At 44.6% G+C, this 42015-nt stretch carries 46 protein-coding genes, 1 other RNA gene and 1 riboswitch; of the genes, 6 read left to right on the forward strand and 41 right to left on the reverse strand.

The annotated features are described in order from the left end of the window. The coding region (locus GGR02_RS17320) for a hypothetical protein (protein ID WP_221210882.1) at nt 1–233 on the forward strand (233 nt) is incomplete at its 5' end. Continuing rightward, nucleotides 233–1195, forward strand: a complete 963-nt coding sequence (locus tag GGR02_RS14640) for a M23 family metallopeptidase (protein WP_183185758.1) — start codon at nt 233–235, stop codon at nt 1193–1195. The genes GGR02_RS17320 and GGR02_RS14640, both read left to right, overlap by 1 nt. A 13-nt stretch (nt 1196–1208) precedes the next feature. Here the strand turns inward: GGR02_RS14640 and yunB are convergent, their stop codons facing one another. The 23 genes from yunB to GGR02_RS14755 form a co-directional block, all read right to left on the reverse strand. Then, entirely contained in the window at nt 1209–1946 is a 738-nt protein-coding gene (gene yunB / locus GGR02_RS14645) for a sporulation protein YunB (RefSeq protein ID WP_221210883.1), read from the reverse strand. A 57-nt stretch (nt 1947–2003) separates the two neighbouring features. Beyond that, on the reverse strand, nt 2004–2306 hold the full coding sequence (locus GGR02_RS14650; protein WP_183185721.1) for a YunC family protein: 303 nt from the start codon (nt 2304–2306) through the stop codon (nt 2004–2006). 51 nt (nt 2307–2357) lie between these two features. Beyond that, nucleotides 2358–3728 (reverse strand): bifunctional metallophosphatase/5'-nucleotidase, encoded by a 1371-nt coding sequence (locus GGR02_RS14655; RefSeq protein WP_183185722.1) that lies wholly within the window; start codon nt 3726–3728, stop codon nt 2358–2360. Between the two features lie 15 nt (nt 3729–3743). Then, nucleotides 3744–4559: a sulfite exporter TauE/SafE family protein gene (locus tag GGR02_RS14660; protein WP_183185723.1), complete on the reverse strand. Its 816-nt coding sequence runs from the start codon at nt 4557–4559 to the stop codon at nt 3744–3746. Between the two features lie 51 nt (nt 4560–4610). Further along, nucleotides 4611–5459, reverse strand: coding sequence for a DUF72 domain-containing protein (locus tag GGR02_RS14665; protein ID WP_183185724.1), 849 nt, complete (start codon nt 5457–5459; stop codon nt 4611–4613). A gap of 95 nt (nt 5460–5554) precedes the next feature. Then, on the reverse strand, nt 5555–6952 hold the full coding sequence (gene sufB / locus GGR02_RS14670) for a Fe-S cluster assembly protein SufB (RefSeq protein WP_066322855.1): 1398 nt from the start codon (nt 6950–6952) through the stop codon (nt 5555–5557). A 23-nt stretch (nt 6953–6975) separates the two neighbouring features. Next, nucleotides 6976–7413, reverse strand: a complete 438-nt coding sequence (gene sufU / locus GGR02_RS14675) for a Fe-S cluster assembly sulfur transfer protein SufU (protein ID WP_183185725.1) — start codon at nt 7411–7413, stop codon at nt 6976–6978. Continuing rightward, a complete protein-coding gene (locus tag GGR02_RS14680) occupies nt 7403–8623 on the reverse strand; it encodes a cysteine desulfurase (RefSeq protein WP_183185726.1) in 1221 nt (406 codons plus the stop codon). Before GGR02_RS14680 ends, sufU begins: the two co-directional genes overlap by 11 nt. Further along, nucleotides 8623–9933, reverse strand: a complete 1311-nt coding sequence (gene sufD / locus GGR02_RS14685; protein ID WP_183185727.1) for a Fe-S cluster assembly protein SufD — start codon at nt 9931–9933, stop codon at nt 8623–8625. Before sufD ends, GGR02_RS14680 begins: the two co-directional genes overlap by 1 nt. Nucleotides 9934–9948: 15 nt before the next feature. Next, the gene (gene sufC, locus GGR02_RS14690) at nt 9949–10728 is read right to left on the reverse strand and encodes a Fe-S cluster assembly ATPase SufC (protein ID WP_066322851.1); all 780 of its coding nucleotides are present in this window, start codon (nt 10726–10728) and stop codon (nt 9949–9951) included. A gap of 288 nt (nt 10729–11016) precedes the next feature. Further along, nucleotides 11017–11382, reverse strand: a complete 366-nt coding sequence (locus GGR02_RS14695) for a carboxymuconolactone decarboxylase family protein (protein WP_183185728.1) — start codon at nt 11380–11382, stop codon at nt 11017–11019. A 125-nt stretch (nt 11383–11507) separates the two neighbouring features. Continuing rightward, complete coding sequence (metQ, locus tag GGR02_RS14700; RefSeq protein ID WP_183185729.1) at nt 11508–12332, reverse strand: methionine ABC transporter substrate-binding lipoprotein MetQ; 825 nt, start codon at nt 12330–12332, stop codon at nt 11508–11510. Between the two features lie 20 nt (nt 12333–12352). After that, nucleotides 12353–13018, reverse strand: a complete 666-nt coding sequence (locus tag GGR02_RS14705; protein ID WP_183185730.1) for a methionine ABC transporter permease — start codon at nt 13016–13018, stop codon at nt 12353–12355. Then, complete coding sequence (locus GGR02_RS14710; protein ID WP_183185731.1) at nt 13011–14036, reverse strand: methionine ABC transporter ATP-binding protein; 1026 nt, start codon at nt 14034–14036, stop codon at nt 13011–13013. The genes GGR02_RS14705 and GGR02_RS14710 overlap by 8 nt, the downstream gene beginning before the upstream one ends. 81 nt (nt 14037–14117) lie before the next feature. Then, a riboswitch (SAM riboswitch) is annotated at nt 14118–14223 on the reverse strand. Between the two features lie 120 nt (nt 14224–14343). Then, nucleotides 14344–15651, reverse strand: coding sequence for an O-acetylhomoserine aminocarboxypropyltransferase/cysteine synthase family protein (locus GGR02_RS14715; RefSeq protein ID WP_183185732.1), 1308 nt, complete (start codon nt 15649–15651; stop codon nt 14344–14346). 112 nt (nt 15652–15763) lie between these two features. Then, nucleotides 15764–16111: a sterol-binding protein gene (locus tag GGR02_RS14720; protein WP_183185760.1), complete on the reverse strand. Its 348-nt coding sequence runs from the start codon at nt 16109–16111 to the stop codon at nt 15764–15766. A gap of 163 nt (nt 16112–16274) precedes the next feature. Beyond that, on the reverse strand, nt 16275–16592 hold the full coding sequence (locus GGR02_RS14725) for a thioredoxin family protein (protein WP_183185733.1): 318 nt from the start codon (nt 16590–16592) through the stop codon (nt 16275–16277). Nucleotides 16593–16606: 14 nt separating this feature from the next. Then, nucleotides 16607–16948, reverse strand: a complete 342-nt coding sequence (locus GGR02_RS14730; protein WP_183185734.1) for a toprim domain-containing protein — start codon at nt 16946–16948, stop codon at nt 16607–16609. Nucleotides 16949–17059: 111 nt separating this feature from the next. Then, nucleotides 17060–17443 (reverse strand): glycine cleavage system protein GcvH, encoded by a 384-nt coding sequence (gene gcvH / locus GGR02_RS14735; protein ID WP_183185735.1) that lies wholly within the window; start codon nt 17441–17443, stop codon nt 17060–17062. Between the two features lie 64 nt (nt 17444–17507). After that, a complete protein-coding gene (locus tag GGR02_RS14740; RefSeq protein WP_183185736.1) occupies nt 17508–17876 on the reverse strand; it encodes an arsenate reductase family protein in 369 nt (122 codons plus the stop codon). A gap of 54 nt (nt 17877–17930) precedes the next feature. Beyond that, on the reverse strand, nt 17931–19715 hold the full coding sequence (locus tag GGR02_RS14745; RefSeq protein WP_183185737.1) for an acyl-CoA dehydrogenase family protein: 1785 nt from the start codon (nt 19713–19715) through the stop codon (nt 17931–17933). Nucleotides 19716–19827: 112 nt separating this feature from the next. Then, nucleotides 19828–21003, reverse strand: coding sequence for an acetyl-CoA C-acetyltransferase (locus GGR02_RS14750; protein ID WP_183185738.1), 1176 nt, complete (start codon nt 21001–21003; stop codon nt 19828–19830). Between the two features lie 15 nt (nt 21004–21018). Next, entirely contained in the window at nt 21019–23403 is a 2385-nt protein-coding gene (locus GGR02_RS14755) for a 3-hydroxyacyl-CoA dehydrogenase/enoyl-CoA hydratase family protein (RefSeq protein WP_183185739.1), read from the reverse strand. A 185-nt stretch (nt 23404–23588) separates the two neighbouring features. On the opposite strand from GGR02_RS14755, the gene GGR02_RS14760 reads away from it, so the two are divergent. Further along, nucleotides 23589–23738 (forward strand): YuzL family protein, encoded by a 150-nt coding sequence (locus GGR02_RS14760; protein WP_183185740.1) that lies wholly within the window; start codon nt 23589–23591, stop codon nt 23736–23738. A gap of 29 nt (nt 23739–23767) precedes the next feature. Here the strand turns inward: GGR02_RS14760 and GGR02_RS14765 are convergent, their stop codons facing one another. Beyond that, entirely contained in the window at nt 23768–24685 is a 918-nt protein-coding gene (locus GGR02_RS14765; protein ID WP_183185741.1) for a proline dehydrogenase family protein, read from the reverse strand. 179 nt (nt 24686–24864) lie between these two features. Here GGR02_RS14765 and GGR02_RS14770 point away from each other — a divergent pair, with 179 nt between their 5' ends. After that, complete coding sequence (locus GGR02_RS14770; RefSeq protein ID WP_183185761.1) at nt 24865–25122, forward strand: hypothetical protein; 258 nt, start codon at nt 24865–24867, stop codon at nt 25120–25122. Between the two features lie 14 nt (nt 25123–25136). Further along, complete coding sequence (locus GGR02_RS14775; protein ID WP_183185742.1) at nt 25137–25460, forward strand: spore coat protein; 324 nt, start codon at nt 25137–25139, stop codon at nt 25458–25460. Nucleotides 25461–25496: 36 nt separating this feature from the next. On the opposite strand, the gene GGR02_RS14780 is transcribed toward GGR02_RS14775, so the two are convergent. The 6 genes from GGR02_RS14780 to GGR02_RS14805 form a co-directional block, all read right to left on the reverse strand. Next, nucleotides 25497–25685: a hypothetical protein gene (locus tag GGR02_RS14780; RefSeq protein ID WP_183185743.1), complete on the reverse strand. Its 189-nt coding sequence runs from the start codon at nt 25683–25685 to the stop codon at nt 25497–25499. A 30-nt stretch (nt 25686–25715) separates the two neighbouring features. Beyond that, nucleotides 25716–25919 carry a hypothetical protein gene (locus GGR02_RS14785; protein ID WP_183185744.1) on the reverse strand — a complete coding sequence of 68 codons (204 nt, stop codon included), beginning with the start codon at nt 25917–25919 and terminating at the stop codon, nt 25716–25718. 115 nt (nt 25920–26034) lie between these two features. Further along, complete coding sequence (gene bioA / locus GGR02_RS14790; RefSeq protein ID WP_183185745.1) at nt 26035–27396, reverse strand: adenosylmethionine--8-amino-7-oxononanoate transaminase; 1362 nt, start codon at nt 27394–27396, stop codon at nt 26035–26037. Beyond that, entirely contained in the window at nt 27393–28097 is a 705-nt protein-coding gene (gene bioD, locus GGR02_RS14795) for a dethiobiotin synthase (RefSeq protein ID WP_183185746.1), read from the reverse strand. The genes bioA and bioD overlap by 4 nt, the downstream gene beginning before the upstream one ends. A gap of 106 nt (nt 28098–28203) precedes the next feature. Further along, nucleotides 28204–29382, reverse strand: coding sequence for an HD-GYP domain-containing protein (locus GGR02_RS14800; RefSeq protein WP_229706238.1), 1179 nt, complete (start codon nt 29380–29382; stop codon nt 28204–28206). A 64-nt stretch (nt 29383–29446) separates the two neighbouring features. Further along, the gene (locus GGR02_RS14805; protein ID WP_229706240.1) at nt 29447–31228 is read right to left on the reverse strand and encodes a pyruvate kinase; all 1782 of its coding nucleotides are present in this window, start codon (nt 31226–31228) and stop codon (nt 29447–29449) included. Between the two features lie 189 nt (nt 31229–31417). Here GGR02_RS14805 and GGR02_RS14810 point away from each other — a divergent pair, with 189 nt between their 5' ends. Beyond that, nucleotides 31418–32503, forward strand: a complete 1086-nt coding sequence (locus GGR02_RS14810) for a GGDEF domain-containing protein (protein WP_183185747.1) — start codon at nt 31418–31420, stop codon at nt 32501–32503. 102 nt (nt 32504–32605) lie between these two features. Here the strand turns inward: GGR02_RS14810 and GGR02_RS14815 are convergent, their stop codons facing one another. The 11 genes from GGR02_RS14815 to secG all read right to left on the reverse strand — a co-directional run bounded on the left by GGR02_RS14815 (nt 32606) and on the right by secG (nt 41838). Further along, nucleotides 32606–32917: an antibiotic biosynthesis monooxygenase gene (locus GGR02_RS14815; protein ID WP_183185748.1), complete on the reverse strand. Its 312-nt coding sequence runs from the start codon at nt 32915–32917 to the stop codon at nt 32606–32608. A 27-nt stretch (nt 32918–32944) separates the two neighbouring features. After that, nucleotides 32945–33991, reverse strand: coding sequence for a Surface layer protein (locus tag GGR02_RS14820; RefSeq protein ID WP_183185749.1), 1047 nt, complete (start codon nt 33989–33991; stop codon nt 32945–32947). 24 nt (nt 33992–34015) lie between these two features. Then, nucleotides 34016–34525 carry a HugZ family pyridoxamine 5'-phosphate oxidase gene (locus GGR02_RS14825; RefSeq protein ID WP_183185750.1) on the reverse strand — a complete coding sequence of 170 codons (510 nt, stop codon included), beginning with the start codon at nt 34523–34525 and terminating at the stop codon, nt 34016–34018. A 35-nt stretch (nt 34526–34560) separates the two neighbouring features. Beyond that, on the reverse strand, nt 34561–35352 hold the full coding sequence (locus GGR02_RS14830; RefSeq protein ID WP_183185751.1) for an ABC transporter ATP-binding protein: 792 nt from the start codon (nt 35350–35352) through the stop codon (nt 34561–34563). After that, nucleotides 35339–36388, reverse strand: coding sequence for a FecCD family ABC transporter permease (locus GGR02_RS14835; RefSeq protein WP_183185752.1), 1050 nt, complete (start codon nt 36386–36388; stop codon nt 35339–35341). The genes GGR02_RS14830 and GGR02_RS14835 overlap by 14 nt, the downstream gene beginning before the upstream one ends. 18 nt (nt 36389–36406) lie before the next feature. Next, complete coding sequence (locus tag GGR02_RS14840) at nt 36407–37339, reverse strand: ABC transporter substrate-binding protein (protein WP_183185753.1); 933 nt, start codon at nt 37337–37339, stop codon at nt 36407–36409. A gap of 163 nt (nt 37340–37502) precedes the next feature. Next, nucleotides 37503–37855, reverse strand: a transfer-messenger RNA (tmRNA) gene (ssrA, locus tag GGR02_RS14845). A 96-nt stretch (nt 37856–37951) separates the two neighbouring features. After that, a complete protein-coding gene (smpB, locus tag GGR02_RS14850) occupies nt 37952–38419 on the reverse strand; it encodes an SsrA-binding protein SmpB (protein ID WP_183185754.1) in 468 nt (155 codons plus the stop codon). Nucleotides 38420–38497: 78 nt separating this feature from the next. Further along, nucleotides 38498–40777: a ribonuclease R gene (rnr, locus tag GGR02_RS14855; protein ID WP_183185755.1), complete on the reverse strand. Its 2280-nt coding sequence runs from the start codon at nt 40775–40777 to the stop codon at nt 38498–38500. A gap of 20 nt (nt 40778–40797) precedes the next feature. Beyond that, complete coding sequence (locus GGR02_RS14860) at nt 40798–41538, reverse strand: alpha/beta hydrolase (protein ID WP_306415784.1); 741 nt, start codon at nt 41536–41538, stop codon at nt 40798–40800. 66 nt (nt 41539–41604) lie between these two features. Next, entirely contained in the window at nt 41605–41838 is a 234-nt protein-coding gene (secG, locus tag GGR02_RS14865) for a preprotein translocase subunit SecG (RefSeq protein WP_183185757.1), read from the reverse strand. Nucleotides 41839–42015: the final 177 nt, after the last annotated feature.

Raw genomic sequence — 42015 nt, forward strand, 5'->3', positions numbered from 1 at the left:
TCTTTTTTGCTCATCCCCCTTCTGTTCAAGGAATCCTCCCCTTGAAACATATGGAAGAGGATTTAGCTTCCTCCCACAAACATTTTACTCATACGTCACGTACGGTTTATTTGGCAATTTTTAATATTTATGAAAATCAGCAATCGTTCCAAACTAACGGTATGAGATTCGTCGAAAGGGGGCCAAAATTGTGCGTATCTTCATTAGCTGGATTACCGCCATCTTTTTATTGATGGCTACTTCATGGACGGCTTTTAGTAAAGAGCTAGACGTCAACGACATATACGCCAAACGCATGGAACTTTATAAAAAAGCAGAGGCGGTTTCGCTTATTCCGTGGTATTATTTCGCCGCGATTGATCAATATGAACGAAACGTCCGGCTCGTCCGCCGCGACCTTCCGAAAGCAACAGGAGTGCTCGGCATTTACATTCCTCCAGAACGTTGGGCAGGGCCGTTAAATAAAAATAAGCATGATACAAATCCGTTTACGATTGCTCAATTTGCTGGGCTTGGAATCGATGGGAATGGAGATGGGGTTGCCAATCCGAATGATGACGACGACGTCATTTTTGCGATCGCGCGCTATTTGCAAACGTATGGCACCGAGCATGAGCATATCAAAATTGCGTTATGGGACTATTACCAACGAAGCAAAACGGTCGATTTGATTTTAGGGAAAGTGAAAATTTACAAAACATATAAGACGCTTTTGCTCGATGACCATGCATTCCCGCTCCCACTTCACACTAATTATACGTATAAAAATACATGGGGCGATGCACGCGGTTGGGGGGGAAGGCGCATGCATGAAGGAACAGATATTTTCGCTCATTACGGGGTACCTGTCCGTGCGACATGCTACGGCATTGTTGAGTTAAAAGGATGGAATAAATATGGTGGTTGGCGCGTCGGGATTCGTGATATTAACAATACGTACCATTACTTTGCCCATTTAAATGGGTTTGCCCGCAACTTGCAAGAAGGGCAAGTCGTCGAGCCAGGGATGGTTATCGGTTCTGTCGGCAGCTCTGGATACGGCCCACCTGGCACAGCCGGAAAATTCCCGCCGCATCTTCATTACGGCATGTATAAAGATAACGGCTATACCGAATGGTCGTTTGATCCGTACCCGCATTTGAAAATGTGGGAACGCACAGAAAAGAGCCAGAAAAAACAAAGAGGGAGGAACTAGTTGCTTCCTCCTCTCATTGCACTGGAATTTCAAACGACGGGCCAGAGCTTGAGCCGTTATTATAAAAATTCGGCACTTGCCCTTGGATAATCCGCATCGCAACCGGAATGTTTTTCGACACAGTCGTTGGTTTCGTCGCAAATGGCATCACGACTTGCACGGTCACTTCAATGTGGATGTCGATTTCTACTAATGCGTTGTTAATCCCAAACGGTTTAATGGTTTTTTTTACATCTGACATCACATTCCCGAGAGCGTAAAAACGAACAGGGACGCGCGGACCAAGATTGCCAAGCAACGCATTATTCGTTGCTTGCCCAACTGGGATGTAGTAAATAATCCCATCGTTTTTCCCTCCGCCAACCTCTATATTCGGGCTTTCCAATTCGTGCAAATCCCCTTGTGAAGCGAGTTTCATTTTTTTTTGCACGTGAGTAGTCGCCTTCGCCAAAATGCGGCTGACGACTGCCCCGTTGAAGTCAATCGACGCAATTCGTCCATCTTTGTCTTGCTGAACAGTAATTAAATCTTTCACATCTAATCCTTCTTCTGTGATTTGTTCGTTAATGGCACTATCAATAACAAGGTTGGCAATTCGTTTCGTTTCTTTTTCCGCAATTCGCATGAGCGTCGGTTCAATTCCTCTATTTACTATCCAAAGACCAACAGTAGTGGACAATATAAAAAAAACAATAGTCAGCAAGACGACGTAACGAAAGGGAAGCGGCCCCCTTTTTGGTAAACGCCCCAAGCAAATCCCCCCTTACAAGCTATATGTATGCTCATGAGGGGGGACTTTTGTTATTTTTTAACGCATTTTTAACAACGCTTCTTTTCCTTTCATGCCTGCTGTAATTCCGAGCTGTTCGGCAGCGATAGTCACAGACTCAAGCGGAGCTTCCAATAGCTGCTCAATCGTTCGCACACCTACCGCTCTTGCAGCAATAATGCCACGGTCTTTTAGTTTTTCGTTTAACAGCGCAACATCTAGCGCTCCGCACATAATATACCCTTTATCGCTTGTCACCATGAGCAAATTTGTTTTCGGCAACTGCACGGAAATTGCTGTAAACGGATAGTTGTCAATAATAATCGGATAGACGGTAATCATGGAAACACCCCTTTCCTTCTTTCAATGTATGAAACAAGGAAAAAAGTGTGCCTATTGACGTTGCGAAAGCTTCCATGCCAATACGTCGCGCAAAAACTCCGGCATGTAATAAATTTTGTTCGGTGCTCGTTGAATTTCCGGATAAAAACGGCCGAACGTGAACATGTCGATCGTCGCCACGGCGTACGTTTCATTCGGATCAATCTCCCGGCCACCAATGAAAATATGGCGAATGTGCGTCGTTCCGTCGGCTAATTTTTCCGTCTGCAACGTTACACCGTCATACACCATTTCTCCCATCACTTTTCCACGAAAGCCAAATCCTCGGACAGAAAGATGTTTCATTTTTTCCGTATGTGCCTGTAAAATCACTTCTTTTAGTTCATCGCCTTTTAAATACACTTTACACGGGTTAATCGGATGCGGACAAATGCGGTGCAAATCTTTTTTCGTCACTACGCCCTTTGCAAGTGGCTCTAGCAGCACGCCTGCATTGACCATTCCGACGTCGCCACCGCACCATTCTCGCAACGCAGACGCTAATAACTCGGCAAACGGAGAAGGCGCAAACCACTGTAACGGTAAGTCAGCAGAAAGTTCAGCGACGCGTTCTTGCTCGAGCTGACGCAAACTTTTTCGCTCGAGTACTTGCAATGTTCGTTTCGTTTGCTCACAAAGAGGGAGTGCTTCTGTTTCAATAAGGGTTGCTTTTGGCGCCTCATTAAGTTCGACGACGCCAATGTACTGTCCATATTTTCCTGCCCCGCATAATAGCGTATGGTTTACCCATTTTCCTTCTGGCAACACGTGATGCGTATGCCCACCAAGAATAATATCGATGCCCGGAATCGTCTGCGCAATCGTTTCATCGTCTGTGATTCCTAAATGCGAAAGCAACACGACAACGTCCGCCTGTTCTCGCACTTCTTTTACGAGTGATGGCAAAAGCTCAAACGGGGAAGCAACTGTCCAGCCAAGCAGCTCGTAAAATTTCGTAAAATGCACCGTCACCCCAATAACGCCAATGCGAAGCGTATCCGAAACAGAAATAATCGTATATGGCTTTAGCCAAGGAGGACGATCTCCGCTTTTTTCAAAGACGTTGGCGGCTAAAACAGGGAAGCGAGCCGCTTCATAAAGCGTGTCAAGCTCTTGATGGTCGAGCGTAATGCCTTCATTATTGCCAAACGTCACTGCATCATATTCTAATTCGTTCAAAAGCTGGACGTTCGCCTTTCCGCGCGTCGCCTCCGTAATCGGGTGAAAGCGGTCGATAAAATCGCCGATGTCAAACAAAAGCATCGTTTCTCCCTTTTGTGCATGCTCTTTTCTCTTTTGTTGCAAAAATGCCACGATTTTCGGCCAATTTTCAAAATGGCTATGCACATCGTTTGTATGATATATATAAATCGGTTGTTTCAACAAGCAACACCTCTTTTACGAAATCCCTTGAATGACGAGGCGAACACCGAGTAAAATAAGCACCATTCGCAAAATAAAGACGACGGTGTTACCTTTTAGCCGTTTGTTCAGCCACGCTCCTGTTTTCGCCCCAAACCAAACGCCTGGCACAAGCAAAAGGACAAACAACCATTGCACATTCCCCATCACCATATGGGTCACAGAACTGACGAGTGATGATAAAAAGACGATGAGCATTGATGTCGCCACCGCAACATGCGGCGGAAAGAAAAACAATAAGATCATGGCAGGAACCATTAACGAACCGCCGCCAATCCCGAATATTCCGCCAAAAAAGCCGACCATAAACGAAATCGCAATCGCTGTCATTGGGTGGTAGCCGTACGTCACGGTATCTCCCTCATTCGTTATATATGTACGCGTGACGCGGAAATGCTTTTGTTTCGACTGTGTCGTTGCTTTTTTCGTGAACAGAAATAAAAAAGAAACACCAATAAGAAAAAGCCCGAAATAAAGCGAAAAATGCGACAAGCTTAACGATTGGTTGACCCACGCGCCTAACATCGCACCTGGCCCACTACCGATAAAAAAGAGCAGTCCGCTCCGATAATCGACCATTTTGTCTTTCATATACGACAATGTCGAGGAAAGTCCGTTAAAAATGATGACAACAAGCGACGTGCCTACCGCTACTTGCGGGGAAACTTCCGGTACGAGATGTGCCACCCCTAAAAACAATAGCGACGGAACGATAATGACGCCTCCCCCTAAGCCAACTAAACTGCCAATCGTTCCTGCTAAAAAACCGACGAGTAAAAGCAATGCATACATATCCCCATCTCCATTACATCTATTTTTTCTCGTTCTTTCCCACTCGTTCAGCTAAAATAAGTCTAATTGCCGTGGCGCTAAGCCGGTATATTCTATGCCAAGTAACTGCATGAATTGTTTCGCATTATCCGCCGCATCCCCACCGGAGTTATTGTTAAACAAGATGTAAAGATCCGTCGTTTGCGTTTCTAATTGACGAATATGCGCCACCCATTCGCGCAACTCTTGTTCATTATATCGATATAAATAGCGAACGGCTCGCCAATTTTCCCCGCTCGTCGCTTTGTTCCAGCCGTATACGTTGCGGCCGTGCAGCCGAATTAACGTTTTATCGCGGTCGGTCGGATGTAATACGGTCGGAATAGATCCTTCGCCAGCTTGCGGCTCGTCACAAATCGTATGAATCCACCGTTCGGCGCGCATAAATTGTAATGTTTTTTCATAAAACGGAGGCGAGAACCACGACCGATGACGAAACTCAAGCGCAACCGGTACCTCGCCCATCCGCTCCCGACACCAGCGCAAATAAGCGACATGCTCCTTTCGGCAATCAAACCATGGCGGAAACTGAAAGAGCACCATCGCTAACTTTCCTGCTTCCATAAATGGCGCAATCGACGTTAAAAACGCAGTAAACATATCGTCTTTGCTTTCATATGGAATTGCCCCACGTTCGTGTCCTGTCATCCCTTGGTATGCTTTCACGACAAAGCGAAACAACGCAGGCGTTTCCCGCACCCACTTTTCAACATTTTGCTTCGGTTGAATGGCATAAAAGTACGAATCCACTTCCACCGTTGGAAAATGCGCCGCATAGTGTTGCAATTTTTCTTTCGCAGACAACCTTGACGGATAAAGGCTGTTATGATCCCCCCAGCCAGTAAGTCCGATATAAATCATCCTCATCACCTTATTTCCATCATACCATACTCGCGTGGAAAAATGATGTAAAAAACCGGTCATTCGCTTGCACGAATGACCGGATGTTTAAACGATTAACCGATAGAGCCTTCCATTTCAAACTTAATGAGACGGTTCATTTCCACCGCGTATTCCATCGGAAGTTCTCTTGTAAATGGCTCGATGAAGCCCATGACGATCATTTCTGTTGCTTCTTGTTCAGAAATGCCGCGGCTCATGAGATAGAATAATTGCTCTTCCGACACTTTCGACACTTTCGCTTCATGTTCGAGCGAAATGTTGTCGTTTAAAATTTCGTTATACGGGATCGTATCTGATGTTGACTGGTTATCCATAATGAGCGTATCACACTCAATGTTTGAACGTGAGCCAGATGCTTTGCGCCCGAAATGAACGATGCCGCGATACGTCACTTTTCCACCTTGTTTAGAAATCGATTTGGAAACAATTGTCGACGACGTGTTCGGCGCTAAATGAATCATTTTCGCTCCTGCGTCTTGATGCTGTCCTTTTCCAGCAATCGCAATTGAAAGCGTCAATCCACGAGCGCCTTCGCCTTTTAAAATGACCGCTGGATATTTCATCGTCAATTTCGAACCGATGTTTCCGTCAATCCATTCCATCGTCGCATTTTCTTCGCAAACGGCACGCTTCGTCACGAGGTTAAAGACGTTGTTCGCCCAGTTTTGAATCGTCGTATACCGGCAATACGCACCTTTTTTCACGATAATTTCAACGACCGCGCTATGGAGGGAGTTCGTTGTATACACTGGCGCCGTACAGCCTTCAACATAATGGACGTGCGCGCCTTCATCAACGATAATTAACGTCCGTTCAAACTGCCCCATATTTTCCGAGTTAATGCGGAAATACGCTTGTAACGGCGTATCGACTTTCACGCCTTTTGGCACGTAAATAAACGAACCGCCCGACCAAACAGCCGAGTTTAACGCCGCAAATTTATTATCGGTCGGCGGAACAACTTTCGCCCAATGTTCACGGAAAATGTCTTCGTTCTCTTTTAGTGCCGAATCCGTATCTTTAAAAATGACCCCTAATTTTTCAAGGTCTTCTTTCATGTTATGGTAAACAACTTCCGATTCGTATTGTGCCGATACCCCGGCTAAATATTTTTGCTCTGCTTCTGGAATCCCAAGTTTATCGAACGTCGCTTTAATTTCTTCTGGCACTTCGTCCCAAGAACGTCCTGATTTTTCTGACGGTTTCACATAATACGTAATTTCGTCAAAATTTAAGCTCGACAAATCGCCGCCCCATTGCGGCATTGGCATGCTGTAAAAAATATCTAACGCTTTTAAGCGAAATTCAAGCATCCATTGCGGCTCATTTTTCATGCGCGAAATTTCTTCGACGATTTCTCGCGTCAATCCGCGTTCGGCACGGAAGACAGAAACGTCTTTATCCGCGAACCCATACTTGTATTCACCGATCTCCGGCATTTTTTTCGCCATTTCCTTCGCCTCCTTGAAGTCATTCACTGTTGTGAATGCAATCCTTTTTCCATCGCTTTCCAAGCTAACGTCGCACATTTGATGCGCGCTGGAAATTTAGACACGCCTTGCAGCGCTTCAATGTCCCCTAAATCTACCGAATCGTCGTATGCTTTTCCTCGCATCATGTCTGAGAAAATTTGCGAAAGCATAAGCGCTTCTTCAATCGTTTTTCCTTTAATCGCTTGTGTCATCATCGACGCAGACGACATCGAGATCGAACAGCCTTCTCCTTCAAACTTTGCGTCGACAATTTTGCCGTCTTCCACTTTCATCGTTAAATGAACGCGATCCCCACACGTTGGATTGTTCATGTTAATTTCCACATTTTCATCGTCAAGAACCCCGCGGTTTCTAGGGTTTTTATAATGATCCATAATGACTTGCCGATAAAGTGTGTCTAACGGATTATTAAAAGACATGGCTGAAATACTCCTTCGTTTTCTTTAATGCCACCACTAAGCGGTCAATGTCTTCTTCTGTATTATAAAGATAAAAGCTGGCGCGGGCCGTCGCCGTCACGTTCAACCATTTCATGAGTGGCTGCGCACAATGATGCCCTGCTCTTACTGCAATCCCTTCCGCATCTAATACGGTCGCCACATCATGCGGGTGAACGTCGTCAAGGTTAAACGTCACTAACCCTGCCCGTTGTTTCGGTCCGTAAATCGTTAATCCTTCAATCGCGGAAAGCTGTTCAAGCGCATATTGCGCAAGCTTGTGCTCATGGGCGGCGATGTTGTCCAAGCCGATTTCCTCTAAAAAGTCAATGGCTGCGCCTAACCCGATCGCTCCAGCGATAATTGGTGTTCCACCTTCAAACTTCCACGGCAGTTCTTTCCACGTCGATTCGTACAAGCCAACAAAATCAATCATTTCGCCGCCGAACTCTACCGGCTCCATTTGCTCCAGCAATGCCCGCTTTCCATATAATACGCCAATTCCGGTCGGTGCACACATTTTATGCCCAGAAAACGCTAGGAAATCGCAATCTAAGTTTTGCACGTCAAGTTTCATATGCGGGGCGCTTTGCGCGGCATCGACAACCATGACCGCCCCGTTTCGATGGGCAATTTCCGCAATTTGCTTAATCGGGTTAATCGCACCGAGCACGTTCGACACTTGCATGACGGAAACGATTTTCGTATTTGGCGTCACTGTCTGTTCCACATCAGTTAAGCTAATCGAGCCGTCCGCTTGCAGCGGAATATATTTTAATGTCGCACCTGTTTGTTTGGCGACTTGTTGCCATGGGATGATATTGCTATGGTGTTCCATATAGGTGATGACAATTTCATCGCCTTCACGCAAATTCGCGCGTCCGTAGCTCGCTGCCACCATATTCAGCGCTGTCGTCGTTCCTCGTGTAAATATAATTTCTTGCGTCGATTTGGCGTTAATAAATTTCCGAACCTTTTCACGCGCTCCTTCATACGCATCGGTTGCTTTCGTTCCGAGCGTATGCACGCCACGATGTACGTTCGAGTTATATTCGCGATAGTATTTCTCTAGCGCTTCAATGACAGGAAGAGGTTTCTGAGAAGTAGCTGCGCTATCTAGATAGACTAACGGCTTGCCATTCACTTCTTGCGCTAAAATCGGAAATAGCTGACGAACCTCTTTTGCATTCATCATTTAACTTTCCTTTCGATAATTTCAATTAATTGCTTTTTAACGCCTTCTAATGGAATTTCATTGACAACCGGCGCTAAGAAGCCGTGAATAATTAATCGCTCTGCTTCCTTCTTCGGAATTCCGCGGCTCATTAAATAATATAGCTGTGTCGGATCGACCCGCCCAACCGAAGCAGCGTGCCCTGCTGTCACATCGTCTTCGTCGATTAAAAGAATCGGGTTGGCATCGCCACGCGCTTTTTCGCTTAACATTAAGACGCGCGATTCTTGCTCTGCGTTCGACTTCGATGCCCCGTGTTCAATTTTGCCGATGCCGTTGAAAATCGATGTCGCGCTATCTTTCACCACGCCATGTTTCAAAATGTATCCTTCCGTATGCTTGCCGTAATGAACGACGCTCGTTGTAAAGTTTTGCGTTTGCTCCCCGCGGCCAACAACGACCGTTTTCGTATCGCCATACGAACCGTCACCGATTAAACGAGTAATGTTTTCTGAAACGGTATCGCCATCGTTCATCAAGCCGAGCGCCCATTCAATGCGACTATGACGTCCTGTGACGCCGCGGCGGTTTACATAGACGGTCGTTCCTTTCGCCAAATGATCGACTGCCGCAAAAAAGACTTGAGCGTTGTCGTTAGCAAACACTTCTGCGACAATATTAGCAACCGCGTTCGCCTCACCATGGATAGAAAGATAGTTTTCCACATAGGAAACTTTGCTGTTTTCTTCTGCAACGACGATGACGTGGTTAAATAGAGCCGCTTCTTTGTTTTCTTGCATATACACAGCTTGAAGCGGGGTTTCTACTTCAACGTTCTTCGGTACATATACAAATACCCCACCGTTCATTAATGCAGCGTGTAAAGCTGTTAACCGATGTTCATCGATGCGAACGCCATCTTTCATAAAATATTTTTCGACAAGCTCGCTATGTTCACGAACAGCAGTAAAAATATCGGTGAAAATAACGCCTTTTTCCTTTAAGTCCTCAGATAACGAAAGATATGCTGGCGTATTGTCACGTTGCACATATAAATTTTTTGCTTCGTCTTCTAAATTAATGAGCGCTTTCACCGCTTCTGGAAGTTCTTCTAATGAGGAAAGCGGAGCGCTTTGTACGACGTGATGAGAAAATTGCGTAAAGTTCCATTTCTCAATTTTCGTTTTATCCGGCTTTGGCAACGGCAGTTCTTCCGCTTTAGCAAGAGCTTGTAAGCGAAGATGTAACAACCAGCTCGGTTCGCCGTTCCCTTCAGAGAAGGTGCGCACATACTGTTGGTCGAATGGTAATTTTGTTTCTATCATCATATGTCCTCCTAACGCTTACACTTCTTGCTCAACAGTTTCGTCTTCAATGCCAAGTTCTTTCTTAATCCAGTCGTATCCTTCTGCTTCTAAACGGTGCGCTAACTCCGGTCCGCCGGATTTAACGATGCGTCCTTGCATCATGACGTGCACGTAGTCTGGTGTAATGTAATTGAGCAAGCGTTGGTAGTGGGTAATGATCAAACAGCCGAAGTCGCTACTACGCATTTCGTTCACGCCTTTTGATACGATTTTTAGCGCGTCGATGTCAAGACCAGAGTCGATTTCGTCCAAAATTGCAATTTTTGGCTCTAACATCATTAGCTGTAAAATTTCGTTCCGCTTTTTCTCCCCGCCGGAAAATCCTTCGTTTAAATAGCGGTGCGCCATGTCTGGATTCATTTCCAAAAACGTCATTTTTTCGTCGAGTTTACGGATAAATTTCATGAGCGAAATTTCGTTTCCTTCGCCAAGTCGAGCATTTAACGCTGCACGTAAAAAGTCAGCATTCGTTACCCCACTAATTTCGCTCGGATATTGCATCGCTAGGAAAAGTCCTGCACGAGCGCGCTCATCTACTTCCATTTCCAGTACATCTTGTCCGTCTAACGTAATGCTTCCTTTTGTCACTTCATATTTTGGATGGCCCATAATCGCCGATGATAACGTCGATTTACCAGTTCCGTTCGGTCCCATAATGGCGTGAATTTCGCCACCTTTTACCTCTAAACTTACCCCTTTTAAAATTTCTTTTCCTTCCACTGAAACGTGGAGATCTTGGATCGTCAACACTGCCATGAAAAATACCTCCAATTGTAAAAAGTTTGTGTATCTCATTGACTGATTTTACACACTTATTGTATTCTCATTTTATTCTCATTACAATCTTATAACAAATGAAAAGGCTAATCAACCATTTAACCTCATTACAATACTTTTTAAATAAAAAAGTTTCGAAAGTGTGTAATGAACCAATCTTTTCCGATAATTCAAGAAAACGTAGCCCCCAATCCATGCGATTACGAATCGTTTTTTCCTTATTATATTGGCGCAATGGAAGCGAAAAAGACCCCTTTCCGGAGTCTTCTAATGCTTTGTTGCTAGTTCACTAATACATTCTTGAACAAGTGTTACCGCTTGGCTCATGGCCGCCCCTCCAGCAAATGCTGCTGCAACACCGCACGTTTCTAAAATTTCCTGCTCTGTCGCCCCTTGATCCAGACACCCCTTTGTATGATAAATGGTACAATATTCATCTTGTGTTGCTAAACTAATGCCAAGAGCTATTAGCTGTTTTTCTTTTTTCGACAGCGCCCCTTCTTGAAAACAAACTTCCGTAAACGCATGAAATTGTTTTGCAACCTCCGGAAGCTTATTCGTAAACGCTCCTAATCCTTCCTTGTAACGCCGTAAAGCCGCTTCCGTCGAGGAACGGTGCATTTGCTTATCCATCCATATAACCCCTTTCTAACATGAAATTCGATGTTAGTATGGCTAAAAAATCGCTTTTCTATCACGATTTTCCACTAAAAAAGAACAGAGGCAACATCGCCTCTGCTCTAACTTCCTCCGCTTTTTTATTGTGCGGCTGGAATGACAGCACCTTTATATTTTTCTTTAATAAAGTCTTGAATTTCTTTTGATTGCAATACTTCTACTAATGTTTTAATTTCTTTACGATTTTCGTCGCCTTTGCGCACAGCAATGATGTTGACATATGGGTTATTTTTTGGCGATTCGACGGCAATTGGGTCTTTTGCTGGATTTAATCCTGCATCTAATGCATAGTTCGCGTTAATCACGACCGCATCGCCTTCGTTATTTTTATAAATTTGCGGTAAAAGCCCTGCGTCTACATCCGTTTTAAATTTTAGTTTTTTCGGATTTTCGACAATATCATTGACCGTTGCTTTCGTTTTGTCCACGCCGTCTTTTAATTTAATTAACCCTTTTTCTTGTAACATCGATAAAATGCGGCCATGGTCAGCGACGGAGTTGCTCATAATAATCGTTGCGCCTTCTGGCAATTCCTCAAGGCTTTTATATTTTTTTGAATAAATGCCGATCGGCTCGATATGAATGCCGCCTGCGTTGACGAAATCATACCCGTATTCTTTTTTCTGCGCCTCTAAATAAGGAATATGTTGGAAATAGTTAGCGTCAATTTCTTTATCCGCCAACGCTTTGTTTGGCAAAATGTAATCTTGGAACGTCACAATTTTTAAATCAATACCTTTTTCTTTTAAAATTGGTTTTGCTTTTTCTAAAATTTCGGCATGTGGTACATTTGAGGCGCCCACCACTAACTTTCCTGTTTCTTTTTCTTCGCTAGCGTTTTTGCCACCGCAAGCGGCAAGCGCCAGTACTAGCACCGCGACGAATAAAACCATCCATTTTTTCATGCTGTTTTTCCTCCTCTTTTTTATCTTTTATCTATTTTAGAAGTGACAAAGTCACCAATAAACTGGATGATAAACACAATAACTAAAATGAGCACAGTCGCAACAAATGTTACGTCGTTATGGTTGCGCTGAAAACCTTCCAAATATGCTAAATTTCCAAGACCGCCTGCGCCGACAACCCCCGCCATCGCCGTATACCCGACAAGGGCAATCGCGGTTACCGTAATACCGGAAATCAGCGCTGGCAGTGATTCTGGGATAAGCACTTTCCAAATAATTTGCGCTGTCGTGGCTCCCATCGCTTTCGCAGCCTCCATCACGCCTTTGTCAATTTCGCGAAGGGCAATTTCAACCATCCGCGCATAAAATGGTGCTGCACCAATAATGAGTGCCGGCAATGCTGCATTCGCTCCAAGAATCGTGCCAACTATTACTTTCGTAAACGGAATGAGCAAAATAATTAAAATGATAAACGGAATCGAGCGAAAAATGTTAACGACCGAAGAAATTACGGTGTTCGCCAGTTTATTTTCCCAAATGTTCCCTTTCGCTGTTAAAAACAACAACAATCCGAGAATAATTCCTAATATAAACGTAGCAACGACCGCCATTCCCGTCATATAAAGCGTTTCCGATGTCGCCGCCCAAATCGTTTCCCATTGGACGTTTGGAAATAAGCTATTCACTCGCCATCACCTCCACTTCGACTTGCTGCTGACGCATAAAAGCGAGCGCTCGCTCGATGGCGTCGTCTGCACCAGCTAAGTGGACAAACAGCACCCCATATGCACCGTGATGGGTTTGCGAAATTTTCCCTTGCAAAATGTTGACCGTTAAGTCGAATTGGCGGATGAGTTGCGTAATGAGCGGTTGCTCGGTAGAGTCGCCAACAAACGTAAGCTGCACTAATTTTCCGTTCGGGTATTGGTCGAATAAGTGTGCGATCGCTTCTTTCGTTTCTTCCGGCTCGGTCACTTGCTTCACAAACCGCTTTGTAATCGGCTGCTCTGGTTTACGGAATACTTGCAACACTTCGCCCATTTCGACGATTTTTCCATTTTCCATCACTGCCACACGATCGCAAATTTTGCGAATGACGTGCATTTCGTGTGTAATGAGCACAATCGTTAGCCCGAGCCGCTGGTTAATATCGACAAGCAAATCTAAAATCGAATCGGTCGTCTGCGGGTCGAGCGCTGATGTCGCTTCATCGCACAATAATACTTTCGGACGATTGGCTAACGCCCTTGCAATCCCGACGCGCTGCTTTTGTCCACCGCTCAATTGGGAAGGATAAGCATCCTCTCGTCCTTCTAGCCCAACGAGCTGAATCAGTTCATCCACCCGCTTTTGTCGTTCTTCTTTCGGAACGCCGGCAATTTCAAGTGGAAAGGCAATGTTTTCCCTCACCGTGCGTGACCAAAGCAAATTAAAATGTTGAAAAATCATGCCGATTTGCTGGCGTGCTTGCCGCAACTCACTGCCGCTAATTTTCCCCATATCCTTTCCATCCACAATCACTTCGCCGCTCGTCGGCTTTTCTAGCCCATTCAACAAGCGAAGGAGCGAACTTTTTCCTGCACCGCTATAGCCGATAATGCCGAAAATTTCTCCTTCTGCCACGTGCAAGTTGACGTGATCAACCGCCGTTACATTGCCGCTTGCTGCCTTATATATTTTCGTGACATTCGATAATGTAATCATGCTGCCCACCTTCCTTCTATGAAAACTATGAAAAAAGCCTTTCTGCTCAAGAGAACAGAAAGGCGTCATCATCCATTCTGTCTCTTATCTCTCAAAGCAAATGCTTTGTGTGAATTGGCACCATTTCAGCTACGCTGACGGTTGCCGGGTTTCATCGGGCACATCCCTCCACCTCTCTTGATAAGAGCGCATTTCACCGCTTTATTCAGTTAACGTTTTAACACGTTTAAGGACTTTTTGAAACTACGAATGTGATTGTATCACCAGAAGAAGGAAGGTGTCAATAAAAATTTTCTAAACTATTTTTCTACACCCGCGAATACATCGACCGCACACCTGTTGCGGCTTCGATCGCCTGTTCTAAGTCTTCGATTAAATCGTCCACGTTTTCAATTCCGACCGATAAACGAATCATATCTTCTGTCACGCCGGATGCTTTTAAGTCTTCTAGGCTTAGTTGTTGATGGGTTGTGCTTGCTGGATGAATAATTAAACTTTTCGCGTCGCCGACGTTCGCCACATGCGACCAAAGCTTGACGTAGTTAATCAACGTAGCCCCTGCTTCTCGCCCGCCTTGAATGCCAAAGACAACGACCGCCCCAGCTCCTTTTGGCATATATTTTTCCGCCAACTCTTTCGCTGGATGATTGTCGTGTTCCGGATATAACACCCAATTAACTGCTGGATGATTGTCTAAATACTCGACGATTTTTCTCGTATTGGCAATATGCTCTTTCATGCGCACATGCAATGTTTCTAGTCCTAAATTAAATTGGAAGGCATTAAACGGGCTAATCGCTGGTCCTAAATCGCGCAACAATTGAACACGCGCTTTCACAATATAGGCAGCCGCGCCTAAATCGGCATATACAAGCCCGTGGTAGCTTTCGTCAGGCGTCGTAAACCCTGGAAACTTCGGTGAATTCCAGTTAAATTTCCCTCCATCGACAATAATGCCGCCAAGCGTCGTTCCATTCCCAAGCAGCCATTTTGTCGCCGAGTGAACGACGATGTCTGCCCCATGCTCAATTGGTCGGCAAAGGTATGGCGTCGCAAACGTGTTGTCAATAATTAACGGGATACCTGCTTCGTGCGCAATTTCCGCCACCGCTTCAATGTCTAGCACGTGCAAGCTCGGATTGCCGATCGTTTCCGCAAAAATCGCCTTCGTTTTTGGCGTAATTGCCGCACGGAAATTTTCCGGATCAGACGGGTCGACAAAATGGGTCGTAATCCCATATTTCGGCAACGTATTCGCGAACAAATTGTACGTGCCCCCGTACAATGTCGAAGCAGAAACGATGTCGTCCCCTGCGTGTGCAATATTTAAAATCGCTAACGTAATCGCCGCCATCCCGCTCGCAACGGCAAGGCTGCCAACCCCACCTTCTAGCTGTGCGACCCGTTCTTCAAACACCGTTGCCGTCGGGTTATGAATACGCGTATAAATATAGCCCGCTTCTTTCAATGCAAAAAGATTGGCCGCATGCTCGGTATTCGCAAACTGATACGCATTCGACTGATAAATCGGCACTGCTCGTGCCCCGGTCACCTGGTCTGGCTGCAATCCCCCATGAACCGCAATCGTTTCTAGCCGATAAGATGTGTCGCTCACGTGTATCCTCTCCCCCGTCCTTCTCGGAAAGCATATGCCGAAAATACTTCCACGAGAAGGTAAATTATTTAACTTTTCTGAATAATAATACTATCATTCTTGTTCTATGGATTCAAGAGGCATGTCGGTACGGTTTTGCTAAATGAAATAACGATTCTAGCAATAAAATATGACGAAAGCTTCCGAAAACTGCTATTTCTTTTAGACGGAGCTGTTGTTGCAGTTTGAGCTCTCCATCAACTAGACTTTTTAACGCTTCTTTTGTGCCGTAAATGGTTACTGCTTTTTGTTCATCTACTTCCCATTTTCGATGCATTCCTTGTTTGGAGATGGAAAAAATCATCTCCTCCTCCTCCCATTGAAAACAAACATATAACGCTTCTTCCGGCAAAATCGGCAACAAATGTTTCAACGCATTCACCCGTTCCACAAACTGCTTGACTAATTCGTCCATACTCAGTTCCCCGCCTCTCTATTTTCCTTCTCCCTTTACTCATTCCATTTGGCGTGCGGGAACTCCTTTTACAACTTCTCGACAAATCCCCACGAAAACATACAAAATGTTGCCCATTTCCCGAGAAATATGTCAAAAAACGTCTGTTTATGCGAAAACCACCGCTCTTTTAGCGGTGGTTTCGGGCCATTTGGATTGTTTCATACAGATGAAGAACGGAATGAAACGCATATAGTTTTTGGCGTATCGTTCCATGATGAAATACAAGCAAGCATGGAACGCTTTCGATTTTCCATTCAATCGCACGTTCAGGCATATAATTAATATCCGCTTGGTAAAAAGGGAGGTGGGGGAATAGTTGCTCTACTACATCTAACATTCGCTTCGCCAGCTGGCACGTCCCGCACATCGGCGTATACAAATATACACAGGTTATCGCCTCTTGTTTCAGCTGTTCGTCCAATTGCTCGATTGTGATTGCTTGCATCTTCACCCCGTCCTTTATAAATCATCGACATGCACATCAATATTGGCACCTAATAACACCATCGCAATATGTTGTTTCGGTGCAGCGGCAACTTCTCGATACGTTCGGTCAATATATAAATGCTCCGCTTCTGGAAACTCACGGCGCAATTGTTTCCTTAGTCGCTCTCCCGCTTCGTCCGCATCGACTAAAATGAACACTTCTTTATTATACAGTGCTTCACTCCACTCGTCTAATTTGGCGCGGCTAATCGTTCCATTCGTGCAAATAATTTCGATCGGTTCTTTCACTAAATGTTCTATTTTTTTCTTGTCAGAGCGTCCTTCGACAATAATCACTTTTCCACTATCCGTCATAAACATCCTCACCTAAGTTAAAATGACTTATTGTATTATTCTATGCATTTTCTTGCATTTCCTCTATAACAAACAAAGCAATGACACTAACGGCCATTGCTTCGTACAAGTTTATGCTTCGTTAATCATTGCTTCGTATTGTTCCGCTGTCAACAAGTTGTCCACTTCGCTTATATCGGACGGCTCAATCACGATCATCCACGCTTTTTCATACGGAGATTCGTTGACAAATTCAGGGCTATCGTTTAACACTTCGTTCACTTCCACCACTTTTCCACTAATTGGCGCATACAGTTCCGAAACCGTTTTCACCGATTCCACGCTACCAAACGGCTCGTTTGCTGTTACTTCTGTTCCAACTTCCGGAAGCTCTACGAAAACGATGTCGCCTAATTCTGCTTGGGCAAAATCGGTAATGCCGACGCGCACTTTGTCGCCTTCGACGCGCACCCATTCATGCTCTTCTGAATAACGTAATTCTTTTGGTGTGTTCATGTCAAGTCCCTCCAACTGCAAATGTATTCTTTTTAATAATAACTGATTTTTTTGAAAAACTCGACTACCTTCCGTTTGCTTGTCCAAAAAATTTTTCGTATTGCTGTTCATCAAAACCGACGACAACGTTCGTTCCGTCTGTTAGAAGCGGCCGTTTCACTAACATGCCGTCCGATGCTAAAAGGTCGAGCAGCTCGTCGTCAGAAGCTGCCGCGATTCGCTCTTTTAATCCTAGCTCCCGATATTTTTGCCCGCTTGTGTTAAAAAATTTTTTCAGCGGCAACCCACTTTTCGCATAAAGCGTTGCTAGTAGCTCTTTCGATGGTGGCTCCTCCACTATATGTACTACATTCGCTTGTATGCCGCGTTCATCCAACCACTTTTTCGCTTTTCGGCACGTGCCGCACTTTGGATACCAATAAAACGTTACCATCTCATCACCTCAAAAATAACGAAAGTACCAGACCGCAGCCTGGTACTTCCATTATTACACAATATAACGTTCTGCTTCAATTAACGCCGCCGCTGCTTCACGTTTTTTCGCAATGACGTTAATTGGCGTATGACGAGTGAGTTTGCGCAATGCCGATAACATCATACGCAACATATCGCCTTGTTCGACCGCAACAATCGTTTCTTTGGCGTGTGCTTCAATTTCGTTAAACGCCTCTTGGCAGAAAATTTCTGTGTAAAGAATTTTTTGTTTGTTTTTCTCGACGCCGGATTTTTGAATCGCTTTTTCCGTACGAAGAAGCGCAGATTCCATCGCGTAAATGTTGCTGACGATATCGGCGATATTCACTAAAACTTCTTGTTCTTTTTCTAGCTTTGGACCAAATTTTTGCGCTGCTAATCCCGCCGTTAACAACGCAATTTTTTTCGCGTTGCGCACTAAATATTTCTCTTGCTCAAGCACGCCGTCTCCCACTTCTTCCGGCATTACCATCATCAACTCTTCTTGTAATTGCTGCGCTTTTTGTAAAAGCGGAAGCTCCCCTTTCATCGCCTTGCGCAAATACGTGCCTGGCACAAGCAAGCGGTTAATTTCGTTTGTTCCTTCAAAAATGCGGTTAATGCGCGAATCGCGGTATGCCCGTTCAATTTCGTATTCTTGCATAAAGCCGTAGCCACCGTGAATTTGCACACCTTCATCGACGATGTAATCCAATACTTCCGTCGAGAAAAATTTGTTCAACGAACATTCAATCGCATATTCCGCAATTGATTTCGCAATTTCTTTCCCGTCTTTTGCTTGCTCTGCATCCAACTGGCTCATCCGCTCTTCAAATAAGCCGACCGTACGATAAACAGAGCTTTCCGCTGCATATAATTTCGCCGCCATTGTCGCAAATTTTTCTTGTGTGAGCGTAAATTTGGAAATTGGTGTTTTAAATTGTTGGCGTTGGTTCGCATATTGGATCGTAACTTCAAGCGCACGTTTCGCTCCACCAACAGCGCCAACCCCTAATTTATAACGGCCGATGTTTAAAATATTAAACGCGATAACATGGCCTTTGCCAATTTCGCCGAGCAAGTTTTCTTTCGGAACGAGCGCATCTTGTAAAATTAATGTACGTGTCGATGAGCTTTTAATCCCCATTTTCTTTTCTTCTGCGCCCGTCGACACCCCTGGGAAATCACGCTCCACGATAAACGCGGAGAAATGCTCACCGTCTACTTTTGCATAAACAACGAATACGTCCGCAAACCCAGCGTTTGTAATCCATTGTTTTTCCCCGTTTAAAATGTAGTGTGTGCCTTCTGCGTTCAATTTTGCCGTCGTTTTTGCCCCTAACGCGTCAGAGCCGGAACCTGGCTCGGTTAATGCGTACGCTGCAATTTTTTCGCCTGTTGCTAGCGCTGGCAAATATTTTTGTTTTTGTTCTTCCGTACCGAACAATACGATTGGAAGCGAACCGATGCCGACGTGCGCGCCGTGTGAAATCGAGAATCCGCCTGCACGTGACATTTTTTCGGCGATGAGCGCGGAACTGATTTTATCCAGCCCTAATCCACCGTACTCTTCTGGAACGTCCGCCCCTAACAATCCAAGCTCGCCTGCTTGTTTTAATAGTTTCACCGACCGGTCAAATTCGTGGTTTTCTAAATGTTCTAATTGTGGAAGCACTTCGTTGACGACAAACTCTTCTGTCGTTTTCGCAATCATTTTTTGTTCATCGGTAAAATCTTCTGGCGTAAATACACGCTCACAAGAAACATCTTCAATCAAAAAGCTACCACCTTTGATTGCTTGCTCTGTTGCTTTTGTCATTGTTATTCCTCCCCCTTATGGTTGAACCGGTGAGGCGGACGATACCGCCTGCACCGCTTATTAAATACTATTTCATTCGCCTTTATTTTACTTGTTAAAGAACCATTCCTTGTTAGTCGATTAATTCAAACACACCTGCGGCACCCATTCCACCGCCGATGCACATCGTGACGATACCAAATTGTTCGTTGCGGCGGCGCATTTCATATAGAAGCGACAATGTTAACTTCGCCCCTGTGCATCCGAGCGGATGGCCGAGCGCAATCGCTCCACCGTTGACGTTCACTTTCTCTTCGTCTAAACCAAGTTCGCGGATGACTTGAATCGATTGGGAAGCAAACGCTTCGTTCAATTCAAACAATCCGATGTCGGAAAGTTCAAGTCCTGCTAGCTTTAACGCTTTTGGAATCGCTGCTACCGGACCGATGCCCATCACTTCCGGCGGCACCCCAGCTACCGCGAACGAACGGAACTTACCAAGCGGTTTTAGTCCTAATGATTCTGCTTTTTCACGTTCCATCACCATGACCGCTGCCGCTCCATCGCTCGTTTGCGAAGCGTTTCCTGCCGTGACTGTTCCGTTCACCGCAAAGGCTGGACGAAGCTTTGCCAATGTTTCCATATTCGTATCTGGACGTACCCCTTCATCTTCTGAAAAGAGCACGGTTTTTTCTACTAATTTATTGTTTTCGAGCTTGCGAATAGTTACTTCCACCGGAACAATTTCATCGACAAATTTCCCTTCTTGAATCGCTTTCGCTGCCCGTTGATGGCTGCGCACCGCAAATGCGTCTTGGTCTTCGCGCGTAACGCCGTATTTCATCGCGACTTGCTCCGCTGTATGTCCCATCGACATATAATATTCTGGTGCATTTTCTGCGAGCTTCACATTCGGACGTACGACGTGCCCCATCATCGGCACAAGGCTCATCGACTCGACCCCGCCTGCGATGATGGTGTCCGAATGCCCGAGCATAATCCGCTCTGCTGCGTAAGCAATCGCTTGTAACCCAGATGAGCAATAGCGATTGATCGTAATGGCTGGAACCGTATACGGAAGCCCTGCTAATGCCCCGACGTTGCGGGCGATGTTTAATCCTTGTTCTGCTTCCGGCATCGCACAACCGATAATTAAATCGTCAATATTTCCTTCATAGTTTCCTGCCCGTTTTAACGTTTCTTTCACAACGAGCGCCCCTAAGTCATCTGGACGCACGTGGGCAAGCGTTCCTTTCTTTGCTTTTCCGACAGGTGTACGCGCTCCCGCTACAATGACCGCTTCTCTCACGATATTCCCCCCTTTTTAGTTACGCAACGGCTTCCCTTTCACAAGCATATGCTGCATTCTTGCTTGTGATTTTGGTTCGCCTACTAAACTTAAAAATGCTTCCCGCTCTAAATCTAACAAATATTGTTCATCCACTTCAGTTCCATACGGCACTTTTCCACCAGCAATGACGTAAGCGAGCTTTTTCGCAATCGTTAAGTCATGGTCGGTAATATAACCAGAAAGATGCATCGATTGCGCTGCCAATAATAGTGTTGCATAACCCGTTTCGCCGACTACCGGCACTTTTTTGCGTACTGGCGGTTGGTAGCCGTTGTCATAAAGCGTAAGGACAGCTTGTTTTGCATCGTGCAACAAATGGTAGCCGTTCAGCGAAATGCCGTCCGTCTTGCCTAAAAAGTTCAATTCGCGTGCTTCCATCGCGGATGTCGATACTTTTGCCATCGCAATCGTTTCAAATACTTTGTTGGCGACCTTTTGCAAATCGAAATCAACACCGTTTGGCATGCTGTTTAAATGTTTGATATACAATTCTTTGTTTCCACCGCCGCCAGGGATTAAGCCGACGCCGACTTCCACAAGCCCCATATACGTTTCCGCAGCTGCTTGAATGCGGGCAGATGGCAAACAAATTTCCGTTCCGCCACCGAGCGTCATCGCAAACGGAGCGGCAACGACTGGCTTCGGGCTATACTTAATATTCATCATCGCTTGCTGGAACTGCCGAACGACAAATTCAATTTCCAAATAGTTATCATCTTGCGCTTCCATTAAAATCATCGCAAGGTTTGCACCGACACAGAAATTTTTTCCTTGGTTCCCAATGACAAGCCCTTTGTAGTTGCGATCCACTTCCTCTAGCGCATAGTTAATCATTTGCACAATATCTAGTCCAATCGCGTTATTAGGGGAATGAAACTCTAATAGCGCGACATCGTCGCCAAGGTCGATGAGACTTGCACCGCTATTTTTCTTAATGACACCTTTTTTGTCTTTCAGCCGTTGGATATGAATGACTTTCGCGTTTTCTTCTACCGCTTTATATTCGCCGCGATCGTAAAAGAGCACGTTTCCGTTTTCTGTTTTGTAAAACGATGTATGCCCTTTTTCGAGCATTTCCGTCACCCAAGCCGGTATTTCGCGGCCCTCTTCCTGCATTTTCCGAACGGATTGCTCGAAGCCAATGGCATCCCACGTTTCAAACGGTCCTAATTCCCAACCGAATCCCCATTTCATCGCGCGGTCAATCGCGACAATGTCATCCGCAATTTCGCCGAGCAATTTCGCTGAGTAAAGCAATACAGAACTTAAAATATTCCAAAGCAACGTGCCAGCGCGGTCATCTGCATATACAAGCGCTTTCAACTTATTAGCTACGCCTTTTGCTTGTTTGCTCGCTTCCGTTGCTGGCGTTTTCAATTTTTTGCTCGGCTCATATTCGAGTGTTTCATAGTTTAATTCCAAAATTTCTTTTCCTTTTTTCAAGAAAAAGCCTTGACCAGACTTGCTACCGAGCCAACCTTTTTCTAACATTGCTTTCATAAAATCCGGAACGCGAAACGCTTCTTTTTCTTCCCCTTCTACTTTCTCAAAGACGTTATTGGCGACATGCACGAACGTATCCAATCCGACGACGTCAAGCGTCCGGAACGTCGCACTTTTCGGGCGCCCGATGAGCGGTCCTGTGACGGAGTCGACTTCGCCGACACTATAGCCGCCGTTCACCATTTCTTTGACGGTCGCTAACAATCCATACGTCCCGATACGGTTAGCGATAAAGTTCGGCGTATCTTTCGCCATGACGACGCCTTTGCCGAGCACTTCTTCGCCAAACGTTTTCATAAACGAAACGACTGCTGGGTCGGTATCTTTTGTCGGGATGATTTCAAGCAGTTTTAAATAGCGCGGTGGGTTGAAAAAGTGCGTGCCTAAAAAATGCTTTTTGAAATCTTCCGAACGACCTTCTGCCATCGCTTCAATCGAAATTCCTGACGTATTGGAGCTGACGATACTTCCCGGTTTTCTCACTTCATCGACTTTAGCAAAGACGCTCTGCTTGACATCGAGCCGCTCAACGACGACTTCGATGATCCAATCCGCTTCTTTCAACCGATGGAAATCGTCTTCAAAATTTCCGACTTCAATAAGCGCAAGTTTTTCTTTCGACATAAGCGGTGCTGGCTTTTGTTTGACTAGCTTTTGCAACGCTTGATTAACGAAACGATTGCGCACTTCTTTATGTTCGAGCGTAAGTCCTTTTGCTTCTTCTTCTTTTGTCAGTTCGCGCGGCACGATATCTAATAGCAATGTCGGAATGCCGACGTTCGCTAAGTGTGCGGCAATGCCAGAGCCCATCACACCAGAGCCGAGAACCGCTGCCCGTTTAATTCGTTTGACCATATTCCTTCCCCCTCACCTCTATTGAATGAATAGTCATTCATTTTTTGTCGAAAAAAAATTTCGCAACAACTTTCCTTTATCTTAAATATAAAGTATGTTACAAATTTTCGCAATATATAAACTTAACATTTTTTGACTCGCATATCCCCATTTTTTTGGAGATGCTAATAATGGAGGTGACAAACATGGCAAAAATGCAAAAACATCCGTCCAAAAACGGCGTCAGTGCGGCGAGTGTCAAAGGGAACGCTGGACCGACAGTGGAAATGGACGGCGGCGGGAAAAAAACGAGCCAAAACCAGCAATATAAAAAACAAAACATGCAAGCCGACTAAAAGGGCGCTCGTTTTTTCGAGCACCCTTTTTATTTCCGGAACATTCCTTTTAGCACAAACGCGACGTTCGCTGGACGTTCGGCAAGACGGCGCATAAAGTAGCCGTACCAGTCCGTTCCGTACGGGACGTAGACGCGCATCGTATACCCTTCGCGCGCCAATTGTTCTTGCCGCTCTGGACGAATGCCGTACAGCATTTGAAACTCAAATTGGGTGTTTGGAATGTTATATTCTTTTACGAGTTGTTTCGTGTACTCGATAATGGCGTCATCATGCGTCGCAACTGCCGTATAGTTGCCGTTTAACAAATGCATTTTAATAATTTTTTTAAAGTTTTCATCGACGTCTTTTTTCTCGGGAAACGCCACTTCCTCGGATTCTTTATACGCTCCTTTTACTAATCGCAAGTTCGGATGGTATTCTTTTAAGTCTTCGATGTCCGATTCCGTGCGGTATAAATACGCTTGTAACACCGTGCCGACGTTATCGTATTCGGTTTTTAACTGTTTAAAAATATCGATTGTTTTTTGGCAGCGCGAATAGTCTTCCATATCAATCGTCACAAATACATCGTTAGCCTTTGCTGTGTCTAAAATGCGGCGCATATTCCGCATGACAAGTTCATCGGAAATATCAAGCCCCATCGACGTCATTTTTAACGATAGTTGCGAGTTTAACTGTTCGCGACCGATTGCTTCAATCGCTTCAATACAATGGTTCGCCATTTCGTTCGCTTCTTTCTCGTTATCGACAAATTCCCCTAAATAGTCGACCGTGACGGCAAGCCCTTTTTGATTTAATGAGCGAATCACTTCTACCGCTTGCCCGATTGTTTCCCCTGCGACAAAGCTGGAAGCGCCAAAACGTAAGCCATATTGTTTCGCTAATTTCGTTAACGTTTTATTTTTCGATAAAAATAAAAAAAAGTCGCGCATTACTTGTTCCATCGTGTGCTACTACTCCTTTCTTTTTGTAAGCGCATTCAAAATAACCCTATCATGATTGTACCACGTTTTCTTATTGCTGAATACGTTTTTTCGACAAAATTCGGCATATGTATATTTTGCCCTAAAACGGATAATCTACAAGCGAATCATGAACCTAGAAAGGAGATAGACGTATGCAAATGCAACAACGAACAACAACGCAACAGACGACAATGCCACAGCCACCACAAGTCATTTCGACAAAAGATGCGCTCTATTTAACAGACATGATGTCATGGAACTTGTTAGCAATGAAAAAAGCGCACTTTTTTGCGTCGCAATGCCAAGACGGAGAAATCGTTGCTGCGATTGAGCGAGCGGGGCAAATGCACCAGCGCCATTATGAGCGCCTGTTGCAACATTTGCAGCAAAACCAACCAACTATACCGCTACAATAAAGGAGGGAAGCAAAATGGCGATTCAAAATCAAGAAACGCAAGTGCCGAAAACACCGCAAATGAACGAACGTGATTTTTTGAACGATATGTTGACGACAGAAAAATATATGACCTCTTCTTATAGCACGTTTTTGCATGAAGCAAGCCATCAACAATTGTATCAAGACGCACTGCAAATTTTTACGGAAACACAAAACTGTCAGCGAGAACTGTACAATCTTATGTTCCGCAAAGGTTGGTATAAGCTTGAACCAGCGAATGGACAACAGTTGCAACAAACATACGAACAATTTCAAGGGTATACGAATCAATTTCCGTATCAACATAACTTGCAATAGACATCTTTCCCCGTACAAATCGTACGGGGAAGCTTGTTAATACCCGTATCCTCCATACGGATAATACGGAGGGTACACAGGATATGGCGGATATGGAGGGTATGGCCTTGGAATCCCGTAAAAGAGCGGAGGGATTAACGCACTGCCGAGCAACCCGCCTAATAACCCACCGACAAATGGACCGCCAAAAAACCAGCGCGTGTCATATGGGTGCTGCCGAATCATAGGCATTCTCCTTTCATCTTTTCATCTTCCTTACCAAATTGGGTAGTACGGGTAATATGGATAACCGTAATACGGTGGAATTAACGCACTGCCAAGCAAGCCGCCTAAAAAGCCACCGAAAAATGGACCGCCAAAAAATGGACGCGGACGCCAAAAGCCAAACCCCCATGGACGCCCGAAACCAAACCCCCACGGCCGCCAAATTCGCTCCTCTTGAAGTAAATGATCATTCATCGTTGCATGCCTCCTCGTATTGTCGTTGTTACACTTTATACATATGTAGGACAAACGCGGAGGGCGTGGGCGAATGTCCAATAAAAAGAAAAACCGTTGCCAAAATAGGCAACGATTATTGGACAATCATATGGGCAATCGAGTCAAACAAAATATCGACCGCTGTTTCCAACTGTTCGTCCGTCATCGCCAAGACCGGAATAAACGTCAATACCGGACCAAGCGGGCGAATGATAAGCCCGCGTTTTCGCGCTTCTAAAATTGTCCGATGCTCAAACTGCTCTACGCGAGCGAACGTTTCTTTCGTCCGGCGGTCTTTGACGATTTCAATGCCAACCATCAACCCTTTTTGCCGAATGTCGCCAACGACCGGTAACTCATATAGCGTTTGCAATTTTTTCGCAAGTTTCTTCGCTTTTCGCTCGACATCCGCAACGAGCTTGCGTTTTTCCATTAGCTCAATGTTTTTGAGCGCGACCGAACAGGAAAGTTGGTTTCCCGTATATGTATGGCCGTGATAAAACGTTTTGTTTTCGGTAATATCGCCTAAAAACGCTTCATAAATCGCTTCCGTCGTGAGCGTCGCTGCAAGCGGCATATATCCGCCCGTAATCCCTTTGCCAAGGCAAACGATGTCGGGAAGCACGTTTTCTTGCTCGCATGCAAACATCGTCCCCGTCCGCCCAAAGCCGACCGCTACTTCGTCGCAAATAAGCAATACCCCATATTTTCGGCAAAGCGTTTCGATCCCTTTTAAAAAGCCTGCCGGATGGGTAATAATGCCTGCTGCCCCTTGCACGAGCGGTTCAACAATCATTGCAGCGATGTACTCATGTTGTTCGGCAAGTACGTTTTCTAGTTGCTGTAAACAATAACGGACGATTTCTTCTTCACTTCCATATTCGTCCATTCGATAGACGTACGGAGCCGGCACTTCGATTCGTTCAAATAAGAGCGGCTGAAAGATGCGATGGAATAACTCCATGCCGCCAACGCTGACCGCACCGACCGTATCGCCATGGTATGCTTCTTTTAGCGACACAAATTTCGTTTTCTTCGCATATCGAACCGGATCAATGTTTTGCCAATATTGATACGCCATTTTGAGCGCGATTTCAACCGCTGCTGCCCCTGTATCTGAGTAAAACACTTTTGCCATCCCCGGCCATAATTCCACTAACTTTTTTGCCAATAAAATGGACGGCACGTTCGCTGAGCCGAGCAACGTCGAGTGGGCAATCGTTTCGACTTGTTTATGAAGCGCTTCGTTCAACTCAGGGTCGTTATGCCCATGAACGTTTACCCAGAGGGAGGCATAGCCGTCTAAATAGCGGTTGCCTTCGACATCAAACAAATAGCTACCTTCCCCGCGTTCGATAATCAGTGGTTTTTCTTCGACATACGTTTTCATTTGCGTAAACGGATGCCATACGTATTGTTTATCCCATTGTTCTAATTGTTCGTAACGATACGTCACTCGACTAACCTCCTTAACCATTCGGTTTGCTCTCCTTCTTCTAGCCACGCTTTCGCAAGTGCTTGCAGCGATTGGCGCGAAAGGTCGACGACAGGGAGCGTTGTCAGCAGCGGTACATCCAGTAGCCGCTGAAGCGTTCGAACGTTATCGACATGAATGTCGTTTTGGCTGTCCAATTGATTAACAACAAGCCCGATGATCGGCAATGCGTGGTGCTTTGCATACAAAACAGTAGTCGTCGCGTGATGAATCGCTCCTAGCCCAGCTAACGACACAATCACAATCGGAAGCCCGCAGTCGTGAATTAAATCTTTTGTCATATAAAATCCTTCTTCTGTTTCGATCAGCGGCACGGCAAGCCCTCCTGCTCCTTCGACAAACACGACGTCATATTGCGCCGTCAGCTTCGCTAATTCCGCTTGAATGGTCGCTGGCTCGATCGTCGTATTCGTTAAACGAGAAGCAAAATGCGGCGACACCGCCGGCTCCATACAATACAAACTTGCTGCTTTCTGTCCCATTTTCGTTTCATACCAGTAACGCTCCGCAAACGAACGCCCATCTTCCGCCAAACCGGTTTGAATTGGTTTATAAATGATTGCTTTCTTTCCCATTTGTTCGACCGCAAACGTTAAAAACGACGTGACGACCGTTTTACCGATGTCCGTTCCTGTGCCAGTAATAAATATCGCCTTTCCCACGCGCTCTCCCCCCTTATTGTTTTCTATTTTGCCCGACAGATGTTTTATTGTCAACTATTTTAAATTAATGGTTAACATAAAAGAGAACGCCCCCAATGGAGCGTTTTTATAGTCGAGTCGATAAGTCATAAATATCGCCATTGCGTTTTTTGACGATCGGATGGAGCGGAAAATGCACGTAATCTTTAAAACCGATGACTTCCGCCAGTTCATGGTTTGGCAGCTGAATCCATTCGCCGACTTTATAGACGCGCGATTTGTCGATAAAAATGCGTAAAATGTTCGGATCGATTTTTTTGCCGCTTTGCTTCCACACTTCTTCGACCGCTTCAAACGATAGGCGGCTTTCCTCTTTGACATAGCCCCCCACTAATTCGTCGTATAGTTGGGCAAGCGCAATAATGCGGCCAAATAAGTGGATTTGCTCTTTTTGCTTTTGGCTCGGAAGCCCTGTACCGGCATATTCTTCATGATGGTCGAGAATGCCGAAAATAATGTTTTTTCGCCGGCAGTGTGGGGAAGCCGCAATCATTTCCACCGCTAAGCGTAAATGATCTTTGATTAGCTCTTCATCGCGTTTGCCGCTATTTAAATAATGAATGAACTGCTCTTTTGGCACTCCTGTAAACCCGATATCGGCAAACAGCGTCGCCAATGCTAGGTCAAGCAGTTCTTCATCGCTTAGTTCGAGCGCCGTGCCAATCATAACGGAAAGGCACATCGTATTGACACTATGAACGACAAGCACATCGTGGTATTGGTACATTCGTTGAAAAAGCGATAAAATCGTTTCATCGCTGGCAATCACGCGGTTCAATTGCTCATTTAGTTGCTTCATTCGATTTAACATTCGCGGCGAATCAAATGTTTGGATACACACGTTCCACATCGGCATCAATACGTTCGGATGAAACGCCTGAAAAAAGCGGTCTTGCCCGCCATCGGTGACGCGCTTTCGTTTGGCAAGCTGGTCATCGTACATTTCCATCGAGAGCGGAAGATTAGTATATCGCTGATGAATCGTTAAAAGATGACGAAACTGTTCGTAAGCTTCTTCCCCATGTTCTTCTTTCCACTGTCGAAATTGCTGTAATTTCTCTTCCGACTCGGCTACAAGCAGCGGATAGTCAACTGGAAAATGTTTACGCAAATGCCCTATGACAGATTCTGTCATTTTTTTATATTTACGGACAAACAACAATCCGTCCGGGCGGTAAATCGGATGTAATACGATATCGTTCATGCGCAGTTCACGTACTGTTTTTACTTGATATACAACGTCCATACCCGTTAGCCCCTTAAACAACCCATTTGCTATTTATTATAGCGGATGGACGCTAGAAAGAAAACTACGTCATCCCTTGTTGGGACATATAGCGCGCAATCGTTTGTTGCCTTTTTTCGTACGCTTCTTCTTTTTCAAGAATGTGTGAAAGCATTTCGACCGCTTCTAAAATATAAGTTCCTTTGTTGAGCATAATACATTGAGCGGTTTGCCCTAACGATACATCGGAAATTTCAGCACGTGCCGGCATCCCTTTTTTCGCTAAACTTTCTAACACTTGCGTCGCCCAAATCACCGGAATATGCGCCGCACGGCAAAGCGCCAAAATTTCTTGTTGCACGATCGACATATGTTCAAATCCTACTTCAATCGCTAAATCGCCCCTCGCAATCATGACGGCAAACGATGGCAGTTTCAGCCCTTCCAATAAAATTCGGGCAAGGTTGTGAAGGGCAGCACGCGTTTCGATTTTTGCGACGACCGTGAGATGCGGTGCGCCGTGCTCTATTAACAAGCGGTGAATTTCTGCCACATCTTTTGGAGTATGAACGAACGAAAGCCCAATCATATCGGCATGCTGGCAAATAAACGGAAGGTATGACAAGTCTTGATCTGTCAGCGAAGATACATTTAAATGAATGAGCGAATCCGGAAGATTCAGTCCCGCACCTTCTTTGAGCGTTCTCGGCTTTTTCCCAGTGGAAACAACTTTCGCTTCCACGTACTCGTCTGTCACTTGTTGAATTATCGCAAAAATTTTCCCATCATCGATATACAACCGATGTCCGACGCGAACGTTACGAAACGCTTTCGGCAACGTCGTCGTCATTTTTACCGCATCAGCAGGCGCCGCATCTAAGTGAGTTTCCTTGAAATAAATTTTGAGAGAAGTTCCTTGTTGAACAGGAATTTTCATTGGAATTGGCATCACCGAACGCACAAATAGACGATGGCAAGGATGAGTGAACACCGTCCGCGCTTGTAAATAAGCGGTCTTTTTCAACATGACTTTTGCACATGTTGGACTAATTGTTTCGACGACTTGTAACACTCTGCGCCGCCCACGCATATCTTGGAATGACAAGTTGTCTCCAACCGTCAACACGATTTCTTCTTTTGCAGTTGCTTCGATGACGAACGCTAACCGTCGGTCATCAACCTGTGGCGGCTTGCCGATGGAAAAGAGCCCGATGAGCGGTGCTTCTGTTTTTTTGACTGCCAGTTTCAGCGGACGTTCTTCGCCAACTAGTCGTTTTACACGAATTTTCGGGCCGGGTAAATCCATATAAATGCGGCAACGCTTCTCTCCATGTCCGTGCTGTCGCAGCCGTTCTTCCGCTTGGCGAACGCAGTCGATCATTTTTGCCCAGACAGCGGGGGTATAGTACGCGCAATTAATGCGGGCAATGTCCATGCCGCGCCGCAATAGTTCTTCCATTTTTTCTGGTTCGTGAACGATTTGTTCATCTAACGTCACCATAATGCGCGTACACCTTCCGTCCCGCGCGTTGCCTAACGCGATGGTTGCCCGCTCCTCAAGCAACTGGTGTGCTTTACGGCAAGTAATGTTACTCCCTAATGTTGGGGAAACGTGCATCCACTGCAATAAAAGCGACAGCCGAGAAAGCACGTGCGATTCGTATCCAAAAAGCGACAGCCCCTTTTCTTCCAATGCGCGGACGAGCGATTCGGAGATCGTTTCTTTTGCGTATAAATAAGCGAGTAAATTGTCGCGGCTTTCTTCATATGCAAGCGGAAATTGCTTGCTTTTGTTCATCGTGCGCTCGATGATTGTTTCATACGTGCGAATCAACGTTTCTTTTAGCTGATTATCGAACCCGTCCACTATTCTTCACCTCAGTTCGTGAAGTAGAAAAAAGATGATTATATATATTCTTCGGAAATAAAGAAAATGAGTAAATGTCAGTTTGTTGACAGTGTCAATATTTTAGGAAACACTCTATCTTTTCCGTATTATTTTTTTTATAATTTTTTTAAAGAAATATTATTTTTAGCAATGTGGAAGTGAGGCGCCATGGTTCAGTCTGTCTTATCTAATATTTGCATCTTACTGCTCGTTTATTTGTGTATTCAAACGATTTATTTTCGAAAAAACGATTGGACATTTCTTACTCCTAGAAGAGTAAAATGGCTTCATATTTTATTTGTATCGTTCGGCACGGTTGCGATGTTTTATACACCAATTTTCATCGGTGACTATCGCTTTGATTTACGTACGATTCCTGTCACGTTTTTGGCGTTGCTACAAGGACCTAGCTACGCGATTCCTGCGCTAGTGATTGCTTCTAGCTGGCGCTGGGTATTGGGAGGAAGTGGGGCTGTTCCCGGCATTGTCTTTGGACTTATGTTGCCAACCATTTTGGCGCTATATTTGCATCGGTGGAGCGCTATCAAACGTTTTTCGTACGTGCATTCGTTTTTTGCATTTACTGCTTTTTGGCTTCTGTCCGATTTGCCGATCATTTTTCTCGTTCCTTCCGGATGGGAAGCGTTTAAACAAATAGCACCAATCCGTTTTTTTTCGTTTCATCTTGGGGCAGCGCTATTGTTCTTTTTCGTTCGGTTAGCCATTCACCACGTTCAGTTAATCCAAAAGTTGCGCTTTTATGCCGACCATGACCCGCTCACGCATTTATACAATATGCGAAAATTCGTGGAAGTCGTCAACGAACAGCGGACGCCTCGTTATCTTGCGATGATTGATGTCGACTTTTTTAAACACATTAACGATACGTACGGGCATCAAAATGGGGATGAGGTGTTGAAAACGCTGGCGCAAATGATTCGGACGTTCGCCCCAGACCGCATGGTGGCTGGGCGCTATGGCGGGGAAGAGTTTATTGCCTGCCTTTCGGTGGAAAAAGAAACGGAAGCAGTGGAGTTACTCAACCGCTTGCGAACCGCGATTGAACGGCGCACTTTTTTTACGATTGACGGCCAGCCGCTCCCTCCCATCACCGTATCGATCGGCGTCGCCCCATTCAACTGCAGCAACCGCATCGAAAAAGCAATCGAACAAGCCGACCAATATTTATACATCGCCAAACAAACAGGGAGAAATAAAGTGGTGTGGGGAGAAGTCGCTGAACAAGTGAAATAAAAGGAACTAACCGCTTTCACAAAACAGGCGGTAGTTCCTTTTTTTCTCTCGCTAAATATAGATCTCCTCTCTTTCACCTTCGGCAGAAAAGAGCGCTGTCAATTATGCTTCGACAGAGAGAGCTACTTTGTATGAGAACATCTCGTTTCCAAGCACAAAATCAAGTCGTTCTCTGTCTTTTTGCTCATGCGCCTTGCGAAACGCCTCACTTTTCGTCCAAGCGATAAAAGAATCTTTATTTTCCCATGTAGTGCACACGCGCACTTCGTCATGGTCTTCAAGCCCCTCTGTTACGAGTAATTCTAAACGAATAAACCCCGTTGATTGTTCAATTCCTTTTCTTTCTTTAAACCGCTCGACTAGTTGCGGAGCATATCCTTTTTTTACGCGAATCGCATTTGTTACTACATACACGGTTATCCCTCCATTTCAGATGTTAGGTCATTGCTTAGCTACAGTAAACGCATCTGCACTGACTTTTTGTCCTTTATATGCAACAGCGTACACAATAGATTGGTCTTCAGCAGCTGCTGTTACCAATGGAACAGTAATAGTAGCTGCTGTTTTATCCTCGCTCAACACAACGTTTAACGGAGTTACTTCTGTTTCTGTGCCGCCGTTAATTGTCATCGTAATTTTTATATCATCAACACGAAGAGAGGCAACAGGAATATCAAAATATAACGTAACCGTTCCATTGTTTGATTCGACAAAATCTAGTTCTGCCACTGGCGGAGCAATTAATTCATTGTATACTTCTAGTAAATCGTTATATTCTTTCGTCAAATCCGTTTTAAACACATTAGAAAGTTTATTCAATAGCGGACGCATGATATCTAACGCTTTTTTCGCCTCTGCTAGTTTCCCTTCCCCTAATGCACCTGTAGCTTGAGACAATTGCTTATTCACTGCAACATCGTTCGCATATTGGCTATATAGCGTTTTATTGCTATTCAATTGTTGTAAAAAAACTTTTCGCACGTGTGAGCCATATACTTTGCTATACAACTTTGCCTGTTTCTCAGTTAAGTAACCGCCTAGCTTCTCATAAGCGCTTTGCAACGCATCTATATCTTCATTTGCGATCGCTTCTTGTAGTGCTGTTTTCGCTTTTTCGGATGATTCCCACGCGTTGTAAGCATTCATATATGGAACGACGCGTTCTGTAATATATACTTTATAAGCATAGTCCAGCTCTTTTAAATATTTCGCTTTCATTTTCCCACCGGATTTTTGGACTGCTTTTTTAGCATTTGCATAAAGCGTGTTCGCCTTACTATATTCAACCATAACGGCTGACTTACTTGGAAGTTTTCCTGTTTTCGCCACTGCATTAACATACGTTGTATACGCTTTTTGCATTTGCATTTTTGCATCATTGACGACTCTTGCTACATTTGTCGCTGCTTCAACCGGATTCACGGAAAGTAAAGCAGCGAAAACCATTAGGCACAGCATTGCCAGCTTCATTCCTCGTTTCAAGTTCATAAAGTAGCGCTTCTCCCTTCACTCTTATATTTTTCCGCCACTTCGGCGCTCGACAACAACATGCGTAAACTGCGTTCCTTGCACATTAACCTCAAACGCTTCGCCAAATCCCGCCACGTAACGCCCTGCCACAGGGGTAAGTTTAAATAAATACATATCAATCGTTCGCAACAATCTCATTAGCGCAGAACCGTGAATATGTTCGAATTTCGCAAAAATGTCACCTTTTCCATCGTTTCCGACACATTCAGTGGTGCATTTAAAACGAACACGCTCTCTTGCAAATAGGTTAGGAGAGTCTTTTTCATCCGCAAGCATCATCACTGAAATGTAGCTATTGTCTTCGATATAGCGAAAATGCTCCGAAATTTTGCTAATAAAGATATAGAAGTGACCTTCATGAATCACAAAAGGAGCATAACTAATAAACGGATCGCCACTTTCATCCACTGTACTAATGACCATCGTTTTACATTGATTCAAAAATTGTAGATATTTCTCTCTTTTTGATTCTAGACCAAGCTGCTTTTGCATAACCACCCTCCTCACGCATAATCCCTCTTCTTCACCTATGGAGAAACAACGAAATCTTGTTTTTTTCTAATCGGGACGAAAAATGGTTTATGCCTGTCATAATAAATTTCCACATCAATATCAAAAATTTCTTGGAACATTACTTTGCAAATAACTTTTTTCGTATCGCCATCGTAACGAATATGCCCATCTTTTAGAGCGACAATCCTATCGCTGTATTGAGCTGCTTGATTAATATCGTGAAGCACCATCACAATCGTCATCCCGAATTGTTCATTTAACATTTGAACAAGTTCCATTACTTCTAATTGATGGGCAATGTCTAAGTAAGTCGTCGGTTCGTCCAGCAACAATATGTCCGGCCGCTGGGCAATCGCCATTGCAATCCACGCTCTTTGCCGCTCCCCACCCGATAACGACTGTAAAAATCGATACTCATACGCTTGTAAATTTGTTACTTCTAGCGCCCATTGAATGATTCGCTCATCTTCACCATCTAGCGATTGAAACCACCTTTTATGAGGGTTTCTTCCAAACTCCACTAATTCTCTTACCGTAATGTCGATTGTATGGTTTTGAATTTGCGGAAGCATCGCTAACTTTCGAGCGAGAGCTTTTCGACCTAACGTTTGGATTTCCTTGCCGTCTAATAAAACCGTCCCGACCATCGGTTTGAGAAGATGAGAGATGATGCGAAGCAGCGTCGATTTTCCCGAACCATTCGGACCAATTAAACTAATAATTTCCCCTCTTTTAATCTCTAAATTTATCTCTTCAAGTGCAAAAGACTCTGAGTGCCTGTATGAAAGATCGTTAACTAAAAGCACGCATTTTCCCCCTCTTATGGAGAATATATAGAAAGAACGGTCCTCCTAGAAAAGAAAGTAATAAGCCGACAGGCAATTCAATAGGATCAAACCAACTACGTGCAATCGTATCTGCTAACACAAGAAACATTCCGCCTCCTAACGCAGACAATGGCAAAACAAAACGATCATCATTACCAACAATCATTCGCAATATATGCGGAATAACAAGCCCTATAAACCCTATTAATCCAGACACACTGACGGCAATACCAGCTAACAACGTACTAACTACAATTAAGAAAAAACGAGAGCGTTCTACATGATGTCCTAATAATTTCGCCACATCATCTCCTAAATGGAGAATCCGAATATGCTTAATCGCAAAAAGGGATAAAATTAATGCTGGAATCCCATAGGTTAATAGCAATTTCGCTTGATCCATTGTTGCACTGCCAATGACTCCCGCCATCCACGGAAGCACTGCTTGCACACGGTCACTATAAAGTAGCATAATCGCACTCATGCTGGCGCCGATTACGGCATTGACGGCTACTCCGACTAAAATAATTCGCTCAACAGAAGCACCCCCTTGCCATGCCAGTGCATAAATCAGCATCGCTGTCAAAAAACCACCGATAAATGCAGCGATCGGTAATAGCAAAATATATTTTGGCAACAAAATCGTAATAATGACCGCCATCAAAGCAGCGCCTGAAGATACCCCGATGATTCCCGGATCTGCTAGCGGGTTTTTCATTACTCCTTGCATAATCGTTCCGGAGACAGCTAAACACATCCCCACTATGATTCCTACAATCGTCCGCGGCAGACGCAAATCCCATACAATCGTATGGAGCATGGAATCTTTTGTCCCCGTAATCCCTTCCCATACTTCCTGAAGGTTTAGTTTCACACTACCGGTAATGACAGAGTATAACGAAACAAACACAATAGATATGAGTAAAAAAACGAACGCACCTATTCTCCTTTTTCGATAAGGATGTTCTTTTTCTCCTAGTATAATTTCTTCTTTGTTAAGAGGCCTTTCCGCCATCTTTTGAACCCCTCTTGCTTATTTATTTAGCTTTGCTTTTACTTTTAATAATTCTTTATTCATATAATCTAGCGCTTCCCCGATTTTCGCTCCAGGACTTGCTGCGAATAATTCGCTTGGCAAAAAGACGACGCTTTTGTTTTTTACCGCTTTCAAGTTCCGCCAAGAACTTGTAGACATGAGCTTAATCATTGCTTTTTTTGTTTCCGCTGGATTAGCATGCGTAATAATGAAAATAACATCCGGATTGCTTGCGATAATACGTTCCGTACTTAAATTGGCATACCCAGGGAATTCTTTGATTTGCGAAAAACTTGCTGCAATATTTTCGCCGCCAGCTTTCTTCAATACATCACCAGAAAAGGATGTTGGCAACGCCACTAATGAACTGGAACCAGAGCCAAACAAAATGACAGCGCGCACTGTTGTTTTTGCTTTACTATATTTCTTTACTTTGCTATTAATCTTTCCAATTAATACTTTCGCTCTTTGTTCTTTATCAAACAATTTTCCTAATAAAGAAATAGAAGATTTAATATCATCAATTGAACTTCCAGAAGTGATAATGACTTTCAATCCCAATGATTTTGCTTTTTCAACATGTGCTTGAAAAGCAGTGCCTGCAATGACAACATCCGGTTTAACACTCACAATTTTTTCGAAATTTGGCTGATGAATATTTCCTACTTGCGGAACATCTTTTAAACTTGGATCAACCGGAGCCATCGAGGTCGGTCTCCCAACAATAGTAACTCCTAGTGTTTGAAGAGTGTTTAAATCCCCAGGACTTAGGACGACAACTCGCTTAGGGGCTTTCTCAAACGTCACCGTACGCCCTGCTAAATCTTTTACTGTAACCCCCTTCTCAGCCGCTTCGGTTGGGGAGCTAGAAAAAACAACTAAGCCAACCAACAAACATAGTGATAATACCCATGAGAATAATTTTTGCATACCGCATCTCCTTTCTGATGATTATCATTATCAATTACGTTAAAAATAATAAATGATAATGAGAATCTTTGTCAATATTTTTTAAATATATATACATTAATAATAAAAGAACTCCTAAAACAAAAAACGCTAGGTTTAGTCACCTAGCGCTTTTACTCACTCTGTATGGAGACGGTGGGAGTCGAACCCACGTCCAGAGATATCGCCACTTAAGCATCTACGAGCGTAGTCGGTATATTTCACTTTCGCCGCTTCTTCCGCCTACCGACAGGCCTCCGAGCAGCTAGTCTGATTCGTCTCTTCCCGCATCCTCAGACGGCGGACTTGGGCGTAGCCCACTTGTTATGAACCCCTAGGCCGCCACATGGGCGATGGCGGTAGGAGCTAGCCGCATTAATTAAGCAGCTAAAGCGTAGTTTTCTTTGCCAGTTATCTTTAGGTGACGTTTTGACGAGGACGGTCCCCTCGGCTCGCAGCTTAAGCTCGATCTACCCCTGTCGAATCCGTAACGTCCCCGTAGAGAAACGTACGAAACAGCTTAAGCTTTCATAACTGGCTGACATCATTTATTATAGCACATTTCCGCTCGTTTGCAATTGTAACATATTGTCACTACAGTTTTTGCCGTTCGCGGAAAACGCGTTCGACTTCGCGTTGCGCTTCTTTCTTTTTCATATCTTCGCGCTTGTCGTATTTTTTCTTTCCTTTGCCGACGCCTAATAACAATTTCGCAAATCCATCTTTCATATATAGCTTGAGCGGCACGAGCGTATAGCCTTGTTCTTTCGTATAACCGATGAGTTTATTGATTTCGCGGCGATGAAGCAATAATTTGCGCGTCCGCAACGGGTCATGGTTGTAGCGGTTGCCTTGTTCATACGGGCTAATATGCATATTATGCAAAAACACTTCGCCTTTGTCCACTTTCGCAAATGAATCTTTTAAGTTCACTTTGCCTGCCCGAATCGACTTAATTTCCGTACCTTGGAGAACGAGACCAGCTTCGTACGTTTCTTCGATAAAATAATCATGATGCGCTTTTTTATTTTGCGCAATGACTTTCCCTTCCCCTTTTGGCATACGTTTCCCTCCCTTCCGACAAGCAATATTTTAACAAAAATGAGAAGAAAGGAAAAGCCTCCGTTCTCGAGGCTTTTCTTATCGTTTTTTCTTTTTCTTCTTTTTCATTTTCGGAATGTCTTCGTAAAACTTTTGCTTTTTCTTTTCCTTTTTCGTCGGCCATTTTTCGTCGCTTTTTTTCTTTTTCCGCTTTCCTTCAATGACGACTGGCGCGGCTTTTGCTTTTTGATTCCGGCGTCCTTTCATGCCGACAATTTCAAAGTCGACGATGCGCTCCTCTTTATTGACGTTAATGACACGCACCGTAATTTCGTCGCCGATGCGGTACACTTTCCCTGTCCGTTCGCCAATCATTGCATAGTGTTGCTCGTCGTAATGGTAGTAATCGTCGGTTAAATAGCTGACGTGCACAAGCCCTTCGACCGTGTTCGGCAGTTCGACAAACAAACCAAAATTCGTCACCGAGCTAATAATGCCGTCAAACTCCATGCCAATTTTGTCTTCCATAAACTCGGTTTTCTTCAAGTCGTCGGTTTCACGCTCTGCCTCTACCGCACGCCGCTCCATATTCGACGTATGCTCCGCAATTTCAGGCAGCTTTTCCGCCCATTTTTGTTGCGTTTGTTCATCCATTTGTCCATTAATTAAATACGTGCGAATAAGGCGATGAACGATTAAGTCTGGGTAGCGGCGAATCGGTGACGTAAAATGCGTATAAAATTCGGTTGATAATCCATAGTGACCGAGGCTTTCTGCATCATAGCGCGCTTGCTTCATCGACCGAAGCATGACGGTTGATACGACCATTTCTTCCGGCTCGCCGCGCACCGCTTCCAACACTTCTTGCAACGCGCGTGGATGAATTTGATTGCCGGTTCCTTTTACAATATAGCCAAAGTTTGTAATGAACTCTAAAAAGCGTTGCAACTTCTCTGGCTTCGGATCTTCATGTACGCGATAAATAAATGGGACGTTCATCCAGTGGAAATGTTCGGCAATCGTTTCGTTTGCCGCTAGCATAAATTCTTCAATTAGTCGTTCGGCAACGGAACGTTCACGTAAGACAACGTCGTACGGCTTACCGTTTTCATCGACAAGCACTTTCGCCTCTTTAAAATCAAAATCAATTGCCCCACGCTTCATGCGTTTGTTGCGTAAAATCTCCGCCAACTCTGCCATTACCTCAAACATTGGGACGAGCGGGGCATATTTTTCTCGTAACGCTTCGTCTTTATCAACGAGAATGCGGTTCACATCAGAATACGTCATTCGTTCGGTCGTGCGAATGACGCTTTGGAAAATTTCATGGTGAACGACTTCGCCACGGTCGTTAATTTCCATTTCGCACGATAACGTTAACCGAGCGACTTTCGGATTAAGCGAGCAAATGCCGTTTGATAACCGGTGCGGAATCATCGGAATGACGCGGTCGACTAAATAGACGCTCGTCCCTCGTTCGTACGCTTCACGGTCAATCGGCGAACCTTCCGTGACGTAATGGCTTACGTCCGCAATATGAACGCCAAGCTTATAGTTTCCGTTTGCTAATTTCGTCACGGTCACCGCATCGTCTAAATCTTTTGCGTCTTCCCCGTCAATGGTGACAATCATTTCATTGCGCAAATCGCGCCGCCCTTGTAAATCTTCTTCGGAAATCGTATCGGGAATGCTGTTAGCATGTTCAAGGACGTCTTCTGGAAATTGTAGCGGCAATCGATGTTTATGAATGATCGATAAAATATCGACGCCCGGATCGTTTTTATGGCCGAGAATTTTAATAACTTCCCCTTCTGCGCTAATCCGTCCTTCTGGATACGTCGTTAAACGAACGACGACTTTATGCCCTTCGACCGCGCCGTTTGCCGCATGTTTCGGAATAAAAATGTCGTTCACAATTTTTTTATCGTCTGGAATGACAAAACCGAAATTTTTGCTTTCTGTATATGTGCCGACGATTTCCGTCACGCCGCGCTCAATAATACGGACGATCGTTCCTTCTTTGCGGGCGCCTGTCGGGTGTGCATTAACACGCACGAGCACCGTATCGCCATGCATCGCATTTTTTAATTCCGACGGCGGAATAAAAATGTCATCGAGCGTTGGGTCTTCTGGAATGACAAATGCAAACCCTTTCGCATGCCCTGTCACTTTGCCGCGAATTAAATTCATCTTTTCCGGCAATCCGTACCGATTGCTTCTTGTGCGGATAATCAATCCTTCTTCTTCCAGCGCAACGAGCGTTTTGACAAGCTCTTTAAACTCGGCAGCATCCGTAATGTGAAACGCTTCTTCCAATTCCTGAACAGTGAGTGGTTTATACGCTTCGTCGCGCATAAACGCTAATAATTTTTCTCTCATACAATTCCTCCTTTCGAGGATTACCAATCTAATGACTCTAAAAACGCATAAATGTCTTCGTGAAGCTGTTCTTTTTCTTTATCAAGCGTAATGACGTGTCCTGATTCCTCATACCACTTCATTTGTTTCACTGGAGACTCCACGCCGTTATAAATAATATTTGCACTATCTGGGTTAATCATGTCATCATGGCGCGCTTGTACAACAAAAACAGGCGCATAAATGAAATCTAAATGATCTCGCACATCAGCAATAAGTTGTTGTAGTGCTTTCAATGTTTTCATCGGCGTTTTTGCAAACTCCGCCATTTCGCGTTCGATTTGTTCTTCACTTTTTCCTTCCCGCTTTTTATATTCGCGAGCGTACGCTAAAACTCCTTCATACATCGTCTGTTCGCTTTTGATATACATCGGCGCACACATCGGCACGATGCCAACAACAGGAACAGTATAGCCAAGTTTTAACGAAAACACACCGCCAAGCGATAATCCAACAACAGCGATTTTTTCATGGTTTTGTTTTAAATATTCGTAAGCGTTCATCACATCTTGCCACCAATCTTCCGGGCCGGTATGCACAAGTTCTTCTGGCGGCACGCCATGTCCTTTATAAATTGGGGCGTGGCACGTGTAGCCTTTTGCTTGCAAAAAACGCCCAAGCATCCGCACATCCGCCGAATTTCCGGTAAATCCATGTAACAGCAACACCGCCCGCTCACCCGCTTCAAACGTAAACGGTTGTGGGGGAATCATCTTCATCATTCATGTCTCCTTTCTTCCCAACAGAAAAGGCAGCCCTTTTCGAATGGACCGCCCTTTCCCCATATTTTACAATTGGAAATACGTCACCGCAATCGCTAATACGAAAAATAATACGGCTAAAACAACGGTAATTCGATGCAGTACAGCATCTAATCCGCGCGCTTTTTGCTTGCCAAACAATTGTTCAGCACCGCCTGTAATGGCACCAGAAAGCCCTGCACTTCGACCCGATTGCAATAAAACAACCGCAATGATTCCAATACAAACAATTACAAGTAACGTAACAAGAAACGCATGCATACCTCACACCTCCAACGACGCACATCACAATAGCTTTATTTTAACATAACACTATTCATTTGTACAACGGACGAAAAGATACGGATTGAGTCAAGAGTTTGTGGGAGATTTTTTTTGATATTTCGATTCTCTGGATATATTTGGTTTAAATAACCCAGTGTTTGTAAGCGTTTTCTA

This window comes from Anoxybacteroides voinovskiense, assembly GCF_014196205.1.
Classification (GTDB): Bacteria; Bacillota; Bacilli; order Bacillales; family Anoxybacillaceae; genus Anoxybacteroides; species Anoxybacteroides voinovskiense.

What these genes read in the sequence shown, in the direction of transcription:
- GGR02_RS14730 (WP_183185734.1), bottom strand. Translation starts at nt 16,948, where the DNA reads ATGACGGATAGTGGAAAAGTGATTATTGTCGAAGGACGCTCTGACAAG.
- GGR02_RS14840 (WP_183185753.1), bottom strand. Translation starts at nt 37,339, where the DNA reads ATGCAAAAATTATTCTCATGGGTATTATCACTATGTTTGTTGGTTGGC.
- GGR02_RS14725 (WP_183185733.1), bottom strand. Translation starts at nt 16,592, where the DNA reads ATGCAAGCAATCACAATCGAGCAATTGGACGAACAGCTGAAACAAGAG.
- GGR02_RS14665 (WP_183185724.1), bottom strand. Translation starts at nt 5,459, where the DNA reads ATGATTTATATCGGACTTACTGGCTGGGGGGATCATAACAGCCTTTAT.
- GGR02_RS14785 (WP_183185744.1), bottom strand. Translation starts at nt 25,919, where the DNA reads ATGAATGATCATTTACTTCAAGAGGAGCGAATTTGGCGGCCGTGGGGG.
- GGR02_RS14820 (WP_183185749.1), bottom strand. Translation starts at nt 33,991, where the DNA reads ATGAACTTGAAACGAGGAATGAAGCTGGCAATGCTGTGCCTAATGGTT.
- GGR02_RS14810 (WP_183185747.1), top strand. Translation starts at nt 31,418, where the DNA reads ATGGTTCAGTCTGTCTTATCTAATATTTGCATCTTACTGCTCGTTTAT.
- GGR02_RS14740 (WP_183185736.1), bottom strand. Translation starts at nt 17,876, where the DNA reads ATGGTAACGTTTTATTGGTATCCAAAGTGCGGCACGTGCCGAAAAGCG.
- smpB (WP_183185754.1), bottom strand. Translation starts at nt 38,419, where the DNA reads ATGCCAAAAGGGGAAGGGAAAGTCATTGCGCAAAATAAAAAAGCGCAT.
- GGR02_RS14680 (WP_183185726.1), bottom strand. Translation starts at nt 8,623, where the DNA reads ATGAATGCAAAAGAGGTTCGTCAGCTATTTCCGATTTTAGCGCAAGAA.
- metQ (WP_183185729.1), bottom strand. Translation starts at nt 12,332, where the DNA reads ATGAAAAAATGGATGGTTTTATTCGTCGCGGTGCTAGTACTGGCGCTT.
- GGR02_RS14695 (WP_183185728.1), bottom strand. Translation starts at nt 11,382, where the DNA reads ATGGATAAGCAAATGCACCGTTCCTCGACGGAAGCGGCTTTACGGCGT.
- sufD (WP_183185727.1), bottom strand. Translation starts at nt 9,933, where the DNA reads ATGATGATAGAAACAAAATTACCATTCGACCAACAGTATGTGCGCACC.
- sufU (WP_183185725.1), bottom strand. Translation starts at nt 7,413, where the DNA reads ATGTCTTTTAATAATCCGTTAGACACACTTTATCGGCAAGTCATTATG.
- GGR02_RS14745 (WP_183185737.1), bottom strand. Translation starts at nt 19,715, where the DNA reads ATGACAAAAGCAACAGAGCAAGCAATCAAAGGTGGTAGCTTTTTGATT.
- GGR02_RS14775 (WP_183185742.1), top strand. Translation starts at nt 25,137, where the DNA reads ATGGCGATTCAAAATCAAGAAACGCAAGTGCCGAAAACACCGCAAATG.
- GGR02_RS14780 (WP_183185743.1), bottom strand. Translation starts at nt 25,685, where the DNA reads ATGATTCGGCAGCACCCATATGACACGCGCTGGTTTTTTGGCGGTCCA.
- GGR02_RS14825 (WP_183185750.1), bottom strand. Translation starts at nt 34,525, where the DNA reads ATGCAAAAGCAGCTTGGTCTAGAATCAAAAAGAGAGAAATATCTACAA.
- sufB (WP_066322855.1), bottom strand. Translation starts at nt 6,952, where the DNA reads ATGGCGAAAAAAATGCCGGAGATCGGTGAATACAAGTATGGGTTCGCG.
- secG (WP_183185757.1), bottom strand. Translation starts at nt 41,838, where the DNA reads ATGCATGCGTTTCTTGTTACGTTACTTGTAATTGTTTGTATTGGAATC.
- GGR02_RS14860 (WP_306415784.1), bottom strand. Translation starts at nt 41,538, where the DNA reads ATGATGAAGATGATTCCCCCACAACCGTTTACGTTTGAAGCGGGTGAG.
- GGR02_RS14800 (WP_229706238.1), bottom strand. Translation starts at nt 29,382, where the DNA reads ATGGACGTTGTATATCAAGTAAAAACAGTACGTGAACTGCGCATGAAC.
- GGR02_RS14710 (WP_183185731.1), bottom strand. Translation starts at nt 14,036, where the DNA reads ATGATTACATTATCGAATGTCACGAAAATATATAAGGCAGCAAGCGGC.
- GGR02_RS14760 (WP_183185740.1), top strand. Translation starts at nt 23,589, where the DNA reads ATGGCAAAAATGCAAAAACATCCGTCCAAAAACGGCGTCAGTGCGGCG.
- GGR02_RS14755 (WP_183185739.1), bottom strand. Translation starts at nt 23,403, where the DNA reads ATGGTCAAACGAATTAAACGGGCAGCGGTTCTCGGCTCTGGTGTGATG.
- GGR02_RS14660 (WP_183185723.1), bottom strand. Translation starts at nt 4,559, where the DNA reads ATGTATGCATTGCTTTTACTCGTCGGTTTTTTAGCAGGAACGATTGGC.
- GGR02_RS14765 (WP_183185741.1), bottom strand. Translation starts at nt 24,685, where the DNA reads ATGGAACAAGTAATGCGCGACTTTTTTTTATTTTTATCGAAAAATAAA.
- gcvH (WP_183185735.1), bottom strand. Translation starts at nt 17,443, where the DNA reads ATGAACACACCAAAAGAATTACGTTATTCAGAAGAGCATGAATGGGTG.
- GGR02_RS14835 (WP_183185752.1), bottom strand. Translation starts at nt 36,388, where the DNA reads ATGGCGGAAAGGCCTCTTAACAAAGAAGAAATTATACTAGGAGAAAAA.
- sufC (WP_066322851.1), bottom strand. Translation starts at nt 10,728, where the DNA reads ATGGCAGTGTTGACGATCCAAGATCTCCACGTTTCAGTGGAAGGAAAA.
- GGR02_RS14770 (WP_183185761.1), top strand. Translation starts at nt 24,865, where the DNA reads ATGCAACAACGAACAACAACGCAACAGACGACAATGCCACAGCCACCA.
- GGR02_RS14650 (WP_183185721.1), bottom strand. Translation starts at nt 2,306, where the DNA reads ATGATTACCGTCTATCCGATTATTATTGACAACTATCCGTTTACAGCA.
- rnr (WP_183185755.1), bottom strand. Translation starts at nt 40,777, where the DNA reads ATGAGAGAAAAATTATTAGCGTTTATGCGCGACGAAGCGTATAAACCA.
- GGR02_RS14640 (WP_183185758.1), top strand. Translation starts at nt 233, where the DNA reads ATGGCTACTTCATGGACGGCTTTTAGTAAAGAGCTAGACGTCAACGAC.